The organism is Roseibium sediminis (assembly GCF_008711325.1).
In the GTDB taxonomy this organism is placed as follows: domain Bacteria; phylum Pseudomonadota; class Alphaproteobacteria; order Rhizobiales; family Stappiaceae; genus Roseibium; species Roseibium sediminis.
This window is the reverse complement of sequence record NZ_VXDB01000012.1, coordinates 57,672-114,799: the sequence shown is the minus strand read 5'-3', so window position 1 is coordinate 114,799 and position 57,128 is coordinate 57,672. Positions and strand designations below refer to the sequence as shown.

51 protein-coding genes (2 of these 51 cut by a window edge) are annotated in these 57,128 nt (G+C 58.0%); 20 read left to right on the top strand and 31 right to left on the bottom strand.

Translation table 11 applies throughout. From position 1 onward, the window contains the following. A protein-coding gene (locus F0155_RS13615) for a trypsin-like peptidase domain-containing protein (RefSeq protein ID WP_161599813.1) crosses the window boundary here: on the bottom strand, nucleotides 1–1,907 show its 5' portion. 166 nt of this gene lie to the left of the window's left edge; the window shows 1,907 of its 2,073 coding nt (coding positions 1–1,907); it begins with the start codon at nucleotides 1,905–1,907; its stop codon lies off the left edge, out of view. Between the two features lie 315 nt (nucleotides 1,908–2,222). On the opposite strand from F0155_RS13615, the gene F0155_RS13610 reads away from it, so the two are divergent. Next, on the top strand, nucleotides 2,223–2,765 hold the full coding sequence (locus F0155_RS13610) for a peroxiredoxin (protein ID WP_150525075.1): 543 nt from the start codon (nucleotides 2,223–2,225) through the stop codon (nucleotides 2,763–2,765). A 343-nt stretch (nucleotides 2,766–3,108) separates the two neighbouring features. Here F0155_RS13610 and cydX read toward each other — a convergent pair whose 3' ends face one another. From cydX to F0155_RS13580, 6 genes are all read right to left on the bottom strand, one after another. Continuing rightward, nucleotides 3,109–3,228 carry a cytochrome bd-I oxidase subunit CydX gene (gene cydX / locus F0155_RS13605; protein ID WP_150525074.1) on the bottom strand — a complete coding sequence of 40 codons (120 nt, stop codon included), beginning with the start codon at nucleotides 3,226–3,228 and terminating at the stop codon, nucleotides 3,109–3,111. Nucleotides 3,229–3,240: 12 nt separating this feature from the next. Continuing rightward, a complete protein-coding gene (gene cydB, locus F0155_RS13600; protein WP_150525073.1) occupies nucleotides 3,241–4,398 on the bottom strand; it encodes a cytochrome d ubiquinol oxidase subunit II in 1,158 nt (385 codons plus the stop codon). 5 nt (nucleotides 4,399–4,403) lie between these two features. Next, nucleotides 4,404–5,999, bottom strand: a complete 1,596-nt coding sequence (locus F0155_RS13595) for a cytochrome ubiquinol oxidase subunit I (RefSeq protein ID WP_150525072.1) — start codon at nucleotides 5,997–5,999, stop codon at nucleotides 4,404–4,406. Between the two features lie 184 nt (nucleotides 6,000–6,183). Then, nucleotides 6,184–7,881: a thiol reductant ABC exporter subunit CydC gene (cydC, locus tag F0155_RS13590; protein ID WP_150525071.1), complete on the bottom strand. Its 1,698-nt coding sequence runs from the start codon at nucleotides 7,879–7,881 to the stop codon at nucleotides 6,184–6,186. Further along, nucleotides 7,878–9,689, bottom strand: a complete 1,812-nt coding sequence (gene cydD, locus F0155_RS13585; RefSeq protein WP_150525070.1) for a thiol reductant ABC exporter subunit CydD — start codon at nucleotides 9,687–9,689, stop codon at nucleotides 7,878–7,880. Before cydD ends, cydC begins: the two co-directional genes overlap by 4 nt. 502 nt (nucleotides 9,690–10,191) lie before the next feature. Then, on the bottom strand, nucleotides 10,192–11,691 hold the full coding sequence (locus F0155_RS13580) for a CoA-acylating methylmalonate-semialdehyde dehydrogenase (protein ID WP_150525069.1): 1,500 nt from the start codon (nucleotides 11,689–11,691) through the stop codon (nucleotides 10,192–10,194). A 171-nt stretch (nucleotides 11,692–11,862) separates the two neighbouring features. Between F0155_RS13580 and F0155_RS13575 the strand changes: the two genes are divergently transcribed. After that, nucleotides 11,863–12,744, top strand: coding sequence for a LysR family transcriptional regulator (locus F0155_RS13575; RefSeq protein ID WP_150525068.1), 882 nt, complete (start codon nucleotides 11,863–11,865; stop codon nucleotides 12,742–12,744). 127 nt (nucleotides 12,745–12,871) lie between these two features. Beyond that, entirely contained in the window at nucleotides 12,872–13,480 is a 609-nt protein-coding gene (locus tag F0155_RS13570; protein ID WP_150525067.1) for a thioredoxin family protein, read from the top strand. 92 nt (nucleotides 13,481–13,572) lie between these two features. Here F0155_RS13570 and F0155_RS13565 read toward each other — a convergent pair whose 3' ends face one another. Further along, a complete protein-coding gene (locus F0155_RS13565; protein ID WP_161599812.1) occupies nucleotides 13,573–15,351 on the bottom strand; it encodes a peroxidase family protein in 1,779 nt (592 codons plus the stop codon). Nucleotides 15,352–15,478: 127 nt separating this feature from the next. Continuing rightward, nucleotides 15,479–16,027 carry a P-loop NTPase family protein gene (locus F0155_RS13560; RefSeq protein ID WP_150525065.1) on the bottom strand — a complete coding sequence of 183 codons (549 nt, stop codon included), beginning with the start codon at nucleotides 16,025–16,027 and terminating at the stop codon, nucleotides 15,479–15,481. 212 nt (nucleotides 16,028–16,239) lie between these two features. Here F0155_RS13560 and F0155_RS13555 point away from each other — a divergent pair, with 212 nt between their 5' ends. Continuing rightward, nucleotides 16,240–17,136 (top strand): ROK family protein, encoded by an 897-nt coding sequence (locus F0155_RS13555; RefSeq protein ID WP_150525064.1) that lies wholly within the window; start codon nucleotides 16,240–16,242, stop codon nucleotides 17,134–17,136. Between the two features lie 20 nt (nucleotides 17,137–17,156). Here the strand turns inward: F0155_RS13555 and F0155_RS13550 are convergent, their stop codons facing one another. Then, on the bottom strand, nucleotides 17,157–18,203 hold the full coding sequence (locus F0155_RS13550; RefSeq protein WP_150525063.1) for a M23 family metallopeptidase: 1,047 nt from the start codon (nucleotides 18,201–18,203) through the stop codon (nucleotides 17,157–17,159). A gap of 109 nt (nucleotides 18,204–18,312) precedes the next feature. Between F0155_RS13550 and F0155_RS13545 the strand changes: the two genes are divergently transcribed. Further along, nucleotides 18,313–19,077, top strand: a complete 765-nt coding sequence (locus F0155_RS13545; RefSeq protein ID WP_150525062.1) for an FKBP-type peptidyl-prolyl cis-trans isomerase — start codon at nucleotides 18,313–18,315, stop codon at nucleotides 19,075–19,077. A 42-nt stretch (nucleotides 19,078–19,119) separates the two neighbouring features. On the opposite strand, the gene F0155_RS13540 is transcribed toward F0155_RS13545, so the two are convergent. Further along, complete coding sequence (locus F0155_RS13540; RefSeq protein WP_150525061.1) at nucleotides 19,120–20,055, bottom strand: DMT family transporter; 936 nt, start codon at nucleotides 20,053–20,055, stop codon at nucleotides 19,120–19,122. 193 nt (nucleotides 20,056–20,248) lie between these two features. Here F0155_RS13540 and F0155_RS13535 point away from each other — a divergent pair, with 193 nt between their 5' ends. The 3 genes from F0155_RS13535 to F0155_RS13525 all read left to right on the top strand — a co-directional run bounded on the left by F0155_RS13535 (nucleotide 20,249) and on the right by F0155_RS13525 (nucleotide 22,975). Continuing rightward, entirely contained in the window at nucleotides 20,249–20,803 is a 555-nt protein-coding gene (locus tag F0155_RS13535) for a MarR family winged helix-turn-helix transcriptional regulator (protein WP_150525060.1), read from the top strand. 72 nt (nucleotides 20,804–20,875) lie between these two features. Next, a complete protein-coding gene (locus F0155_RS13530; RefSeq protein WP_150525059.1) occupies nucleotides 20,876–21,577 on the top strand; it encodes an alpha/beta fold hydrolase in 702 nt (233 codons plus the stop codon). Between the two features lie 132 nt (nucleotides 21,578–21,709). Beyond that, a complete protein-coding gene (locus tag F0155_RS13525) occupies nucleotides 21,710–22,975 on the top strand; it encodes a SulP family inorganic anion transporter (RefSeq protein ID WP_150525058.1) in 1,266 nt (421 codons plus the stop codon). 136 nt (nucleotides 22,976–23,111) lie between these two features. Here F0155_RS13525 and F0155_RS13520 read toward each other — a convergent pair whose 3' ends face one another. Beyond that, nucleotides 23,112–23,780, bottom strand: a complete 669-nt coding sequence (locus F0155_RS13520; protein ID WP_161599811.1) for a substrate-binding periplasmic protein — start codon at nucleotides 23,778–23,780, stop codon at nucleotides 23,112–23,114. A 619-nt stretch (nucleotides 23,781–24,399) separates the two neighbouring features. On the opposite strand from F0155_RS13520, the gene F0155_RS13515 reads away from it, so the two are divergent. From F0155_RS13515 to F0155_RS13505, 3 genes are all read left to right on the top strand, one after another. After that, nucleotides 24,400–26,577 carry an anthranilate synthase gene (locus F0155_RS13515; protein ID WP_150525056.1) on the top strand — a complete coding sequence of 726 codons (2,178 nt, stop codon included), beginning with the start codon at nucleotides 24,400–24,402 and terminating at the stop codon, nucleotides 26,575–26,577. A gap of 135 nt (nucleotides 26,578–26,712) precedes the next feature. Further along, a complete protein-coding gene (locus F0155_RS13510; RefSeq protein WP_150525055.1) occupies nucleotides 26,713–27,237 on the top strand; it encodes a TerB family tellurite resistance protein in 525 nt (174 codons plus the stop codon). An 88-nt stretch (nucleotides 27,238–27,325) separates the two neighbouring features. Further along, a complete protein-coding gene (locus F0155_RS13505) occupies nucleotides 27,326–27,799 on the top strand; it encodes a GNAT family N-acetyltransferase (protein WP_244303515.1) in 474 nt (157 codons plus the stop codon). On the opposite strand, the gene F0155_RS13500 is transcribed toward F0155_RS13505, so the two are convergent. Next, nucleotides 27,769–28,854, bottom strand: coding sequence for a metal-dependent hydrolase (locus F0155_RS13500; protein ID WP_150525053.1), 1,086 nt, complete (start codon nucleotides 28,852–28,854; stop codon nucleotides 27,769–27,771). The genes F0155_RS13505 and F0155_RS13500 overlap by 31 nt on opposite strands. Before the next feature lie 105 nt (nucleotides 28,855–28,959). Then, the gene (locus F0155_RS13495; protein WP_150525052.1) at nucleotides 28,960–30,009 is read right to left on the bottom strand and encodes an alpha/beta hydrolase family protein; all 1,050 of its coding nucleotides are present in this window, start codon (nucleotides 30,007–30,009) and stop codon (nucleotides 28,960–28,962) included. A 152-nt stretch (nucleotides 30,010–30,161) separates the two neighbouring features. On the opposite strand from F0155_RS13495, the gene F0155_RS13490 reads away from it, so the two are divergent. Then, on the top strand, nucleotides 30,162–31,181 hold the full coding sequence (locus tag F0155_RS13490; protein ID WP_150525051.1) for a helix-turn-helix domain-containing protein: 1,020 nt from the start codon (nucleotides 30,162–30,164) through the stop codon (nucleotides 31,179–31,181). 58 nt (nucleotides 31,182–31,239) lie between these two features. On the opposite strand, the gene ilvD is transcribed toward F0155_RS13490, so the two are convergent. Further along, on the bottom strand, nucleotides 31,240–33,084 hold the full coding sequence (gene ilvD / locus F0155_RS13485; RefSeq protein ID WP_150525050.1) for a dihydroxy-acid dehydratase: 1,845 nt from the start codon (nucleotides 33,082–33,084) through the stop codon (nucleotides 31,240–31,242). A 293-nt stretch (nucleotides 33,085–33,377) separates the two neighbouring features. Between ilvD and F0155_RS13480 the strand changes: the two genes are divergently transcribed. Continuing rightward, nucleotides 33,378–34,613 (top strand): GGDEF domain-containing protein, encoded by a 1,236-nt coding sequence (locus F0155_RS13480; protein ID WP_150525049.1) that lies wholly within the window; start codon nucleotides 33,378–33,380, stop codon nucleotides 34,611–34,613. Nucleotides 34,614–34,644: 31 nt separating this feature from the next. On the opposite strand, the gene F0155_RS13475 is transcribed toward F0155_RS13480, so the two are convergent. The 7 genes from F0155_RS13475 to F0155_RS13445 form a co-directional block, all read right to left on the bottom strand. Then, on the bottom strand, nucleotides 34,645–35,304 hold the full coding sequence (locus F0155_RS13475) for a hypothetical protein (RefSeq protein ID WP_150525048.1): 660 nt from the start codon (nucleotides 35,302–35,304) through the stop codon (nucleotides 34,645–34,647). 187 nt (nucleotides 35,305–35,491) lie between these two features. After that, a complete protein-coding gene (locus F0155_RS13470) occupies nucleotides 35,492–36,361 on the bottom strand; it encodes a tetratricopeptide repeat protein (protein ID WP_150525047.1) in 870 nt (289 codons plus the stop codon). A 100-nt stretch (nucleotides 36,362–36,461) separates the two neighbouring features. Further along, nucleotides 36,462–37,172 carry an ABC transporter ATP-binding protein gene (locus F0155_RS13465; protein WP_192913813.1) on the bottom strand — a complete coding sequence of 237 codons (711 nt, stop codon included), beginning with the start codon at nucleotides 37,170–37,172 and terminating at the stop codon, nucleotides 36,462–36,464. After that, complete coding sequence (locus tag F0155_RS13460) at nucleotides 37,169–37,924, bottom strand: ABC transporter ATP-binding protein (protein ID WP_150525046.1); 756 nt, start codon at nucleotides 37,922–37,924, stop codon at nucleotides 37,169–37,171. The genes F0155_RS13465 and F0155_RS13460 overlap by 4 nt, the downstream gene beginning before the upstream one ends. Further along, nucleotides 37,921–38,862 (bottom strand): branched-chain amino acid ABC transporter permease, encoded by a 942-nt coding sequence (locus F0155_RS13455; RefSeq protein WP_150525045.1) that lies wholly within the window; start codon nucleotides 38,860–38,862, stop codon nucleotides 37,921–37,923. Before F0155_RS13455 ends, F0155_RS13460 begins: the two co-directional genes overlap by 4 nt. After that, a complete protein-coding gene (locus F0155_RS13450; RefSeq protein ID WP_150525044.1) occupies nucleotides 38,859–39,782 on the bottom strand; it encodes a branched-chain amino acid ABC transporter permease in 924 nt (307 codons plus the stop codon). Before F0155_RS13450 ends, F0155_RS13455 begins: the two co-directional genes overlap by 4 nt. A gap of 80 nt (nucleotides 39,783–39,862) precedes the next feature. Beyond that, nucleotides 39,863–41,020: an ABC transporter substrate-binding protein gene (locus F0155_RS13445; protein ID WP_150525043.1), complete on the bottom strand. Its 1,158-nt coding sequence runs from the start codon at nucleotides 41,018–41,020 to the stop codon at nucleotides 39,863–39,865. Between the two features lie 389 nt (nucleotides 41,021–41,409). Between F0155_RS13445 and F0155_RS13440 the strand changes: the two genes are divergently transcribed. The 5 genes from F0155_RS13440 (at nucleotide 41,410) to F0155_RS13420 (ending at nucleotide 44,949) form a co-directional block, all read left to right on the top strand. Then, nucleotides 41,410–42,492, top strand: coding sequence for an SH3 domain-containing protein (locus tag F0155_RS13440; RefSeq protein ID WP_150525042.1), 1,083 nt, complete (start codon nucleotides 41,410–41,412; stop codon nucleotides 42,490–42,492). Between the two features lie 14 nt (nucleotides 42,493–42,506). Continuing rightward, entirely contained in the window at nucleotides 42,507–42,956 is a 450-nt protein-coding gene (locus F0155_RS13435; protein ID WP_208999270.1) for a hypothetical protein, read from the top strand. A gap of 113 nt (nucleotides 42,957–43,069) precedes the next feature. After that, nucleotides 43,070–44,254, top strand: coding sequence for a lytic murein transglycosylase (locus tag F0155_RS13430; RefSeq protein ID WP_150525041.1), 1,185 nt, complete (start codon nucleotides 43,070–43,072; stop codon nucleotides 44,252–44,254). Nucleotides 44,255–44,333: 79 nt separating this feature from the next. After that, complete coding sequence (locus F0155_RS13425) at nucleotides 44,334–44,585, top strand: type II toxin-antitoxin system RelE family toxin (RefSeq protein ID WP_150525040.1); 252 nt, start codon at nucleotides 44,334–44,336, stop codon at nucleotides 44,583–44,585. A gap of 10 nt (nucleotides 44,586–44,595) precedes the next feature. Beyond that, a complete protein-coding gene (locus F0155_RS13420) occupies nucleotides 44,596–44,949 on the top strand; it encodes a helix-turn-helix domain-containing protein (protein WP_150525134.1) in 354 nt (117 codons plus the stop codon). 46 nt (nucleotides 44,950–44,995) lie between these two features. Here the strand turns inward: F0155_RS13420 and F0155_RS13415 are convergent, their stop codons facing one another. The 9 genes from F0155_RS13415 to F0155_RS13375 form a co-directional block, all read right to left on the bottom strand. Then, nucleotides 44,996–45,484, bottom strand: coding sequence for a hypothetical protein (locus F0155_RS13415; protein WP_150525039.1), 489 nt, complete (start codon nucleotides 45,482–45,484; stop codon nucleotides 44,996–44,998). 60 nt (nucleotides 45,485–45,544) lie between these two features. Next, nucleotides 45,545–46,627, bottom strand: coding sequence for a molybdenum ABC transporter ATP-binding protein (modC, locus tag F0155_RS13410; RefSeq protein WP_150525038.1), 1,083 nt, complete (start codon nucleotides 46,625–46,627; stop codon nucleotides 45,545–45,547). Then, the gene (gene modB, locus F0155_RS13405) at nucleotides 46,624–47,313 is read right to left on the bottom strand and encodes a molybdate ABC transporter permease subunit (protein ID WP_150525037.1); all 690 of its coding nucleotides are present in this window, start codon (nucleotides 47,311–47,313) and stop codon (nucleotides 46,624–46,626) included. Before modB ends, modC begins: the two co-directional genes overlap by 4 nt. Continuing rightward, nucleotides 47,310–48,131: a molybdate ABC transporter substrate-binding protein gene (modA, locus tag F0155_RS13400; RefSeq protein WP_150525036.1), complete on the bottom strand. Its 822-nt coding sequence runs from the start codon at nucleotides 48,129–48,131 to the stop codon at nucleotides 47,310–47,312. The genes modB and modA overlap by 4 nt, the downstream gene beginning before the upstream one ends. Nucleotides 48,132–48,209: 78 nt before the next feature. Beyond that, nucleotides 48,210–48,977, bottom strand: a complete 768-nt coding sequence (locus F0155_RS13395; protein ID WP_150525035.1) for an SDR family NAD(P)-dependent oxidoreductase — start codon at nucleotides 48,975–48,977, stop codon at nucleotides 48,210–48,212. A 148-nt stretch (nucleotides 48,978–49,125) separates the two neighbouring features. Beyond that, on the bottom strand, nucleotides 49,126–50,478 hold the full coding sequence (locus F0155_RS13390; protein ID WP_150525034.1) for an adenylate/guanylate cyclase domain-containing protein: 1,353 nt from the start codon (nucleotides 50,476–50,478) through the stop codon (nucleotides 49,126–49,128). Between the two features lie 122 nt (nucleotides 50,479–50,600). Continuing rightward, nucleotides 50,601–51,431, bottom strand: coding sequence for an MBL fold metallo-hydrolase (locus F0155_RS13385; RefSeq protein WP_150525033.1), 831 nt, complete (start codon nucleotides 51,429–51,431; stop codon nucleotides 50,601–50,603). A 75-nt stretch (nucleotides 51,432–51,506) separates the two neighbouring features. Next, nucleotides 51,507–51,950 carry a cyclic nucleotide-binding domain-containing protein gene (locus F0155_RS13380; RefSeq protein WP_150525032.1) on the bottom strand — a complete coding sequence of 148 codons (444 nt, stop codon included), beginning with the start codon at nucleotides 51,948–51,950 and terminating at the stop codon, nucleotides 51,507–51,509. Between the two features lie 88 nt (nucleotides 51,951–52,038). Continuing rightward, nucleotides 52,039–54,633 (bottom strand): ATP-binding cassette domain-containing protein, encoded by a 2,595-nt coding sequence (locus tag F0155_RS13375; protein WP_150525031.1) that lies wholly within the window; start codon nucleotides 54,631–54,633, stop codon nucleotides 52,039–52,041. 227 nt (nucleotides 54,634–54,860) lie between these two features. Here F0155_RS13375 and F0155_RS13370 point away from each other — a divergent pair, with 227 nt between their 5' ends. Next, nucleotides 54,861–56,081 carry a glycosyltransferase family protein gene (locus F0155_RS13370; protein WP_150525030.1) on the top strand — a complete coding sequence of 407 codons (1,221 nt, stop codon included), beginning with the start codon at nucleotides 54,861–54,863 and terminating at the stop codon, nucleotides 56,079–56,081. A 50-nt stretch (nucleotides 56,082–56,131) separates the two neighbouring features. Continuing rightward, a protein-coding gene (locus F0155_RS13365) for a glycosyltransferase family 4 protein (RefSeq protein WP_150525029.1) crosses the window boundary here: on the top strand, nucleotides 56,132–57,128 show its 5' portion. It continues 224 nt past the right edge of the window; only the first 997 of its 1,221 coding nucleotides appear in the window; it begins with the start codon at nucleotides 56,132–56,134; its stop codon lies off the right edge, out of view.

Here is a 57,128-nt window from a genome sequence, read left to right as displayed (position 1 = left end):
TTTGGCTGCAACTCCAGAAGACGGCGAGCAGGCTGCAACATCTCCTCATAGCGCCCTGTCACCTGATAAGCGGTCAGCAGCGACAGGCGGGAGTTTGAAGAATTGGGAACCTGGGTCAGCGCCGCAAGATGAAGCCTGATGGCCTCTTCTACATGGTTCTGTTGGCCAAGCGCGTCCCCCGCCTCTTGCAGGAGACCGTAATTTGCAGCGTCCATACAAGTTTCTGCAAGGTGCCCGGCCCCCTTGTCGGACAGTCTGGATCGCTTGGCCTTGACCGCTTCCAGTTCAAGCTTGCATTCGCTGAGCCCCTGTCCCAGCCGATCGAAGGTCGAGCGCGCATCGGGAGCTCCCTGCAGGCGGATGAGGTCGGCTACATCATCGAGTGGAATGGCTTCATGCCGTCCCTGCCCGCCGCCGGTCGCAATGCCGACAAGTGCGCCCGTCTCGTCCACCAACGCGCCGCCGCTGACACCGGGCTGCATATGGGCAGAAACATGCAGTCGGCCCAGATCAGCGCCGCGTGCTGGCGGGGCAATCAGCTTTCCGGGAGGAAAGACCCGCACCTTTTTTTGCGCGATATCGCCGCCAACCGTATAGAAAGTCCGATTGAGGCTGGCCGGTTCCCGCACCTTCAGGATCAACCCGTCCTTGGGCAGACCTTCGACACGGATCAACGCGAGATCGCCGGGATAGGCCGACGGCAGCACTTCTCCGGTTAATGTGCCGTTCGGGATATAGACGGTCGCGGTTTTCTCGCCTGCTGTGATATGCCGGTTGGTCACCAGCAAAGTCTCGCCAATCCGCACGCTGCTACCCAACGGATCAAACGAGGAGATGGGAAACACCGCCTGACGGGTTTGGCAGACAGCGGCACTGTAGGGGCAATCGGCCGTATCGAGAGAAGACCGCTGGCGAGGCTGAACTGCGGCGTTCTCACCGGCAAAGCTCAGCTGAACAATGCTCTCGCGATTGTTGCGCCATAAGACGACCTCCGCGGTCTCGCCCGGTTGCACAACGGCGAGCGCGGAGAGAACATCCCTCGGGCTTTGAACAGATCGTCCCCGCACCTTCAGCACTAGATCGCCGATCTGCACTCCCGCGGCCTGAGCAGGCCCGCCGTCCTCCAGCCCGATGACAAGAACACCGGCGCGGTCCACCAGCGTGGACCTTGGCGGCGTATCCAGCCCCCACCCGGCAGACACGAAGGTCACGTCGCCAGACCGCGCAAGGCTGTCCGCAACGCGGATCAAAAGCTCGGATGAAACCGCAAAGTTCACGCCGATATTCATGCCCTCGCGCGAGGAAAAGATCGCCGACACCATGCCAACGAGGCGCCCTTCGTCATCCACCAGCGCTCCACCGGAACTTCCCGGATTGGCAGCCGCATCTGTCTGAACGAAATCCTCAACCGCGTTGAACCCGGCATCGCTGACTTGGGTCCGCGAAATGACGCCGCATGTCACCGACAGGTCGAGCCCATAAGCGTTGGCGATGAAGCAGGCGCGGCTGGCGATCTTCGGCGCAGGTCCCGGCCGTAGCAGCGGCAGCTCCGGCTCGATATCCAGAAGCGCCACATCACTCGCCTCGTCAAAACCGAGAACCTGTGCCGGAACAATCCGGCCGTCATGAAGGCGCACATCCACCCGTTCGGCAGGTTTGATCACGTGATAGGCTGTTGCGATACGTCCGCCTTTGGCAATGGCAATGCCCGACCCTTCCGGCGCACTGCCACGTATTGCCCCCGATCCGCCTTGTGGCTTGTCTGGCCAGACCGGCAGAACGGAGACCACGGAGTGTAACGTGCTGTCCGGAATGGCCCATGCTGATTGTGGAATGACGGCAAGACCCGTGCCGGTTCCCAGCAGGCCCAGAAAGGCAGACATCACGCGTATCGGTATCCGGGACATGAGACCCCTTCTTGAGGTGTGAGCCAGGTTTGATCGGCAAATCATACAACATTCGGAACCGAAGCGCATGCAGGCTGGCTGCAGCCACAGCCCATTGACTTAGCGGCACTTTTCCACATCGGGCCTGCTCCATTAATAATCTCTATCGACAGGCCCCGCTGCCCCTTGTCGCTGCTCTTCATATGCGCTACCCCCGCCCCTGTCAGAGCCTTGGGCCTGGGAACACGAGCATTTGCACCCACCTCCTCCCGCGGATGCAAAAGAGCCGTTCCTGTTCGCTCAGGTTCCCGTTTTTACCAGTTTTAGGAGAGTTTCATGCTCGGCAAGAATGTACCGCTCGTCACCTTCCGCACCCGCGTTCGCGACGAATCCATCGAAGGCCCGAACCCGTTCCGTTGGGAAGACAAGACCAGCGACGACTACTTCAAGGGCAAGCGCGTTGTGCTGTTCTCCCTGCCGGGTGCATTCACCCCGACCTGCTCCACATTCCAGCTGCCGGACTTCGAAAAGCTCTACGAAGAGTTCAAGGCTGAAGGCGTTGACGAGATCTACTGCATCTCCGTCAACGATGCCTTCGTCATGAACGCATGGGCAAAGGCCCAGAACGTCAACAACGTAAAGGTCATTCCGGACGGCTCCGGCGAATTCACCCGCAAGATGGGCATGCTCGTTGCAAAAGACAATCTCGGCTTTGGCATGCGCTCCTGGCGATATGGCGCCGTGATCAACGACAGTGTTGTCGAGCTGTGGTTCGAAGAAGAAGGTTTCTCCGACAACTGCGAGACCGATCCTTATGGCAAGTCCTCGCCGCAGAACATCCTCGACACCCTGCGCGCGGAAAAGGCAAAGGCTGCCTGATCTGTTTTCAAGATCTGCAAGAATGGAAAAGCCCCGGAGTGTTGCTCCGGGGCTTTTCTGTAGCCACTCACCAGTATTTCCGGATCAGGAAATGAGATAGGCGCAGATGGCAAGGAAGATCGCCAGACCGAAGCAGACATTCGGCACATCGATGAGATTGAGAGGCAATTTGGGAGTACGGCGGGTTTTCATGAAGCTGGTCTAGCGAACTTCCCGCGCCCTCAAAACCCGCCTGAAAATGTTACCCTCAGAACTCCCGAATTGCGGATGACGCTTCTCTAAATCCGATCCAAGCCTTTGATTAAACTTTTAAGTGCACACGCCGAACGCTGCCCGCAAGCATTCATGACGGACGCTCTTCTTCCAGTTTGACGTCGTCCGAACGAAGCTCCAGCCACATGGCATTCAGGATCGCCAGACAGCAGGCCAGCGGCATTCCGAGCATCCAGGCAAAGTACCACATTGTTCTGTCTCCTCAGTAGGCCGTGTGATTGTTGTCTTCGATCGTCCGCTCATCCACCTTGCCCCACAGCACACGGTAGACCCATGCGGTGTAAATCAGAACAATCGGCAGGAAGATGATGGTTGCAACCAGCATGTTGAACAGGGTCGCATGGCTGGAAGACGCATCCCACACCGTCAATGAGGCGGAAGGCTGGATGGAACTCGGCAGCAGGAACGGAAACATGGCAACGCCGACCGTCGAGATGATGCCGAAGACCGACAGTTTCGAGCAGAGGAAGGTGAGCCCCTCAAACCGCGTTTGCAGGCCAACCAGCGCGCCGAACGCGCCCAGAAACCCGAGCGCAGGAGCAAGCCAGAAAATAGCATGCGCCTCGAAATTTCGCATCCAGGCGTCCGGAGCAACGATAACTTCTTTCCAGAGCGGATTGGCGGGCATGCCCGGATCAATATCGGATGTGATCTGATAGCCGGAGACATAACCGCTCGAGACCAGTCCCCCGCCAACGGCAAACAGCACAAGCACGAAAACGGCTGCAAAGCTGCCCGCACGTTGCCCACGCTCGGCGACCACACCATCGGCGCGAAGCCCGAGCCATGCCCCGCCATGCATCACCAGCATCGACAGCGACAACAGCCCGCACAGCAAGGAAAACGGGGAGAACAGGCCAAGGAAAGACCCCTCGTATGTCATACGAAGGTCCGCATCCAGCCGAAAGGGTACTCCCATGAGCACGTTGCCAACAGCAACCCCGAAGACCAGCGCCGGAACACTGGACCCGACGAAAAGAGCCCAGTCCCAGCCGTTACGCCAGCTCGGATCGGGCCTCTTGGAACGATATTTGAAGGCAACCGGGCGCAGGATCATTGCAGCCAACACGATGAACATCGCCAGATAAAAGCCGGAGAAGCTGATCGCATAAAGCGGCGGCCAAGCTGCAAAGATCGCCCCGCCACCCAGAATGAACCAGACCTGATTTCCTTCCCAGGTCGCCCCGATGGTGTTGATCGCAACCCGACGCTCTGTGTCGGTCTCCCCGACGAAGGGCAACAGTGTTCCCACCCCCATGTCGAAACCGTCGGTAACGGCAAACCCGATCAGAAGAACGCCAAGCAGCAGCCACCAGATCATTTTCAACGTCGAATAATCAATCAGTTCGTGAAGGATCATGGCACTTACTCCGCAGCAATCGGATACGCCCGCGAAACGGGCATGGCATGTGGGCTGTCCGGTTGTTGGCCGTCCTCAGGCCCCTTGCGGATGGCACGGAGCATCAAGGTCACCTCGATCACCAGCAGGACAGTGTAGAGCGCCACGAATGCGGCCAGCGTGATCAGGACTTCAATCACGCTGAGACTGGAAACTGCTGCAGACGTTGGCAGCATCCCTTCGATGATCCAGGGCTGGCGTCCGTATTCGGCAACGAACCACCCCATCTCGCAGGCAATCCATGGCAAGGGGATGGCCCAGACGGCCACATGAAGAACCCAACGGCGCTTTTCGCGCAGATAATCCAGCTTGCCCGCCGAAGAATAGTAGAAGAATACGGCGGTCAGCAGGATGAAGAAGAAGCCGCAAGCCACCATGATGCGGAAAGCATAGAACATCGGCCAGACATTGGGTACAGCCGACCACGCAGCCGCGTCGATCTGCTCGTTGGTCGCCGTCAGCGGATTATCGGTGAAGGGCAGCAGCAGATAGGCATAGCCAAGCGTATGCTGGTTCTGAGCGAAAGTCTCGCGGACATTCGGGTCGACATCCTTCGGATTGGCGCGAATTTTCTGAAGCGCGTCCCAGGCAATGGCGCCCTGCCGGATACGATCCTTGGACGCTTCCACCAGCTCCTTGATACCCGGAATTTCCGTTGTCAGAGAGCGCGTTGCGATCAGCCCCATGACATAGGGAACCTCGATGGCAAAGAGGTTTTCCCGACGCTCCATGTCGGGCACGGCGATGACATTGAAGGCAGCAGGCGCCGGTTCCGTTTCCCACATCGCCTCAATGGTCGCCAACTTCATCTGTTGGTTTAAGTTTGCCTCGTAACCGCTCTCGTCACCAAGAACAACAACCGACAATGCAGATGCAAATCCGAAGGCGGACGCAACGGCAATCGAGCGTTTGGCGATGGCAATATGCCGGTTCTTGAGGAGATACCAGCAGGAGATGCCAAGGACGAACAGGGCAGCCGTCACATAACCCGCAGAGACCGTGTGAACGAATTTTGCCTGCGCTACCGGATTGAACAGAACATCATAGAAGCTGGTCACTTCCATACGCATGGTATCGGGATTGAACATTGCCCCGATCGGATGCTGCATCCAGCCGTTCGCAATCAGGATCCACAGTGCCGAGAAGTTCGTGCCGATTGCCACAGCCCAGGTCGCAGCAAGGTGCTGGCGCTTGGTCAGCTTGTCCCAACCGAAGAAGAAGAGCCCGACAAAGGTGGCTTCCATGAAGAAGGCCGTGAGACCCTCGATGGCCAGCGGCGCGCCGAACACATCTCCCACATACTGGCTGAAATAGGCCCAGTTCATGCCGAACTGGAACTCCATGGTGAGCCCGGTGGCAACGCCCAGCACAAAGTTGATGCCGAACAGCGTGCCCCAGAACTTAACCATCCGCTTCCACACTTCCCGGCCGGTCATCACATAGACCGTTTCCATGGTTGCAAGCAGGATCGACAGACCGATTGTCAGTGGCACAAAAAGAAAGTGGTAAAGCGCGGTCATGGCAAATTGCAGCCGCGACAGGTCAACGACGGAGAGCTCCATCACTCGTCCTCTTGTTGGACAGGCGCGCCTTGCCCCTCACGAAGCGCTAACCTGCTTTGCACCGAGGAGTGCACGGTGATAATGCACTATTCAAAATTGCAGTTTCAACCATATCAGCAGCCAAAGGCAAAAGCCCATAGCTTTAATGCCGCAGCGACAAATCATACATCTGGAAGCGGAAGTCTCAGTCAACCAGACCGTTGTCGGTCAATCTCAGGACCCGGTCCGCCTTGTCAATTTCCTGCTGTTTGTGCGCAATCATCAGGACCGCAGCTTCGCCGCGGAAGGACAGGAAACGCGCCAGCACATCTTCCGCCGTTGCCTCGTCGAGGCCTTCCGTCATCTCGTCCAGAATCCAGAAAGCAGGAGATGTCAGATAGGCGCGGGCAAGCCCGAGGCGGCGCTGCTCGCCCCCGGAAAGACCAAAACCGCCCTCCCCGAGGATGGCTGCAAGACCCGCCGCATCGGCGCGGATGCGGTCTCCAAGCGCTGCGGCATCAAGGGCTGCCCAAAGGTCCGCATCGCTCGCCTGAGGATTTGCGATCCTCAGATTATCCGCTATCGAACCATGGAAGAGATAGGGGCGCTGGCTGAGGACCGTGACCGAGCGCCGAAGGTCCGCCTCATGCCAATCGGAAAGCGGTTGTCCCAACAACCGGACCGTTCCGCTCTCCGGCTGTATCAACGCGCTGGCAAGCGCCGATACCGTGCTCTTGCCGCAGCCGCTGCGACCGGTCAAAGCGACGATTTCCCCCTTGCCGACGGCAAAGCTCAACTCGCGAACCACCGGTTCTCTTGCGCCCCGATAGCGAAATGAGACAGCTTCAAACTCCAGCGTTAACGCTGCATCCCTGCCCTCACCGCTCGAGGCGCTGCCACTATCAACGGCCACCTGAGGAAAGGACCTGTCGAACAGATCTGCTTCTTCCACATTCGGCAAAATACGGCGGGCGGCCAGTTTTGTGCGCGCCAGCGCCAATGCGCCCGGCACACCGCTGACAAAAACCTCCGGCAAGGCCAAGCTGAAGAGCAGCAGGGCGACTGCAACAGCCACGTCCAGTTTGGCACCCAGAACCGCCTCACCCAAAATGACCAGCAGGGCGGCAAACAGGATCTGTCCCGCCAAAAACGAATAGGATGCAAGCTGGGCCGAGCGCTGACCATCTTGAACATCCGCTTCGTTCAAGCGCTCGGCAGCGCCCTCAACCTTCGCTGCTGCGTCGTCCAGCCCGCCATAGATCGCCAGATCACGGCGGCCGGCGACAAGATCCACTGACCGCACCCGCACCGCATCCAGCGCAGCTTCCTGTCTGCGCGCTGCCTGACGGTCGGCATGCCCTCCCGCCAGACGGAAGAGCGAAGCCATGACACCGGCAAAGATCGCAAGCGGAAGCACGGCCCAGAGAGCAGTGCCCCCGAAGACCAGAGCAGCAAGACAAAACGTCAATAAAGAGAGGCAAATGGGGACTACCAAACGCAGATAGATCGCGTCGAGAGCCGCGATATCCGTCGTCATCCGGTTGAGCAGCAGGGCACTTCGGGTCGCTCTGCCTTCGGACAAGGTCTCTACCGCCGCTCCCTTGAACACCCGCATGCGCAAATTGGCCAGAAAGCGGAACGTCACGTCGTGAGTGAGCAGGCGCTCGCCATACCGCCCCGCAGTGCGGGCAATCGCAAACCCGCGAATGAGGGCACTCGGGACGAAGATATTCAGGAACACGCCAGTCAGGCCTGCAATGGCAGCAGCCGTGATGAACCAGCCTGCCACGCCAAGCAGCGCCAGCCCGGCCAGCAAAGGCACAAGGGCCAGCAGAATTCCGCCGACAAAGCGCCACGGGGCGTGGCGCACCTGCAGGACGAGAATGCGGAGGATCGCTTTCATGCCTGCCCCGCTTTCTTCAGAACCAGATGCTGGTCGGCAAGTTCAATCAGCGCGGGATCGTGGGTCACGATCAGCATCGTCCGACCCGCCTTGAGATGGCGCAATCCGGCGCGCACATCGTTGGCCGTTTCCTCATCCAGCCCCGCCGTCGGCTCGTCGGCGATGAACAGTCCCGCATGGGTCCGCAAGGCAGCCCGGGCAAGCGCAACACGCCGCGCCTCGCCAACAGACAAACCAAAGCCATCATCTCCAAGCTGCGTTTTCAGCCCGTGTGGCAACCGGGCCAGCAAGTTGCCAGCGCCCGCCAGCTCCAGCGCTTTCATCATGGCGCCTTCATCCGCAGACTGATCCGCCATGCGCAGGTTGGCCTGAAGCGACCCGTGAAACAGGCGGGGCGACTGGCCCAACCAAGCCAGCGATTGCCGCCATTTGGCAGCGTCGAGATCACCAAGGTCCATGCCATCAATGTGGATCACACCCTGATCAACCTTGAGAAACCCGAGAAGACAATCCAGCAACGTCGTCTTTCCGGCGCCGCTTTCGCCCGTGATCACGAGGGCTTTCCCGGAAGCGAGCGAAAAGGAAAAATCCTGCAGCACCAGTTTATCATCATGAGAGACATGAAGGTTGCGGACCTCGATTTCCGGAGCCCTGCCGATGGGGAGAGAAAGGCGCGGGTGATCAGAGCCCTTGTCCAGACCCTGATCACCTGCCCCCCCTGCGAGCCCCTCCATCAGGCCGCGCAACTTTTCTGCAGCTGATAGCCCAGCTGCACGATCATGATACGCCGCAGCGTAGGATCGTAAGGGAGCAAAAAACTCCGGCACAAGCAACAGGATAAACAGCCCCGAGAAATAGGAAAGCGGAGCTCCCCAGGTGCCGCTGGACACATCCCCGAGCAGCGAAAAGCCGACATAGACCGCAACAAAGGCAATTCCCAAGGCGCTGAAAAGCTCAAGCACCGTGGACGACAGGAAAGCGATTTTCAGCACCTGCATGGTGCCCACGCGAAAACGGTCCCCCGCTTCCGCCACTTCGCCAACCGTTCTCGGCAAGGCTCCAAAGAGGCGCAGCGTTTCAAGCCCCCTGATCCGGTCGAGAAGCACACTGCCCATCCGCGCAAGTTCCTCCTGCTGGCGAGAGCTGGCGGCCTTAGCCCGAATGCCGATCAATGCCATGAAAACCGGGATGATCGGCCCGCAGACCAAAAGAATGATCGCCGCCAGCCAGCTGAACGGCAGGATCGCCGCCAGGATAACCAGCGGCACGACCTTCACCCGCATCATTTGCGGCTGAAAACGGCTGAGATAAGGACCAAGCGCATCCACATGTTCGGCAAGGTGCACGGAAATCGTGCCGCTATCCGCCATTTTGGCTGCAGGAGAGGCCTTTGCGATCGAGGATAGGAAGCTGCTGCGCAGTCTCAGCTTCGCTTCACGGGCGACGTCATTGGCATATCGTGAAGAAACCCATTGAAGCCAGGCGCGTATATAGGCAAGCAGGCAGAACCCGAGCGCTGCATAAATCAGATAAAATATGGAATTTTTATCGCCCGGGAGATCCGTCAGTTTCGCAGCCAGAAAGACTTCCAACAGCCAGGCCGACACCAGAGCGATGATGGCAGCTTGCGCGATCCAGAGGACATCTGCCGCGCAAAGGATCAAACCGGCACGTTTCAGATTTGCAGCATCATCGCCAGTGAGCGGCCACGCCTTCGACGCGAGATCCGCCTCTGCTCGACCTATCTCTCGGGATATGTCGGGACCACTATCGTCTTGCTGCACGGAACCCACGACCGGTGCGCTCATTCAGGAAACCCTGCCCGATGACGGTTTCAACTGAACCTGTTCGATCATCAGCCCGCTCACCCTCGCCTTACGCAACACCAAAATGGCCGGATCGCGACCGGCCAGATGCGGAACCTACTCAATTCAGGTCGCAATTTCCAGCCTTCTGGATGTCGCATGAACCGGACTTTCTTCACGAATAGCGGATGTATTTCCACCCTCCCCCTCAGTTTTCGGAGGTGTCAAAGCAATTGTGCTGTGATTTATGTGCGCGCATCGAAAGGGCAAGACTTCCTCGTCGGTCATTTCCATATGACACATGCTTTCGAATCATCTGTCCGATGACGGTCCCCGCGGGCCGCTTACACCCCGCACCTGACTGAAACTGGGCCGGATCATCCGGCCCCTTTTTTCTCCCGCGCAAAGACTTGCAGCAACGCCTGCATACAAAAAAGGCGATGCTATCCGCACCGCCTTTCCAGTTTGGTCCATGCCGATCTTTTGCCGGCTTGGTGGGGTCTTTTTACTTCATCGTCGGGATGGAGAATTCCGCACCTTGCCGGATGCCGGACGGCCAGCGGGAGGTGACAGTCTTGGTCCGGGTGTAGAACTTGAACGCATCCGGGCCATGCTGGTTGAGATCACCGAAACCGGACTTCTTCCAGCCGCCGAACGTGTGGTAGGCGAGCGGCACCGGGATCGGGACGTTGATGCCGACCATGCCGATGTTGATCCGGTTGGCAAAATCGCGAGCCGTGTCACCATCACGGGTGAAGATCGCAGTGCCATTGCCGTATTCGTGGTCCATCGCAAGAGCGATAGCTTCCTCGTACGTTTTGGCGCGCACAGTCGACAGAACCGGGCCAAAGATTTCGGTCTTGTAGATGTCCATGTCCTTGGTGACGTGGTCGAACAGGTGCGGACCGACAAAGAAACCGTTCTCATAGCCCTGCATGGAGAAGTTACGGTTGTCGACGACCAGCTTCGCCCCCTGATCAACGCCGGAGTTGATCAGGCGCAGGATGTTTTGCTGCGCGGCCTTGGTCACGACCGGGCCGAAATCGACGTCGTCCCCGGCTGTCCAGGGACCAACCTTGAGAGCTTCAACACGCGGAACCAGCTTTTCGATCAGGCGGTCAGCGGTTTCATCACCAACCGGCACAGCAACGGAAATCGCCATGCAGCGTTCACCTGCTGCGCCATAACCGGCACCAACGAGCGCGTCTGCGGCCTGATCCAGATCCGCATCCGGCATGATGATCATGTGGTTTTTGGCACCACCGAAGCACTGGGCCCGCTTACCGGTTTCGGCAGCACGGTGGTAAATGTAATGGGCGATCGGCGTAGAGCCGACGAAGCCAACAGCCTGAATGATGTCGTCATCAAGGATCGCATCGACGCTTTCCTTGTCGCCATTGACGACGTTCAAAACACCATCCGGCAGACCGGCTTCTTTCAAAAGTTCTGCCAGCATCATCGGAACGGACGGATCGCGTTCGGACGGCTTCAAGATCATTGCGTTACCGGCAACGAGTGCCGGCCCCATCTTCCACAGCGGGATCATGGCCGGGAAGTTGAACGGGGTAATACCGGCAACAACGCCCAGCGGCTGACGCATGGAATACATGTCGATGCCCGGGCCAGCACTGTCGGTGAATTCACCCTTGAGCAGATGCGGCGCGCCGATGCAGAATTCGATCACTTCCAGACCGCGCTGCACGTCTCCCTTGGCGTCGACAAACGTCTTGCCGTGTTCGGAAGACAGCTTTTCGGCCAGCTTGTCCATGTCGCGGTTCAGAAGATCGACAAACTTCATCATCACGCGGGCGCGCTTCTGCGGGTTCTGGGCTGCCCATGCAGGCTGAGCGGCTGCAGCATTTTCAACGGCTGCACGAAGCTCGGCCTTGGTTGCCAGAGCGACCTGAGCCTGAACTTCACCCGTCGCCGGATTGTAGACGTCGGCAAAACGGCCAGACGTGCCTTGGACGTGCTTGCCGCCAATGAAATGACCGATCTTCTGCATGTGCTGATCTCCCTGATCCGAAGGCGAACGGGGAAACTCCTCCTCCCGCAGCCAAATATCGGAGTTTGTTTTGCCTTGCATTTTTATCAGTTACAAGACCGTATATTCCGCATCCGTTGTGCGTTTTTTATAGTAAGGATTGCAAGCAGATGAAAACGCGGAGCAAATGTGATGAACTGGGATGATGTCAGGGTTTTCCTGAGTGTTGCGCGGACCGGGCAGATTCTCGCCGCGGCCCGGCGGCTTGGCCTTAATCACGCAACAGTCGCCCGTCGCCTGACCTCTCTGGAGGAAGACCTTTCCGTCAAACTGTTCGAGCGCTCCACCTCCGGCTGCGTTTTGACCGACAAGGGCAGTCGGTTTCTGCCGCGTGCGGAAGCCATTGAGGCGGAAATGCTGGCGGCGGAAGCCGAGATTGCCGATGACGAGGTGAGCATTTCGGGAACAATCCGTATCGGCGCTCCGGACGGCTTCGGCGTTGCCTTTCTTGCCCCGCGCCTTGGTCAGCTGACCAAGAAACATCCGGACCTGACGGTTCAGCTGGTTCCCGTTCCCCGTTCCTTCTCCCTTTCCCGCCGCGAGGCCGATATCGCTATCACCGTGGAGCGTCCCGATCATGGCCGCCTGATTGCCCGCAAGCTGACGGATTACACGCTTGGCCTATACGCGTCGGCGGATTACCTCCACCGCAATGGCGGGCCAAGCAGTCTGAAGGACCTGAAGGACCACACGCTCATCGGTGCCGTAGAAGACCTGATCTACTCGCAAGCCCTCAATTATTCGGCGGACTTTACCAGGGACTGGCCCGCCCGCTTCGAGATTGCTTCGGCGCTCGGTCAGACGGAAGCTGTTCGTGCCGGGGCTGGCATCGGCATTCTCCATGCCTTTATCGCCCGGCCCGATCCGAATTTGATCCGCATCCTGCCTGAAATCGAGGTCAAGCGCGCCTACTGGACCGTATCCCACGAAAGCACCCGTCCCTTGCGCCATGTGACGGCAGCCCTCGATTTCCTCAATGAGCTCATCGCGCGGGAACGGTCGATTTTTAGCTGAGTTCCGAAAGGAGCTCAGTTGAGGTTCGTGGAGGAGATGCGCGAAATCGTGATTACCTCGCTGCCGGGAAGCGCGTAAACTGGGCAAAATTCTGCTTGATACCGCCTGCAGTCATGGAGCTTCGCCAATGTTCTCCCGCCTGATGTTATCCTGTCTCGCCTTTCTTACCTTCGCGATGCCCGCAAGTGCAGAAGATCTTTTGCCGGAAGCGCAGCTCTCCGATAGTGGCCTGCACATTCAGCCCTGGTTCCACGAGGGGTTTCTGGAGCTGGCCGATGATCTTCAGGAAGCACAGGATCAGGGCAAGGACCTGCTCATTCTCATCGAGCAACCCGGTTGCCCCTATTGCCGGGAACTCCACAAGGTGAACCTGCGCCGACCGGACACGGTTGCCTATCTGACCGAGAAGTTTCTGGTGGTTCAGCTGGACATGCGCGGCTCACGGGAAGTGACCGATCTTGACGGCACGGCGATGGAAGAACGCGATCTGGTGCGCAAATGGGGTGTGAACTTCACCCCAACCGCGCTTTTTGTGCCAAAGGAAGCCGCGGGCGAAGACGGCCCCTTGCGCGATCATGTGGCAATGACCATGCCCGGCTATTTCAAGCCTTTCCACTTTGACACGATGCTGGAATTCGTTGCCGAGGACGTCTATGTCGATGGCGATTTCCAGCGCTATATCGATGAACGCGCAGACCGCCTGCGCGCCGAGGGCAAGGATGTCGATGTCTGGTAGGCAGATGCTATAAAAATGGAAAAGCCGGATGCCTTGCGACACCCGACTTCCCTAGTTTACCCATATTCCTGTGTCTACCCAATGGAACTGGGTCACCAGTAGTTGTTGTCGGTGGCAATCATTGCTGTTCGGTCAATGTCCCGGATATCCGTGTTCCAGCGGATGATATCCGCAAGTCGCACATTGTGGACCCAGTTGGCCGTCTGCGGGTCTAGGGACCATTCATAGAAATTCGGATCGCCTGCCCGTGTGCGGCTGAATTGATCGGCAATGAGATATCCGAAGGTTTCACCTACCAGCGCATTGCCCCTGGGTTGTTCGGCGAGACCACCAATCCACATGTCGACCTGATCGGGATGGTCATAGACCGAGGCCAGCTTCTGGGCGATATGCGGCGGGAAGATCGGGTCATTGAAGCTTGTGATCCGGCGAAGACCCATGGATTCCCGCGCATCGTTCCAGCTCGGCAGACCATGATCGCGGCCACGCTGGATATTGAGAGCAGCCAGATCCAGACCACCTGCCCCCGGGGCGCCAAACAGTGCCGACCGCAGATCCTCAACGATAAAGGGATCCAGAGCCTGCGCAACCTGTCCCGACTGACCACGAAGTACGCCGTCCACACCGCCTTGCTTGATCAGGTCCGGGTTCTCGAACGCATCGCGAAGAGCAACATTACGGACATTCCCGTTGGCGTCGGTAATCGGAATGTTGCTGTTGACCATCGAATGGCCAAAGCGATAGGCCGCCGTTGCAAATGCGTTGGAAATCTGCGGATTGATCTTGCCGCTCGGTGGCAACATCCGTCCTGCCTTGTCGCTTCCCAGCAAGAGTGGCAAATACTCGTTGTAGGTGATCGACTGGATTTCAGACGTCACGATCTTGCGAGCATTCTGAAACACCTGCTCGTCGCTCATCTTCGGATTTGCGGCAGAAATCTTGTCGGCAATCCGATTGTGTTCCCGCATGAAAATCGTGTGCAGCGAGGTCAGCCCGGGTTGTTCGTTGACCCGCTCATCACCGGCAACAAACCGTCCGTCTGCATCCGTCGGCAACAGATTGCCCGCACTCGTCCGCAGCCTGCCCCCTTCAAAGGACCGCAATCCGTTGGTTTCCTCGGCGGACGAGCCATAGACCATCGAACCGTCCATCAAGCCGGTTATGACATTTACCGGATCTCCCACACCGGCAATTCCGCTGGTCGTGCGCGAGCGTTCGAAGGGAATGGTCACATCGCCCCGCCCTTGCGGATCAAATGCCGGATCGCCTCTCGGCACCGGAATATCCGCCCGCTGGCCGGGATCTGTTTTCACCAGCGTAAGGTCATGGTCGATAAACTGCCCCCACCCCCAGAACAGGTCGGAAAGGCCCTTGGAATCTCGAATATCGCGGTCCTGTTTTACCACCGCATTGGAGATTTCGCGCGCGCCCGGCAGACTTGGATCATGCAGGCGATCGCGGCCAAGTGACGGATCAAACAGACGTTGCAGCGGCTGGCCGGGTGCCGTTGAGGTCAGAGGATTGAAGCAGCCGCCGGTCGGAATGAAGGCTTTCAGATAATCGGTCCGGTTCTTCCGTCCCTCAAACCAGTCATTCAATGTTTCGGAGGTTTCCGACGGGCCGCCAAAGGGCCAGAAAGATGCATGACCAACACGGATCGGATCTATGAAATGAGCGCGCGGAGCATAAAGCTCCTGCGAAGGCGCGGGGCAACCACAGTTGCCGTCATACCCTTCTCCCGCTCCAGAAGCCTTTTTCAGACTCTGCATCAGACCAGACAGCTCGGAGACAAGCGCGTTGAACTCTCTCTCCAAACTACTGATGTTGGCATTGCCAGTCGGGGCAATTCCGGCTTCCCACGGCCGTATCATGGCGCACCTCTCCATACTCCTCCAGTGCAGAGTATGCGCCAGAAAACTCGAGAAATTTATGGTCAATAAATACTGAACGGCCTACGTAGTGCGCACTGATGCAGGCACGCATTTTGCGACAATGTATTTATTGTTCGGATTTTGACAGCGCAGCCGGACCCGATTCCAAATTATTGAGATACCGATCGATTTCCCTGACCGATGTCAGATGAACAACGCAAAGGTGCGGTGGTGGGGAGCGATATATCTGTTCAAGACGCGCTCGTGACGCATGTCGTGTCCGCCAGATGAAGCGGATAAATTCCACCGTCTGCCAACCAAAACGCTCCGGGCAGCCATCCGGCAGGTCCGGTCTCGTCTGACCGTAGTGGCGGACCAGCCGCGCCAGCACCCGCCAGATCCGTGTCCAGACGGGAAAATCCAGCCAAATAAACGTGTCGGCGCGCTCCAGCCGTTCGGGATAAGTGCGCGAATGCCCACCTTCGAAGATCCACGCGTCCTTCATATGAACATCGTGGGTGAGCCGGTCCTTTTCCGACCGGTCCCGCTCAACCCAGCCGTCCATCCAGTGGATCCTGTCCATATGAAAGACCGGGAGTCCCGTTTTCTCGCCGAGCATTCGCGCAAGCGTACTCTTCCCAGAACCGGGACCGCCAACAATCATGACCCTTTTCATGAGAAGTCATCCTTCAAAAGGCGAACTTTTAACGTGAATGACGCGGGAGAGGAAGCTGGAACGGGGTATTGCGCGGCATCCACAACCTTTCCTGCCTCCGGTTTGGCGATATCTCCCTCAAGGACTTGCAGAAACCAGTTTCATGGTCATAAATCCGGGGCTCAAAACTATACGCGGGTAAAAATGCCTGCTTTAAGCATCGGGGATCGAACATGCGGCTTGGCATCGATTGGGGCGGAACGAAGATCGAGATCATTGCGCTCGATGACGCTGGCAGCGAGATTTTCCGCAAACGCGTCCCCACTCCCCGTGATGACTATGCAGGCTGCATCGAGGCCGTTGCAGGCCTGGTCGCTGCCGCCGAAAGCGAAACCGGCCAGACCGGAACCGTCGGCTTTGGCATCCCCGGCTCGATTTCTCCTGCGACCGGCTTGGTGAAGAACGCCAACTCCACCTGGATGAACGGCAAGCCGCTCGACAAGGATCTTCAGGAACGCCTCGGCCGTCCTGTGCGCATCCAAAATGATGCCAACTGCCTTGCGGTGTCCGAAGCAACCGATGGTGCGGCCGCCGGAGCCCATTTCGTTCATGCGCTGATTGTCGGCACCGGTTGCGGCTCTGGCATCGCAATCGATGGCAAGGCACATCGTGGTGCCAACGGCATTGGCGGCGAATGGGGGGCCATTCCGGTGCCGTGGCTGAAGGATGAGGAGTTCCCGGGGCCGACCAACTGGATCGGCCATCGTGGCTGCATCGATTTCTGGTGTTCTGGAACCGGCTTCCAGACGGGTTATCAGCAGGAAACAGAAACAGGCCTCAAGGGACCGGACATCATTGCCCTGAAACGCTCAGGCGATCCGGTGGCCACACGCCACTACCAGACATATGTCAGCCGGCTTGGCCGCGCGATGGCCATGTCCGCCAACCTGATGGACCCGGACGTGTTTGTTCTCGGCGGCGGCATGTCGAATATCGACGATCTCTACGAAGACCTCCCCGCCGCAATGGCCCCTTTCATCTTCTCCGACACCTATGAAGTGCCGATCCGCAAGGCCAAGCATGGAGACAGCTCCGGAGTTCGCGGCGCAGCCTGGCTCTGGAACGACTAATCCACCCTACCTCGCTCCGCTCAGTAAAGCGTAAGACTTGCGGTTGACGTGCCTATTGCCTTGCCGTGGCGCACAAATGTCGCGACGCCTTTGTACGTTCCAGCAGGCCAGCGGTCTTGCCGAAGCTTCTTCCCGCCGAAGGACACCCACTGCGCCTTGCTGGACTGAAGCGCCTCACCTTGCGCTTCAACTGCAAATCCCTCAGGGCCTGACACAGAGACGTCTACGTGATCGCCTTCCTTGAGATTGATCGCACGGGCGAAGAAAACGAGCGCAGGTGACCTGGCATCGGGCGCAGTCACCTCTCCCATCTCCACAGCCTGGGTCGAAACCACACCATTTGCAAAGCCGGTCTGGATGATGGTCCCCTGACCGTCTGCGAGAAGTTCGGCAGCGGGAACATCCCAAAGTCCTGCCGATTGCCAATCTCCCGTATTGGACTTCGCGCAATCCGCCATGCGGGAACCTGCATCGATCTGTGCCCCCAGGAACGGATCAATGACCGCCCCGTCCTTGCGAACCGAAAGGTGAACATGGGCAAAGGCCGCTTGCCCGGAATAGCCGACGAGACCCAGGCCATCGCCCCGGTCCACTTTCTGTCCTTCGCGGACAAAAACCGACCCCTTGCGCATGTGGCAATACTGGGTCTCCCACCCGTTTCCATGATCGATCAGCACACCGTTGCCGCATTCCTTGCCCGAGACGCGCGCCTTGTCCTTGTCGCTGAGCACCAACCGGTCTGCCATGTCATTTCGAATGGCCTTCACCACACCCGGTGCGGAGGCCAGAACCTGTGCCGTAACGTTGGTATCAAGGACCCGAATATCGGTTCCCTTGTGGCCGTCATAGGTTGCCCGACCGCATTGAACATCCTGCAGGTCCGGGGATGGATCGAGATCAACATAGTTCTGGACAAAACAGTCCTGCCCAAGCAAGCACTCTATCGGAAGGGACAATCGCAAGGGCGCTTCCGCCCTTCCCGGCAGCATGGTGGCGAGGAGAACCAGTCCGGCAAGGCCAAGGTTCAACAGGAACATTTTCCTGCCATTGAGAGAGTGCCGCGTCATGCCGATCCCTTGCGCTCTTGCAACGAAACGAAATGGTGAGTTGAGTTTTCGCTTCGTTTCGATAACGGTTCTTCAAAACTGCATGCTCTTCAAGACTGGAACAAGCCGAATGTTGAAATGGATACCCGCCGCAGTGATTGCTCTCTTCTTCGCATTGCCCGCAAATGCGCAGGACGGTTTGCAGATCACGGACATCACCAAGGGCTCAGGAGAGACCGCCGATGTGGGTGAAACCGTTGTGGTTCACTACACCGGCTGGCTGATGGACGGCACCAAATTCGATTCCTCCGTTGACCGGGGAACACCCTTCTCCTTCACGTTGGGCGAGCGCCGCGTCATTCCCGGCTGGGAACAGGGCGTGGAAGGCATGCAGGTTGGTGGCAAGCGAGAGCTGATCATCCCGCCGGAACTTGCCTATGGCCCGCAGGGAGCCGGTGGTGTCATCCCACCGAACGCGACGTTGAAGTTCGAAATCGAACTGCTTGAAGTCAAGGGCAAGAAATACAGCGATCTCGACAATGACGGTCTGAAGGCAAAGATCGCTGCCGGGGTGCCCGTGATTGACATTCGCAGACCCGACGAGTGGAAGGAGACCGGGGTTATCCCCGGTAGCCACCTGCTCACCTTTTTTGATGAAAAAGGCAACCCGAACCCGGATTTCGGCAAGGGTCTCCTGAAGTTCATCTCCGGGCCTCAGGACGAAATCGTCCTCATTTGCCGAACCGGCAGCCGCAGCAAGGTGCTGGCAGACTATCTGACGACACGCGCCGGCTTCAGCAAGGTCGGCAACGTGCAGAAAGGCATTACGGACTGGATTTCAGCCGGTGAAGAAGTCGCCAAGCCGGAATTACCAGAAGGGTGCTGGCTCTGCTGAACACTCCACCAGCCCCTTTCATATCTTCCTTGCCAGATCCGCCTACCGGCGATAGCTGACAAGAAAAATACCCAGACCGATCGCCCCGACGGCCGAAAACTGCAGCCAGCCGGGCGTTTCGCCGAAGGCCAGAAAAGCAAGCCCCAACCCGGTCACGGCGGCAACCGACCCGATCTGGCTCAGATAGACAGGCCCGGCCACCTTCTGCAGTTGAAAGTAGAAGACATATTGCACGGCAAAGACCAATGCCTGTGCAGCCACAAGGCCCAGCGCCGCGCCGCTGACCGACGTCGGCACTTGGGGAAGTCCCAGCCCTAGCGTGACAAGTGCAAGACTGCCCCCACCAAAAGCCATCATGCCGGTTGAAAGCAGTAACGGACTTGCGCCCTGCGGCCATTTGAGCGTGCGGTAGATGTTCCCGACGGCAATGATCACCGGCATCAGCAAGGCTCCGATGGCCCAAAGCCTGGCCTGCGGATCAAGCGATTGCCCGTCACTGACCAGCAGAATGCCTCCAACCAATCCTGCGACAACACCCACGGCGCGCGCGGTCTGAAAACGCTCGAGTTTCAGAATAACGGATAGGCCGTAGGTCAGAACCAGCGGAAATGCGAGGCAAAGGGAAATGAACCCTGCACCAACCTCCGGGGCAGCGGTGAAACCAATGGCATTCGGCAGGGCAAACAATCCGCCCGCAACGGCCATATAGGTCACGAGCTGGCGCTGCGTCGCAGTAGATCGCCTCGCCGCATCCTCTCCCCTTGCACGCCAGAGCAACAAACCACCCTGAACCAGCGCGCTTCCCAACATTGACCATTGCAACAGCACGATCGGCGTCCATCCGAGGCCGGGAGCAGCCTTGGCAAAGACGGCAGATGCGCCGAGCAAACCACCGACAGCCAGCAGCAGAAGGATCGGATTGGTTCCAAGCGGTACCCTGTCCGGAGTCCGCGCGCCGGAAGTTGTGACATAAGCCATCGAAGGTTTCCTTCTGTCTGATCTCGCGGACACACCTGTTCGCGTCAATCTCACATAGGAGACTTTTATCTTTATATCAAGATACTTGATTTAAAGTTTCTCGCACCAATCAAACTTTGGCCGTAATCAACCCTCAAATTCGGTGCTGATTTGGATAATTTCTTTGCAGGCTGCGTCTGCGAAAAGGGGCTGCATGACAGACGGGAAAAGAGCTGCGGACACCAGCTTCACCGATAATGATGGCTATTTGGACAGGGCGTCCGTTGCCAAGGCTCAGTGGCAAAGGGAAATGCCGGAGTTGAAGGATAAGCTGGACCCGATGGTTCTGCTGGGTCGCCTGTCCGAAGCCTATCAGGTGATGAGCAACGGCTACCTGATCCCATCTTATGCAAAGGCTGGCCTCAAGCATGGCGACTTCGACGTTCTGGCCACCCTTGTACGCTCCGGACCGCCCTACGAGCTGACCCCGACCGCCCTTTATCGCTCCACGATGATGAGCTCGGGCGGCATGACCGCGCGGCTCGACAAGCTGGAGAAGGCTGGATATATCGCCCGCAGATCCCATCCCGACGATCGCAGAGCGTTGATTGTCTGCCTGACCCCTTCCGGTCTCGACATGATCAAGGCCATGATGCCGGACTATGTCGACGACCAGCACAGGGCCGTGCAGGGTTTGAGCGAAGCAGAAAGGCAGGATCTCTCACGCCTGCTCGCACGCTGGATTGAAACTGCAGAACATCAGGATTAGCGCTGAACTGAACAGGCGCGCAATCTGGCTTCAGGGCCGTTTGTTCAGCGAAATGGGGAAGCGGGAGCTGGAATGAAAATCATCATCCTGCCCGGACTGGACGGCACAGGCCGCCTTCTTTCCGATTTCGCGAAAGCCCTGTCGCCCGGTCATGACGTCGAGGTCGTAACCTATCCGGACAGCCTCTTCTCTTATGACGACCTGGAAGTCTGGCTGAAGGCCCGATTGCCGAGCGAGCCCTTCGTCATTATCGCTGAATCGTTTTCCGGTCCCCTTGCCCTGTCCATTTCGGCAAACCGGCCGCGCAATCTGGCAGCCGTTGTCTTTGTCGCCACCTTTGCGAGATCACCGCGCCGGCTACCATCCATTCTCCTCTCTCCTTTTGGTGCTTTTCCGATCCCTGCCGCGTTTCTCGCGCACGCAAGCCTGCCCTTCGTGGTCGGTCGCTTCCACATGCCCGGTTTCAAGGAGCTGCTATACCGCTCCGTCCTGCAGGATGTGCCTTTGCGCACCCTGATTTTGCGGCTCAAATCCGTCCTGTCGATGGATCGCCGTAATATCATTCCGCAGATCAAAGTTCCCTGTTGCTACCTTCAGGCAACGGCTGACCGGCTTGTTCCCGCCTCTGCATTTCGCGATTTCGAAGACATTTGCGGCTCCCCAATCAGGATCGAGGCCCCCCACTTCCTGCTTCAGATGAAGCCCGAAGAAGCAGCCCGCCCGGTGCGCGATTTCATTGCCGGACTTGGCGTCACAGCGCAACCGACACTCTAAAATTGCTTGCACGCAACCTGGCAACCATGAACACTGCAGATAGAGACTCACTTGACGCAGGTCTTCCGGAAGCGTTCTGATTTCATCTGCGCGTTGATGTCTTCCAAGTCGTGACCGCTGACATGGACCTCAATGCAGCAACCCATCGTCTTTTCCTGCCTGAAGGCTTATGACCTTGCGACATTCCGCGCAGACCTGATCGCAGGGATCACGGTGGCCATGGTTGCGCTGCCGCTTTCCCTCGCAATTGCAATTGCCTCTGGCGCTGATCCTTCGACGGGTCTCGTGACCGCCATCATAGCCGGCTTCCTGATTTCAGCCCTTGGCGGCAGCCGCGTCCAGATTGGCGGACCGACAGGTGCCTTCATCGTTGTCGTTTTCAGCGTGATTGCAGAGCACGGATATGACGGGCTTGTGCTGTCTAGCCTGATGGCCGGCATCCTTCTTCTGATCGCCGGATATCTGCGCGCGGGCCGTCTCATCGCTTTCGTGCCGGAGGCTGTCGTCAACGGCTTCACCATAGGCATTGCGGTCATCATTGCCTCCAGCCAGCTGAAGGATTTCTTTGGCCTGAACGTGCAGGCGCTTCCTGCCGAGTTCGTCGCCAAGATCACCGCTCTCTGGCAGGCATCTGATGGCTTGAGCCCGTCGGCCCTTGGTGTTGCGCTGGCAACCATGGTGATGATCGTGGTCTTCCGGCGTCTTGCCCCGCGCCTGCCCGGTCTCATTGTTGCCGTTGCTATCGGATCAGCAGCCGTCGCGCTTTTCGATCTCGACGTCGACACAATCCACTCACGATTTGGCGCTTTGCCTGCCCAACTGCCGTCCCCCTCGCTTCCGGATATCTCCTGGTCTCGTCTTATGGAGCTGGTTCCCTCCGCGCTGGTGATCGCCTTTCTGGCTGGCGTGGAATCGCTGCTGTCAGCGATGGTAGCTGACCGAATGATCAGCGATCACCACCGTCCCGATGCGGAACTGACGGCGCAAGGGGCTGCGAACATTGCCTCTGCGCTGTTTGGAGGCCTCCCGGCAACAGGAGCCATCGCCCGCACCGCAACCAACATTCGCGCCGGTGGCCGCACGCCTGTCTCAGGCATGGTTCACGCCCTTGTCCTTCTTGCGGCCATGATGATCGCGGCTCCGCTGTTCGGTTACCTGGCGATGCCTGCGCTCGCAGCGCTGTTGATCCTGACCGCGTGGAACATGAGTGAACCGCACAAATGGGCGGAGTATTCCCGAACACCGAAAAGCGATCGGATGCTACTGGTCCTGACCCTGCTTCTGACAGTCTTCGTTGACTTGACGGTGGCCGTGGGTGCAGGCGTCAGCATCGGCCTCGCGCTTCGCCTCAGCCGTAAGGCACAGACCGATAGCGACTGGACACCCCCGGAACGCTAGAGCACGTCTCGCATTCACTGAATCACTCGACGTGCTCTAAATATCTGATTTGGCGCATTTCCTGACGGCGAACCGGTATCCACTTCGCCTGGAAATGCTCGAGTGGCGGATCGCACAGCCTGCTCAGATCTTACAATTAGTAGACCTCGTCCCGCTCCCCGGCATCCAGCACGATCTGCAGGGCCACATTCATATCCCGCATCCAGTGTTCGGGAACGGACATCTTCGAGAAGAGGAAGTGCAGCGGTTCGGAGAATTCCTCCCCTTCCGCGAATGTATCGGAATCGAGCCCGAGCTTCGGACACCGCGTTTCAATCACTTCTCGTGAAGCAATAATCCCGTCGATCCGTCTCTTTTCGAGCAGCATCAGCAGCTGTTCATACTCGCTGACTTCAATGAATTGGCCAGCATATGCGGGATCCGTTCTGATCAGCTCCACGCCATCGGGATACTTGTAGCCCTTCATCACTGCAACACGGCCGCCGCTCTCCAGCAACTCGCGCAACGAATCGCCCTTGAACGGACTGTTGATCGCGACGAAGAGACGGTGGGCGAACTGGCGATAGGGAACAGAAACATAGCTGAACACCGCGCGCTCTTCCGTCAGCTTGGCAAAGGGAACCACATCCAGCTCACCGGACTTCAGATGCAAGAGCGCCCTTTTCCAAGGCAACTGGATAAACCGGATTTCACACCCAACCACGGCAGCAGCAGAGCGCAGGATTTCCGCATCCGGTCCGCTGACCTCTCCGGTGACGCTATCAGTGTATAAATACGGCGGCTCTTCACCCGCCCAGGAAGTCAAAATGCAGTCCTTGCCTGCAGCGTTTGCATCCGAGACGAATATACAAAAGCAAAAAAGACTGAAAATTCCAAACCGACCAACGATCTGACAGGCACTCATCTTGCGCATTCCATGACCCGTATTCACTTCGCGCGCAACATGACGTCCAACACCTTACAAAACGTGACACGGAATGCAAAAAAGGTATTAAATTCAATAAACTATAGAAACACCACTGACGATAGCCCCCTTGGTAGTAGTGGCTGGTTTGTGGTCATCGAGCGGGTGTCTTCGCATCACCAAAACTCCAAGCAGTTGGTCTCGCGACGTTAGTTCCTTTTGATAGCACCACCTTCGCCAGGACGATTGCCCGGATCACTTTAACGACATTTTCAATCACCCGGCCAAATCCCATTGCCTCACAGTGCATGATCCGCTATGCATTTTTCCCATGAACAGGATCATGAACACGACTTGGTGGTGGCGGGACGCATAACAGGCGGCCAGCGATTACCCATGCCCGTTCGGGATCCAAAATCAAAGGCCGCCGTGGAACCTCCCGGCGGCCTTTGATTTTGGACCTTCCAACCTGCCACCGGACCCACATCGGTCAAATACGACAAGAGACAGGAACATCGAAATGCCCGCTTTGGCTTCCCAGGAGTTTGTGACAGATGGCGGTATCAGGATTACCCGCCGCTCCAGACCTGCCGACTATGAAAAGGGCACTTCGGAATGGATTGACCGGCTGGATTCCGAACGCGGCGCGGTTCTATCGTCGTCCTACGAATATCCCGGTCGCTATACCCGCTGGGACATGGCGCTGGCCAACCCGCCCCTTGCCATTGAGACAGCCGACCGCAAGGTCCTGATCAAGACGCTCAATGCGCGCGGCAAGATTATCCTGCCGGCGATCATCAAGGCTTTGAAGAACCATGAGGACGTAGCTTCCTTTTCCGCGACAGACGAACGGATTGATCTCACCGTCAAGAAGCCGGATCGGGTCTTCCGCGAGGAAGAGCGCTCTCGCCAGCCCTCGAGCTTTTCGATCGTTCGCGCCCTGCGCGACCTGTTCGCCTGCCCGGACGATCAGCTCGGTCTCTACGGCGCATTCGGCTATGACATCGCCTTCCAGTTCGAGCCGATCGACCTGAAACTGACCCGCCCTGACGATCAGCGCGATATCGTGCTCTTCCTGCCCGACGAAATCCTGATCGTCGACCACCACGGCAAGAGCGCCTATGTGCTGGAATATGATTTCGAGGTGGATGGAAAGTCGACAGACGGCCTGCCGCGCGACGCGGAAAAGCGCCCCTATCACCCGGCAAACGAAGACCCCGGTCGCGGCGACCATGAGCCGGGCGAATATGCCAAACTGGTGCACAAGGCAAAGGACTATTTCCGCCGAGGCGACCTGTTTGAAACCGTGCCGGGCCAGACCTTCTATGAACCCTGTGCCAACCCGCCCTCTGCGGTTTCGCGTCGTCTGCAACAGATCAACCCGGCGCCATATTCCTTCTTTTTCAACCTCGGAGACGCCGAATATCTGGTTGGCGCCTCTCCGGAAATGTATGTCCGCGTGACGGGTGGTCGCCGGGTGGAGACCTGCCCGATTTCCGGCACGATCCGCCGTGGCAAGAACGCCATTGAAGATGAGGCGCAGATCCGAAAGCTGCTGAACTCCGCCAAGGACGAAGCCGAGCTGACCATGTGCTCGGATGTGGACCGCAACGACAAGAGCCGTGTCTGTGTGCCCGGCTCGGTGAAGGTCATCGGCCGTCGTCAGATCGAGATGTATTCCCGGTTGATCCACACGGTCGACCATATCGAAGGTATCCTGCGCGACGACATGGACGCCCTCGACGCCTTCCTGTCCCACACCTGGGCCGTGACTGTGACCGGCGCTCCCAAGCGCTGGGCGATGGAATTCATCGAGAACCACGAGAAAAGCCCGCGTGCCTGGTATGGCGGCGCAATCGGCGCGGTTCTCTTCAACGGCGACATGAACACCGGCCTGACCCTTCGCACCGTTCGCATCAAGGATGGTGTTGCCCAGATCCGTGCTGGCGCCACCCTGCTCTACGACAGTGTGCCGGAAGACGAGGAAGCCGAAACCGAACTGAAGGCGGAAGCCATGCGCGCGGCCGTGCGCGAGGCCGGTCTTGCCGTTGCCTCCGCAGATGCCGGGAAGGCGGAAAAGCCGGGCAAGGGCCTGAAGATCCTGCTGGTCGATCACGAGGACAGCTTCGTTCATACGCTGGCCAACTATTTCCGCCAGACCGGCGCTGATGTGGTGACGTACCGCACACCGGTGGCAGACAGCGTGTTCGAGGACGTCAAACCCGACCTCGTCGTCCTCTCTCCCGGCCCCGGTAACCCGAAGGACTTTGATTGCGCGGCAACGATCAGGCGCACCCGCGAACGGGACCTGCCGATGTTTGGCGTGTGTCTCGGGCTGCAGGCCTTGGCCGAAAGCTTCGGCGCTGAGCTTGGGCAGCTTGATGTTCCGGTCCACGGCAAGCCCTCTCCGGTATCCATCAGCGGCAATTCCATGCTGTTTGAAGGTCTTGAGGCTCCGGTCATCGTTGGCCGCTACCACTCGCTCTATGCCAAGCGGGAAACCCTTCCGGCAGACTTCCGCGTGACCGCAGAAACGGAAGACAATGTGGTCATGGCAATCGAACATACCAGCGAGCCGATTGCCGCTGTACAGTTCCACCCTGAATCCATCATGTCACTGGATCAGGATGCCGGTCACAAGATCATCGAGAATGTGGTGACCCGGCTGGTGGCTGCAAAGGCACCGCAAACAGCTTGAGGGAACAGGGCCGCAGCGCGCCTGCGGCCCACCCAACCTCAAATTACCTAGAGGAAAAAACGGCTTACGCCTTGTCATCACCGCTGTTTCCAAGAAGTCTAGTCACCTTGATTGGAATCAAAGTGGATTTGACTCATGCATATTCTTTTCGCCGTCCTCGGGGTGCTGGCTGCGGTCGGGTTTTGGTACTACCGCCTGCAAAATGCCGCTAGCGGCGTGAAGGCCATCAGCGAGGCTGCACTGGACATTCAGGCAGCGGCTCGTCGTTTCGGGTTTCGCCAGCGGGCCAACCTTCACCCTGTCGACAGCATCGAGGATGCCCGCACTGCGGCAACAACACTCCTCGTTCTGGTCGCAACTGACGACGGCAGTCTGTCGGTCCGCGAAGAAGACGCAATCCTGCAACAGGTTTCGGAAGTCTTCGGCGCTTCCAAAGCGGAGGCTACAGAACTTTTTCAGTTCTCCCGCTGGCTGAGCGAGCAAAGCAAGAACCCGGATGACATGGCCCGCCGCCTGATCAAGCGCACCTTGCATCTTGGCGGCCCGGACACCCTGCCCGACCTGAAGCGCATGGTGGCGGCTGTCGGCGAGGCAGATACCGGTGAACTGTCGGAAAACAGCAAGCAGATCATCGAAAAAATCAAACAGCTGGCCCATTGACCGGTTAATCTTCGGAAAGACCCATAGGCACTCCGGAGACCAAATCGCCGACATGATTTCCATTACACCAGCAACCACCGGGGAAGACTTGACACATATTCGCCAGCTCTTTCGGGCCTATACCGACTGGCTGAATATTGACCTCTCCTATCAGGGATTTGAGGCAGAGCTTGCCGGTCTGCCCGGCAAATATGCACCGCCCGTCGGTGCATTACTGCTTGGCCGCGATGCTTCCGGAACGCCCCTTGGCTGCGTTGCGATGAGACCGTTGGCAGAACCAGATGTGTGCGAAATGAAGCGGCTTTACGTGTTGCCGGAAGGCCGTGGCCTCGGCCTTGGACGCGCGTTGGTCTCAGACGTCATTTCAGCGGCAACAAAGGCCGGATACCGAAAAATGCGGCTCGATACCCTGCCAACAATGCATGGTGCGCTTTCGCTCTATCGGGCCGCCGGGTTTCGCGAGATCGGGGCCTATTACGACACCCCGATCACAGAAACGGTCTTTCTGGAGCTGGGTCTTGAGCAATTTGCTCACGAACAGCTCGGCGCAGCCTCTGACTGAGACGTGCCTGCCACGAGGGTTTCAGCTGGCAGTTCCGCTGTGCGGACAGACGGCAAACCCTGCAACCGGTTCTGAAGCCAGCAGAAATCCTCGCTGTCCACCCGGCGCGTACTCAGATCGCGTTCAGGTGCCATAGCAACGGTCTGTCCATCTTCGAGTTTGCCGACGGCAAAGCGGAAGACATAGCCCGGCGTCAGCCCCATGCGCAGGTCCGACACGACCACCTTGTCATCCACCTGCTCTGCCCTCAGATACCCTCGGCTGAACCAGTCGAGCTTGCGATAGGCTTCGCTGTCTTGAAGGCAACCGACCAATTCGGGATGACGGGGATGAGTGTAGATTTCGGGCGGCTGGTCCTCGGTATCGAGCAGCGACAGGTAGAGATTGTGATATCGATCCTCTTCCAGCGCGATCACCTTCCACACGACCGAATTGAAGGGAGCGGCGATGGCAAGAACCTGATCCGGCTGCGTGCCACGCGCCTCAAGAATGGCTCTGGCCCGATCTTCCATGTGGCTCTGCACCAAAACCGTCAGCCCCATATAGGCACTGGTCAGCACAAGAACTGCGCTCATGGATCGGCCAAGTGATCTCGACCAGTCCTTCGCAAACAGGGCCCAGATGACCACGCCCAGCAAGGGCAGACTGTAGATCGGATCAACGATGAAGATCGACCCCACCCCCACGGGATCGGCATAGAACGGCCAGAACAGCCGCGTTCCATAGATCGTCATCGCATCAATGATCGCGTGGGTCGAAAGACACAGGAAAACAGCAAGATAGGTTTGCATGCGGGCGTCGCGCAAACCCTTGAACAGACGCACCAGTCCTTCACCGATTACGGGCGCAGCTAGCGCATGCACAAACAGGGAATGGGACCAGCCCCGGTGATAGACAAAGCTGTCAATCGGATCATCAAAGGGGATCAGCACATCAAGGTCAGGGAGCGTACCGAGCGCGCCGCCAACAAGCGCAGCCTTGCGCGGGCCAATCTTCTTTCCAAGACACACGGTCGAAACCGCCGCGCCAAGCACAAACTGCGTAATGGAATCCATGTGCGGCCAGTCTTCCCGGTCTTCTTCAAAAGGTAGGGCTGAATGTGGGGAGAATGCCGCAAAAGGCAAGCCGTAAAGCCTGCCTTTTGCCACAAGAGTTTGCTTTCAGAGCTTTGCCAGAAAGTCCGCAACCGCCTTCACGACTTTACTGTGTGCCTGCCCACGGTCTCCGCCTTCCGGCTCGTCGCAGATCGGATCTTCCCCTTCCTCTGCCAGAATGTCCGCACCTGCAGGCTTGCAATGTGCGAGGAAGGAGAAGTGGTTGGCGGGTTCAATCAGCACCGGCTGCCCGTTTTCGAGCCGCGTATCAAGGCCAGAGCCACTGGGCCCGGTGTCCGTTGCCTTCCAGTTGGCTTTTTTTGTTCCAAGCGTGATCAGCAGCACCGGGACCTCGACAGCAGCGACGCTTTCTGCTGTGGCACCAACCGTGAAACCCGGATCGACCGCAATCGCAGCGGATATTCTGGAGTCCGAGAAGTTCCCTTCAAACAACGCCGCATCGACCTTCGAAAAGTCGACCCCGCCCTTGCGATAGAAATCGCATCCCGCCACTTCGATTGCGGCATCGCAGAATTCTTCGGTAAGCGCCTTGTCAAACTGCAGTCCGACGCTCTGCAGCACCGTTGTTCCACCGAGAGAAAAGCCGAGGGACACAATCTTCTCCCGGTCCACATGGTCCGCGAAATAGGGATCGGCAAGGAAAGTGTCGAGCGCGGCGGAAAGGTCCCTTGCCCGCTCGCCAAGACGCGCAGAGCGGCGCGGAGAACTGTCTCCGGACGTGCTTCCCGGATGATTGACGGCAAGCACCATATAGCCGGCCTTCACCAGCTCGGAAGACAGCCAGCCGAGGCCATCCATGTTTCCGCCCGACCCGTGGGACAGCACCACAAGCGGGTGTTTTCCCGCCTTCACTTCCGGCCCCATCAGAACCCGTGTGCCTTCAAAAACCGGATTGTCGCCCACAACTCCGACATAGCTGCGGTTGGCTGCCGGATACCAGATTGCCCCTTGCACCGGCCATGCACGATGGGCGGCCGCTATATCAAACCGATCATAACCGGGAAATTTTTCGGCCGCCTGAGCAGCTGAGGTCAACGCTGTCAGAGCCAATGCGCAAGCTGACAGATGGCGGGAGAATTTGAAATTCGACAACATGGAGGATGTTCCCTGCTAGGACTAAAAGCAAGGCGAAGGTCAACCTTCAGGTGGGATTTGGCGTCCTGTTTCCGGTTTAAGGTCGACCTTGAACCTGTTTTCGGACAGTCTCCGGCTAATCGAACGCCCTCCTGAACGCAAACACCCAGTCCATGCCCGCATTTCCCATTCCCGTCTTCACCGCCTGCGTCCTGTTGTTTCTTGCTGCCAAGGCCTGGAAGGACGGCAACACGCCCGGATCGGTCCTGCTTCTGGTCCTCGTCTGCGCCCTTCAATCTCTGATCATCTCGCTCCACTACCATTACGGTCAGACATGGCTGTTGGCTGTTCAACCCATCACCGCTGTCACGATTCCCGTCCTGACCTATCTCGCCTTCCTGTCGACATCGGTAAGGCCCCTGCACATCAAGCCGGACGGACTGCATGTTCTCGTACCCATTGCAGCTGCGATCAGCCGTTTCGTCTGGCCAGATCTGCTGGACGCCCTGATCATCGGTGTCTTTTGCGGATACGGATTGATGATGCTGATGCAGTTGCGCACCGGCACGGACCAGCTGCCACTCATGCGCCTTGCCGATGACACGCGGCCTCTGGTGTTGTGGCGGGTGGTTGCCTTCTCCCTCATCGCATCGGCCTTTTCCGATGTCCTGATTGTGGCAGCCGTAACCTCCGGTGCCGGTTGGCTGCATCCCTGGATCATCTCGCTTTATTCAAGCGGCATTCTTCTGGTGATCGGTCTGCTCAACCTGTCCGACATGCTGAAAAGCGCCGAGCCCCGTCAGCAAAAGGTTCAGGAAACTGGCCCGTCCGTTTCATCTGCAAGGGAACCGCTCTTCGATCCAGCGGAGGATGCAAACATCCTTGACCGACTTGAGCAACTGATGAAGGAACGCCAAGTTTATCTCGACCCGGATCTCACCTTGCGGAAAATATCCCGGCAACTCTCCCTGCCCGAAAAGCAGATTTCTGCAGCGATCAATCGACAAACCGGAGAAAACGTACCGCGTTACATCAACACCCACCGCATCAACGCAGCCTGCGAGCTGCTGCGCGGCGGCCAACCCGTGACCGCCGTCATCTATGCCAGCGGCTTCAACACCAAGTCGAACTTCAACCGCGAGTTCCTGAGAGTCAAAGGCTGCTCACCGAGCGACTGGTTGGCGCGGCAATAAAAAGGCGGGCGTGAGCCCGCCTCTTCGAAAAAGCCAAATGGGCTTCTGAGGGGCTAGATCAGTCGACTTCGCGCACCGCGCCCTTGGACGCTGATGTGGTCATGGCCGCATAGGCGCGCAGTGCCTTGGAGACTTTGCGCTTGCGGTGCTCCAGCGGTTTCCAGGCTGCGTCCCCCTTGGCATCCATGGCAGCGCGGCGCTTGGCCAGTTCCTCGTCGGACAGATCAACCTTCAGGACGCGGTTCGGAATGTCGATGACGATCATGTCGCCTTCCTCAACCAGACCGATCGCCCCACCTTCCGCCGCTTCCGGCGAGATGTGGCCGATGGAAAGCCCGGAAGAGCCACCGGAGAAGCGTCCGTCCGTGATCAGGGCGCAGGCCTTGCCCAGCCCCTTGGATTTCAGATAGCTGGTCGGGTAGAGCATTTCCTGCATGCCCGGTCCGCCGCGCGGACCCTCATAGCGGATCAATACGACATCACCTTCCTTGACCTTGTTGGTCAGGATTGCGGACACCGCGCTGTCCTGGCTCTCGAAAATCCGGGCCGGGCCGGAGAAGGTTAGAATGCTTTCGTCAACGCCTGCGGTCTTCACCACACAGCCGTCTTCGGCAATGTTGCCATAAAGAACAGCGAGGCCACCATCCTTGGAATAAGCATGCGCCGCGTCGCGAATGACACCCTTCTGGCGGTCCGTGTCGAGATCATCCCAGCGACGGGATTGCGAGAAGGCGACCTGTGTCGGTACACCACCCGGAGCGGCCTTGAAGAAGGTATGGACACTCTCGGAATTGGTCAGAGTGATATCCCAACGCGACAGGGCTTCCTTCATGCTTTTGGCATGAATGGTCGGAATATCGGAATGCAGCAATCCGGCCCGATCCAGTTCGCCGAGGATACCCATGATGCCGCCAGCGCGGTGAACATCTTCCATGTGGATGTTCTCGACCGCAGGCGCGACCTTGCAGAGCACGGGAACCGTCTTGGACAGGCGGTCAATGTCGTCAATGGTGAACCCGATCTCCCCTTCATGGGACGCCGCCAGCAGGTGCAGGATGGTGTTGGTCGACCCCCCCATGGAGATGTCGAGGCTCATGGCGTTCTCAAATGCCTTGAAATTGGCAATCGAGCGCGGCAGAACGCTTTCGTCGTCCTGCTCGTAGTAACGCTTGGCCAGATCAACGATCAGGTGGCCTGCTTCAACGAACAGACGCTCACGGTCCGCATGGGTTGCCAAAGTGGAGCCGTTGCCCGGCAGCGCAAGACCAAGCGCCTCGGTGAGACAGTTCATCGAGTTGGCGGTGAACATTCCGGAGCACGATCCGCAAGTCGGGCAAGCGTTTTGCTCCATAGCCATCACGTCGGCATCGGACATGCGATCGTCGGCGGCCGCAATCATCGCATCAACGAGGTCGATGGATTTTTCGACACCGTTTTCCAGAACCACCTTGCCCGCCTCCATCGGCCCGCCAGAGACGAAGACAACCGGAATGTTCAGCCGCATGGCCGCATTCAGCATGCCGGGCGTGATCTTGTCGCAGTTGGAAATGCAGACCAGGGCGTCGGCGCAGTGGCCGTTGACCATGTACTCGACCGCATCGGAAATGACTTCGCGCGACGGTAGGGAATAGAGCATCCCGTCGTGACCCATGGCAATGCCGTCATCAACCGCGATCGTGTTGAATTCCTTGGCAACACCACCCGCCTTTTCCACTTCGCGGGCAACGAGCTGGCCGAGGTCCTTCAGGTGGACGTGACCCGGCACGAACTGGGTGAAGGAGTTGGCAATTGCAATGATCGGCTTGCCGAAGTCGCCGTCCTTCATGCCCGTGGCGCGCCAAAGGCCGCGCGCACCGGCCATGTTGCGGCCGTGAGTGGACGTTCTGGAACGATACGGAGGCATTGAGAAACTCCCTCAAGAGGTTTGCAGCACCGCGATGCGCGATACGCAAATTTACGTAATCATGTTGCGTCAAACACCGATTTCGCACCTTTTTCGGCGTTTGAAAAGACCACCGAAGCCAAAAACCGTACGCTCCGGTACGATTTCGCATTTTCCAGCCCGCACCAGACACCTTTCAAGACACCGGCGCTCATCTTCGCACTGGTAAAACAACCGTCGTTTATAGCTAAGGGTACATTAACGTCACCTAGGTAAAATGACCCTTTGACCTTGGGCCGTATGGACAATTTGGCGTGACTTTGGATGCCCCGCCCCTCTTCAGTATTCTGCTGCTCGCAAATCTTGCGGGCGCGATTCTGCTTGGGGTCATCGCCGTTCTGGAGCGCAAGACCGGTCCTGACCTGACGCGTTCAACGGGCCTTTGGTCCCTGTCGATGCCACTTGTGGCAAGCGGGCTTTTCCTGGCCGCTCTGCATGGCCCCTTCGGCAACTTCGAAACATCATTCTTCGCGTGGTCGCTTATCTTCGCGGCCCTTGCGCTGCGTCTGGAGGCCATTGCCGGTTTTCTCGGTTTCAGAACCATTCGCTGGGCTGCCCTAGTCTTGCCCGCTTGCTGGCTGTTGACCGGTCTTGTTCCGCAAGACATGCTGGAACCCGCCTCATCTGGGCTGGTAGCGACCCTCGCCGCACTGGGCTTGCTGCTTCTGCTGGCCGGGATGTGCCTGAAAGCCAGCGAACCAAGCCTGATATCGGCCAAGGTCATGGCCTCAGCCCTGCTTCTGGAATGCGCGGCCATCGTGCTCACCGTTCTTGCTCCCGGCGCCCGCGTCCTGCCCATTACAGAGCAACTGGCGTTCGACAATGCACCGCTTCTGGCTGTACTCGCCGCAGGCCTTGCCTTTGTCGGCGGAACCATCTGCATCGTGACATTGGCCCTCGAGCGCCGCTACAGATCCCGGGAAGCTGCCGCGCAAATCGACACCGTGACCGGTCTGCCCGACAGGGATTGCTTTCTCGATCTGTGCAAGAAGCAGATCAAGGCTTCGGCGGTTGCCAAACCTCAATTCAGCCTGATCGCGCTGGAAATGGATATCCTTGACAAGGTCGAAAAGCGATACGGGAAGCCGCTCGGCAATCAGCTGATGAAATTGCTCGGCCAGCTATGCATTCGCTCTGCCGGCGGACAGGCCGTCACCGGACGCCTTGAAGGGCCGGTCTTTGCCATCTTCATGACAGACCTGACCCAGGAGGCAGCGGCCCTGCTTGCAACCCGCATCGGCAGGCAGATGCAACGCGAAATCCTGAAAGTCACGAGCGGAAAGCTGAAGATCGGCATTCGCGCCGGTGTGTTCAGCGGTACGCCATCCACGTCATTATCCCGTGCCGCAGATCTGGCACAAGGATGCCTGATCGATGCAAGACTGAACCGGTCACGCGAAATCATATTGTGGGACGACACCCGTTCGGGTCAGGCCAAACGATCAACCTACCGCCCGGGCCTGCCGACAGACCATCAGGAAGCAGCCTGACCGGCGCCCATCCTAGGTCCCATCCGTTGCGTCACTGCGGAATGACCTGCAGTGCCACCTTGCCGATTTCGAAGGACTGCTGCCCGACTTCAAAGCCCCGCCCCCTCTCGTCTTCAGCATAAAGCGATACATCGGCTTTCCCGAAATTCTCGAAGAGTGACTGCCCATACTCGATCTTCGGCAGAATCCAGCCATTTGCGGCCGGATCGTATTTGGACATCCACACCGGCACCCAGACGTCCCTCGCGAAGGTCGAATTTGCTTCTACCTGACTATATTCAGGAAAGTTCTTTAGCGGTTTCTCCGCTCGCCCGTCCTTCACCGAAACCACTATTTGCGACAGGGACAGCACCGAATCGGACCGGTTCCGCACGACGACCGGCAGCTTCACGTGATACGCAACGACGGACGCTGCGCCTTGCCCGTCGTTGTAATCCGAAACATGGGCAAAGAACTCCGGCGGGCTCGTCATCGTAAAACTTACGAGGTTGTCTTTTAGAGACGCATTCGAGAACAGTTCAGAAACATTTGCAAAATTAAATGACACTAACAAAGCAATAACAAAAATAAACAGGGCGCCGACCGAGAGGCCAAAATTACGCTTCCCTCCTTTTAAATAAGCTTCACATTTCGGGCAGACTTCAGAAGTTACAGCAGTAACCCCCCCACATTGACTACAGATCTTCGTCATAAGTCCCTCAAGCTACTCACTGTCTGTTCGTACAGATTCTCTCCTGATGCAGTTTATTGTATACATACATCTACGAGAACAAAAATATGAACATAAATCAGGGCGTGGATTGCAGATTCGCCATACCAGACAAACCAATCAGTTGGAAGGCAGTCGTCCCTGACACGATGTCACAGACCCATGCGTCTCAGAACTCACCGCGTTCCTTGCCCTGCCGGAGTTCTGTCTGAAATGCAAAAATCTGCTGGGTTGCTGGATGCTCAGGTCCATAAGCCTGAAGAGCAATCATGCCAGCCTCGCTTGACGTGGCGAGTGCATCCTGTTTCCGGTCCGCATCAAGGTACAGCGTCGCCAGATTGTAAAGGTTAGATGCAAAATCCTGACTTTGGTCTTGCCCGCTCTTGCGCCCAAGGGCAACAAGCTGCTCCATGACCGGAATGGCCTCTTCCGCCCCACCGGATTCGCGGGCAACGAACGCCTTCGTGTTCAAATATTTCGCGTAAAGCGGCGGGATGGCCATGGCGTGTGGCATATTCGCATCCAGAACCGTAATCGCGTCTTCGAGCCGGCCGAGTTCGGCATAGTCGATTGCAAGCGAGCGAGCCCGCTGCAGAGCCATTTCGTGCCTTGCGCCGAAATGACCGACAAGACGCTCATACCCCACTTCACGGAGCTTCAGGGCCTCTTCCACCTTGCCCTGACCGCGAAGGGATGTGGCAAGCAAGTCGAGCGGAAAGCCGGTATTCGGATGATCAGCACCATACTGGCGCTCAAACAGGGCGAGCAGCTCCCGGCTGCGGGCTTCTGCGTCTTCAAACCGCTGGAACCCGATCAATGTCTGGGCAAGTGCAAACAGAGCCTGCGCGGTCTGGGGATCAGCGTCTCCCAGTTCACTGCGGGCGTTCTTGTACTCTTCCTCCGCAACCTTCAGCTCGTCGGGCATATCGGATTGCGCGACCAGAATAGGGTTGGTGTCCATCTCAAGCGAAAGAGCCCCTGCAGGGACCAATCCAGATACGACAAGAGACAAGACGAGCGAGTAGCTGACCTTCTTCATGAAACAACCTCAAAAAACAACGCGCCGAAAAAAGCGCATCTACGTCAATTCAAAGCAATTTCGTGTCTATACAGGTCATGCGGAAGCTTGTCACTTCCGTTCAGGCTCCCAGGTAACGCTCCTTGAGGGATGGGTCGGCGACCAGCTCGGAACTGTTCCCTGACCAGACAGTTACGCCCTTTTCCAAAACCACATGACGATCCGCCAGTTTTTCAAGGGCAGATACGGTTTTGTCGACGATCAGGATGGACTGGCCACTTTGCTTAAGGTTTTTCAGGCAAGCCCAGATTTCCGCCCGGATGATGGGGGCCAGTCCCTCGGTCGCCTCGTCAAGAATGAGCAGGTTTGGATTGGTCATGAGGGCGCGGCCGATTGCCAGCATCTGCTGTTCACCGCCGGAAAGCTGATTGCCCAGATTGCCTCGCCGCTCGTTGAGCCGGGGGAAAAAGTCATAGACGGACGACAGGGTCCAGCGCGGAATACCACCTGCCCTGTTGGCGGCGGTCGCCACGAGGTTCTCCTCAACCGACAGGGTGGGGAATATCTGGCGCCCTTCGGGAACCAGACCAAGACCTGCCTGAGCCACCGTATAGGCAGGTTTGCCTGTAAGGTCTGCTCCATTGATACGCACCGTTCCGGCAGTTGGTCGCAACAATCCCATCAAGCTGCGGATCGTGGTTGTCTTGCCCATGCCGTTTCGGCCCATCAGAGTGACAACTTCACCGGGCATGATCATCAGGTTCACATCGAAGAGAACCCGCGTTTCCCCATAGCCGGCCTGAAGGCCGGCGATTTCCAGCAAAGCGGTCATACGCCCTCCTCCGAGCCGAGATAGGCCTCCTTCACTGCCGGATTGTTGCGAATTTCCTCCACTGATCCAGAGGCAATGATCTCGCCATACACCAACACCGAAATCCGGTCGGCCAGCTTGAACACCGCATCCATGTCATGTTCCACGAGCAGCATCGGTATGGAGACCTTCAAAGCACCAAGCACATCGACAAGGCGAGCGGATTCGTCCGGCCCTGCCCCCGCCATCGGCTCATCAAGCAGGAGAACCTTTGGCTGGCCTGCCAATGCTATGGCCAGCTCAAGAACCCGCTTTTCGCCGTGGCTGAGATCGCCAGCGCGAATGTCCACGCGCCCCAGAAGGCCGACCGTATCAAGGCACTGGCGGGCCTTTTCATTCAGGCCTTCATCCCTTGCAGCGGAGCGGAAGAAACGGAACGAATGTCCGGCCTTTGCCTGAACACCGAGAGCAACATTTTCCAGCGCGGAAAACTCGGGAAGGATCGCAGTAATCTGGAAAGACCGGCCCAGCCCCCTCATGGCCCGTTTCGCAACCGGGAGGGCAGTCACGTCCTCGCCAGCAAAGAACACCCGCCCGCTGTCAGACGGCAGCGCCCCGCAAATCTGGCCGATCAGCGTTGTCTTGCCCGCGCCATTGGGACCGATGATGGCATGGATCTCTCCCGGTCCGACCGTGATCGAGACATTTCTCGTGACATGGAGGGCACCATAGGACTTGTTGAGTTCCTTGAGCTCAAGGACAGGTGTCGTCATTTGCCCCTCCCCTTGAAGGCACCCAGAATCCCGCCGCGCGCGTAAAGCACTACGAGGATCAGGAGCGGTCCGAAGATCAGCCGCCAATGTTCCGTATAGCCCGACAGGATCTCCTCCAGCGCCAGAAAGGCAATCGCCCCGAGGATTGCGCCATGGAGGTAGCCGAGACCGCCCAGAACCACCATCACGATCAGCTCGCCCGACCGATGCCAGGACATGTACGCCGGGGAAACGAACTCTGCATGGTTGGCCAAAAGGGCTCCGGCGAGACCGGCCATGACCCCGGCAATCACAAAGGCTGCCAGCCGGTATTTGAACGGGTCGATACCCAGCGCATTAAGCCGTGCCTCGTTCTGGCGCGCGCCCTTCAGCACCCGGCCGAAGCGCGATGCAGCAACTTGTTTCAAAAAGAGATAGGAGCCGAGCAGAATGCCAAAGACCACGAGATAAAAGGACGTGTCATTGGCAAAAAGGTCCGTCCCGAAGAACTCCGTGCGTCCCCACATGGTCAGGCCATCATCCCCGCCATAGGCCGACAGGGATGTGGCCGTGTAATAGGCCATCTGTCCGAAGGCCAGCGTGATCATGATGAAATAGACGCCCCGCGTTTTCAGGCTGATCGCGCCGGTAACAGCCGCAAAGAGTGCCGAGACAAGGATGACAACAGGGAAGGAAATCCATGCTTCCCAGACATCATGCGCCGCCAGTATGCCGATGGCGTAGGCCCCAAGGCCGAGATAGGCCGCGTGGCCAAAGCTGACCATTGCCCCCAGACCCAGAATGAAATCGAGGCTGAGCGCGGCCAGAGCCAGAATGAGGATCCGCGTTGCAAAAAGCAGGACGAAACGGTCGTCGAACAGGCTCGCATAGACCGGCACCAGCGCAAGCAAGACGAAGAGCAGAACCGGAACGGTGCGATTTTTCAAAAGCTCTGTCATGACCGTGCCACCGGAAACAGACCGCTCGGGCGGAAGAACAGGACTCCGGCCATCAGGATGTAGATCAGCATGGACGCAATGGCGGGGCCAACGTCATTTGCAGCGGCAGGCGGCAAGAGCAGCCGTGCGATATCCGTGGTCAGCGAGCGGCCGAGCGTATCCACCAAACCAATGAGCAGGGCTGAAATGAACGCCCCGCGAATGGAACCGATACCGCCAATCACGATCACCACAAAGGCGAGGATCAGGAGGTTATCCCCCATGCCCGGTTCAACGGAAAGGATCGGCGCGGCCATGATCCCGGCAAAGCCCGCCAGCATCGTTCCAAATCCGAAGACGATCATGAAAAGACGGCGAATATTGACCCCGAGAGCAGCAACCATGTCCGGATTGGTCGCCCCTGCCCGCACCAGCATGCCGATCCGGGTGCGGGTGACAAGAACATAAAGCAGCAGGGCGACACCGAGGCCGGAGCCAATCAGGGCAAGCCGGTAAACCGGGTAGCGCAGATTGTCCATCAACTGCAGGGAGCCGTCGAAGAGATCCGGTATGGGAACCGAAAGCGGCGCAGCGCCCCAGATCACCTTCACGGCCTCATTCAGAAACAGGATGACCCCGAAAGTTGCGAGCACCTGATCGAGATGGTCCCTGTCATAAAGATGCCGAAAGACGAGGAACTCCAGCGCCAGCCCCGCCAGCAATGAAACGACAAGGGCGAACAGGAGAGCTGCCCAGAACGACCCGGTGAGCTGATATCCAGCAACAGCCAGATAGGCACCGAGCATATACTGGACGCCATGGGCGAGATTGATGAAATCCATCACCCCGAAAACCAGGGTCAGGCCTGCAGCGATCAGGAATAAAAGCACGCCAAGCTGTAGGCCGTTCAGGGTCTGGACGGCAAGAAGGGTTGCGCTCACGGCACGTCATCCGTTTTTGGCGGAAATGATCAGGGCGAAGCGGCGGGCAGGATGTCCCCGCCCGCCATGGCGGATGTCAGTTACATCCGGCAGCTTTCGGCGTAGGCGTCGCCCTTGTCGTCAAAGACCTTCTCGACAGCCTCGGTCACATAGGCCCCGTCCTTGTTGACGGCCTTCACGAGATAGAAGTCCTGAACAGGGAACTGATTGGTGTTGAACGAGAAGTCGCCGCGAACGCTTTCAAACGGGGCCGTCTTGAGAGCCGCCATCAGGGCATCCTTGCTTTTGTCACCACCGGTTCTTTCCAGCGCGCCATCAATCAGGCGAGCCGCGTCATAGCCTTGTGCTGCATAGAGCGACGGCGCGTAGCCGTATTCCGCCTTGAAATCAGCGACAAACTTGGCATTTGCCGCATTATCGAGGTTGGAAGCCCACTGGGCACCGGCAAAGAGGCCGACTGCGGTGTCCTGTGTCGCCGGAAGCGTGGTTTCATCCACGGTGAAGGCGGACAGGAACGGAATGCCCTCCTTCAGACCGGCCTGATCATATTGCTTGACCAGATTGACGCCCATGCCGCCCGGCATGAAGGTGAAGATTGCATCCGGCTTTGTGTCGGCGATCCGGGCAAGTTCCGCGGAAAAATCGAGCTGACCGAGCTTTGTGTAAACTTCGTCGGCAATCTCGCCTTCATAGTGGCGCTTGAACCCGGCAATGGCATCCTTGCCTGCCTGATAGTTCGGAGCCATCACGACCACGCGCTTGTAGCCCTTTTGGGTCGCGTACTTGCCCATGACTTCGTGGTTCTGGTCGTTCTGCCAAGACGTAGAGAAGAAATACGGGCTGCAGCCTTTGCCTGCGATCGGCGAAGGACCGGCATTTGCGCCAATGAAGATCGTCTCGGCTTCGATGACCGGCTTGTAAACGGCCATCATGACATTGGAGAACACCACGCCGGCCATCATGTCGACCTTGTCGCGTTCCAAAAGCCCCTGCACCTTCGTCAGGGCCGCATCCGGCTTCAACTCGTCATCGACAACAAGAACTTCCGTATCCAGACCACCCAGCTTTCCGTCGTTTTCCTTCACTCCCAAAAGGAAACCGTCGCGCATGTGCTGGCCCAGAACTGCCGGTGGGCCCGAAAGCGTTGCGAGAAAACCGATTTTTAGGCTCTCCGCAGAGGCAGCAGATGCGCTGCAAAGGATCGTGGTAGCTGCGAGAGCCGACAGGACTTTCTTCATGGATGTTCTCCCCTCTCATAGACCGGTTGTTGCCGGACTGAATCATTCTGCGACTTAACTTATAGTTGGGTCAGGGTCGTAAAATCCCGCCAAATTTATTTTAAGCATAAAATATTGAAGCTGTTAAGTCCCAAATGTTTTGCACTTTCGGCTTTTGTTTTAGCCAACTTCGCATTAAGACACGCACTGGGAATGTGTGGGAAATTTTGCACGCGGAACGAGAAGTTTTGACAAACATGTTGAGAAGAAACAAAATCAGAAAACTCAACGTGCTCATGCCCCATTCTTGACCATATTTGATCACACGAATGTGTGCTCGTCGTATTTGAGCCTGTCCCCTTTGGAGGAGAGATCGGGTTCTGTTTGTGGGAGGCGTTTGGAAGGCCGGTATGTTGAATGTTCGTGAGCCATCCAGAAATACATCTGCGCAAACCGGTACCGCGACACCGGCTGACACCATGACTGCGCCGCGCCCCGACTCATCCGATCGTTCTCCGACCTCCCGTCCAAGAAACTCCCGCTTTCAAAGCCGCACCCCCGTTGGCAGAGCCCAGATCCGCTGGGCCGACGACGCGGATGTTGTGGTCGAACTGGACGAGCTGTCCGACCAGTTTCGCAGCGGTGAAAAACCTCGCCCTGTATGGACCGCAGATTCTGCAGACCACCGCACACAGGGCCTCGCCAGCCTGACACGCCCGCTTCTTCTGACGGCACTTGCCCTTGTCATGTTCGGAACGGGTTTTTCGTTCTACCTGTCTCGCTCGACCACCGAGCAGAGTGAAGTGGCCGAAGTCTCGCCCAATCGCCCGCTAACCGAAATCACCCGTTCGGTTCAGGATCTCGCGCAGATTTCACCAGCCAATGTGGTGCCGGAGACGACCGGTTCCCCGTCAGACCGTTTCGGCGACATATTCAGCACCGTTGCAACGAGTTCGTCTTCTCTTGCGGAGCAGTTGCAGCAAGAGGCCCTCGCGCAAGCAACCAAAGCTGCGCAGCGCACGGCAACACCACCGCAAGAGACGAACCTGGCATCATCCCAAGCGGCTCCCCTGATCACCAGCTCGATCAGAAGGAATTCCGACACGGCCAGCGCGGACGCCAAATCATCTGCGCTGGGATATGCGAAACAGACCGCAAGCCAGCCTGATGTTGTCGAAGTTCTCTCCGCAAAACCGGAAACCCCGGTCAAGGTGGAAACCACCTCAGCAATCCCGGTTGTCAAAACAGTGCCTGCACCGGCGCCAGAGCCAGTACGCGCCACCGCATCCCTGCCCTCCTCGTCCGGCGCAAATGGCACCATCGTGTCATCAGTCAATATTCGCCGATCGGCAGAAAACGGTTCCGAAATACTGGGAGTGGTTCCCGCCGGAAGCTCTGTTCAGGTCAATTCCTGTGACAATTGGTGGTGCTCAATTCGTTACGACGGCCAGGAAGGCTATGTCGGCAAGCGTTTTGTCGACCAGAACGGCTAGGCTGTGAGGGCCTGATGCGTTCCGTCACCCTCCTCGCTGTACTTCTCTTTCTCATACCTGTCTCAGCCAAAGCAGATGGCACCGACTGCGTCGTCTATGCGACCGACTATGCCAACAGCTATGTGAACGGCGATCTCGTAGGTGACACGGTTCGCGGCGGAATAGCGGGAGCGGTTGCCGGCGGCGAATGGGAAGGTCCAAGCGGCGCTGAACGCGGTGCCCGCGTTGGCGGAGCGCTAGGCGTTTTGAACAATCTCGGCTCCCTACCCGGCGGGTGGCAGGCCATGTACGACATGGCTTACCAGATCTGCATTCAGGGCGACGCATCGGCAACCTTTCCGGCGCCTCTGCCCGGCCAACCTCGTAGCGACTGCGGATCGTCGGCCGGGTATAATACGCCAGGACTGCGGGAGCCTGGGACGGGCAACATTCGCGCTGGATCGTCACAAGCCGGATGCCCATGAGCCCTCGACCTTTCCAAATGGCACCAAGTCTTTCTGCCAGTCGCCGGTTGACCTTGCGTCTTCAAACCAGTCAACTGAACCCGATTTCGACGACCTGACACACAGGGATTCTCATGCTTCTTTCTGCCCGCCTTCTGACTGCCATTTCCCTCACCGCCTTCATCACCGCCGCGCCCGCTGCTGCCCAGCAATGCGGAGGCGATTTCCGGCAGTTTCTTGCCGGAGTGAAACAGGAAGCCCTCTCCAGGGGGCTGTCGGAAAAGGCAGCGGATGCAACCCTGTCCGGCGCACAGATTGACAAGAACGTTCTGGCGCGCGATCGCTCGCAGGGTGTCTTCAAGATGCCGTTCATCGACTTTTCCCAGCGCGTGATCTCCGGCCACCGGATGCAGCACGGCGCAAAGAACATGAAGAAATACAACGCCATCTTCGCACGGACCGAAAAGGAATATGGCGTCCCCGCTCCGGTGATCACCGCCTTCTGGGCGCTGGAGACCGACTATGGCGCGGTGCAAGGCGACTTCAACACCGTCAATGCGCTGGCAACCCTTGCCCATGACTGCCGCCGCCCGGAACTCTTCCGTCCTCAGCTGATTGCCGCCATCGAGATGGTCCAGCATGGCGACCTTGACCCGCGCCGCACCACGGGCGCCTGGGCCGGGGAAATCGGCATGGTGCAAATGCTCCCAGAGGACATCATCAAGTTCGGCAAGGACGGCAATGGCGATGGCCATGTCACCCTGAAGGACAGCGCCGAGGACGCGATCCTGACCGCTGGCGCCTTCATCCAGAACCTTGGCTGGCGGCGCGGCGATCCGTGGCTGCAGGAAGTCACGGTTCCCGGCAATCTGGACTGGAGCAAGACCGGCCTCGACACATCCATGCCGGTTGCCGACTGGGCACGCCTTGGCGTTTCAGCCCGCTCAGGCAAGCTGCGCACGGACCTGCCCGCCTCGCTGATCCTGCCGCAGGGTCGCAAGGGACCAGCCTTCCTCGCCTATCCGAACTACGAAATCTATCTGAAATGGAACCAGTCCTTCGTCTACACGACGACGGCAGCCTATTTCGCCACGCGCCTTGGCGGCGCGCCGGTCTACAACACCGGCAATCCGGAAGCAGGGCTGGATGACGCCCAGATGAAGCAGCTTCAGACCAAACTGCGCGCCATGGGCTATGACGTTGGCAAGATCGACGGCATTCTCGGCTCCGGCACACGCGCCGCCGTTCAGGACGTCCAGAAAAAACTCGGCCTCCCCGCAGACGCCTGGCCGACCCCGGCCCTGCTCAGGAAGCTGTGAGCCAACCTTCCCACGCGCGTTGACAGCATCTTGCTGGCGAGCCCATTGAACCGAACTTAGCAAAATGCTATTCTAGCAGATGAAAAAGATTGCTTATAGCAAATCAGCATTCAAGACCCTTCGCAAAATACCTGTCCCGGAGGCCAAACGCATTATGTCCAAGGTGGAACAATATGCGAAGGACCCGGAGAGCCTTGCAGGCAATGTTAAACATCTGAAGGGATCGCCATTTCTGCGGCTGCGCGTTGCAGACTGGCGGATCATTTTCGATGAAGACGGCAACGTCCTCAGAATCCTGAAGATTGGCGCGCGTGGAAATGTCTATGAATAAGATCCCTTCATTGCAGACAATCACAAGCCCCAGCGGCGAAACACTGGTGGTGCTGCCACTTGCCGAGTATGAGGCCTTGATTGATGCCTCTGATATCGCCGAAGCGCAAAAAACGAGGGCCGGGCTGGCGAGTGGTCAGGAAGAACTCGTACCCGCAGAGGTCGTAGCCCGACTGATCGATGCCGAGAACCCGATCCGGGTCTGGCGAGAGCATCGCGGCTTGAGCGCAAAAGCGCTGGCAAAAGCTGCTGGGATCAGCCCCCCCTATCTCTCCGAACTTGAAACAGGCAAGAAGGAAGGAAAGGTTTCTGTTCTTAAAAGGCTTGCTGAAGCCTTATCCGTCGATCTCGACGATCTGGTGTAATTCGGTGAAATCGTGGTGAAGCAGCCTATAGGCACCACCTCGTAGTTTAGTCTTTATCCGGAATTTCGTTCGCCTCGCCATCTTCCAGTCGGCGCATAGAAAGAAATTGGGCGGCAGTCTCCTTTGAGACCAAATTCAGACCCTGTCCGGCATGGCGGCCCGAGGCACGCCAGTAAGTGAAGCTTCCGACAACACCACAGCTAACGAGGAACAGAATAGGGATCTTCTGCTCAAATATCTGATACGTGCAAAGTGTTACAAAGCCTCCCCCCAAAAGATGAAATAGCAGCCCTCTCTGGCCGAAAAATTCACTTACTGCGCTAAACAAGGCAAACGGGATTAAATTCACAACAAATACAACTGCAGAAATCAATAACCAAGGCAATAAAACAGCGAGGAACCCAACAAATTTCCGATCCCAGTTTATTTCTTCCGGATTTGAAAAAAATAATGCGAACATACCAAAAAGCACGATGCATCCACTGACAGCTGCACAGGCCAGTACATATCCTTTAGCAATCCTCAGGAGCCCCATTTGATCACCTCGCATCCCTACGGAAAGATCAAATACTCCCGAAAGTAAAAGATTCTCCCCTCACCGGCCCACATCTTCCGGAGCAATGGCGAGGGTCTTGACGATGGCATGGACGGTGCCGCCGACCTGAAGGTTGAGGGCGGCGGTGGAGCGGCGGGTGACGCGGGCAAGGATTGAGCCTGCGGGCGTTTTGACGGAGACAAGTGCACCCGGTCCGTCGCCGCCGCGGATGGTTTCCACGGTTCCCGGCAGGATATTCAGTGCGGACAGGCCCGTTGGCGCTTGACGGGAAAGAATGACCTCTTGCGCGGGAATACGCACCCGGAGCCGCGATCCCGGCTCAGCCGAGACCCGTGGCAGCAAGAGACGCACGCCGCCCACCTCAAGCTCCGTCAGGCCGTCAGCGTGGTGCATGACGACAACGGCCTCGATCAGCGCGCCTGCTGCCCGCGCGCCGGTTGGCGTTACCATCGGGTCACCCAGAACCTCGACTGCAGGGCCCTGCCGCGCCACCTTTCCATTGTCCAATGCCACGACCGTTGTCGCGAGACGGGCAACCTCCGCGGCCGAGTGGCTCACGTAAAGGATCGGGATGGAGACCTCATCCCGCAGACGTTCGAAAAATGGCAGGATTTCCTGTTTGCGCTCTTCGTCGAGAGACGCCAGTGGCTCATCTGCAAGGATCAGACTGGGGTTCGCCAAAAGCGCACGGCCAATGCCCACGCGCTGCTTTTCCCCGCCCGAAAGTGTTGCGGGTCGCCTTTCCAGAAGCTCCCCGATACCGAGCATCTCGACAATCCGGTCAAACTCTGACCTGTCTGCAGGTGCCTTGGCCATCCAGCGCCCATAGGTGAGGTTCTGGCGCACGTTCAGGTGCGGAAACAGGCGTCCTTCCTGAAAGATATAGCCAAGGCGGCGCTTGTGCGGCGGCAGGTTCTCGCCCGACTTCGTATCCAGAAGCACCCTGTCCTGAACGCAAATCCGACCGGTCTCCGGCGTCAGGAGTCCGGCAACCGTGTTGACGATGGTTGTCTTGCCGGAACCGGAGCGGCCAAAAAGCACCGTGATGCCGACCGGCGCTTCAAAGGCAAGATCAAGGGCCAAGTGGCCGAGCTGTTGTTTCATGGAAACGCTGAGGGTCATGCGCCCTCCATGCGACGGGTTATCCGCCGCGACAGGATTTCGGAGGCAACCAGCGCGCCCATGGAGACAATAACCGACAGGATGACCAGCCGAAGCGCGGAACTTTCACCACCCGGCACCTGCAAAAAGGCATAAATCGCCGTCGGCAATGTCTGTGTTTCACCAGGAATGTTCGACACAAAGGTGATCGTCGCCCCGAACTCGCCCATGGCTTTGGCAAAGGCCAGAATGCCGCCAGCCAGAATGCCCGGTAGTGTCAGCGGGAGCGTGACCGTGGCAAACACCCAGAACGGGGATGCACCCAGCGTTGCGCTGGCCTGTTCCAGCCGCATATCAACGCTTTCCAGCGACAGGCGAATGGCCCGAACCATCAAGGGAAAGGCCATGATCGCCGCAGCAAGAGCCGCTCCGGTCCAGCGGAAGGCAAACACAATGCCCAACTCGCCCAGAAACGCCCCGACCGGCGCCCGAGGGGAGAAAGTGAGCAGCAGCAGATAACCGGTGACGACAGGCGGCAAGATTAACGGCAGATGCACCAGACCATTGAGAAGCTGGCGACCGGGAAAGGTCCAGCGGGCGAGCGCATAAGCAACGAAGACAGCAAACGGCAGGCTGAAGAGCGTCGCCCAGAAAGCGACTTTCAGGGACAAGGCTACCGCCTGCCATTCTTCAGGGCTCAGCGTCATCTTGCGGCGGCCTCTATTGCAGGCAAAAACCCGTGCTTTTGCAAAAGTCCCTGCGCTTCTGCGCCCTTCAAATACGCAAGAAACGCAGCGCCCGACGCGATCTGCGGGCCCTTGATCTGTGCTGCGGGATATAGGATCGGCGGATGACTGTCCTGCGGGAACACGCCGACTACCTGAACCCGAGGTTCAACGATGGCGTCGGTCTCGTAAACGATCCCGAAGGGAGCCGCCCCAAGCGCCACCAAAGCAAGGGCAGAGCGCACATTATCGGACTGCGCCACCCGCGCCGCAACGCCCTCCCATAATCCAAGATGTTCCAGTGCGGCCTTGCCGTAGATCCCGGCCGGAACCGCATCAATCAGCCCCATTGCCAGCCGTCCACTGCCGAGCCTGCCTGCAAGATCGAAGTCGGTCGTGATCTCGACCGGATCACCCGCTGCTTCCCCGCTCACAAGTACCAGCCTGTTCCCGGCAAGATCAAACCTGCTTTCAGGAACGAGGAAGCCGTCACGCTCCAGCCGGTCCATCCAGTCAGAATTGGCAGAAATGAAAATCTGGGACGGAGCCCCCTGCTCGATCTGGCGGGCCAGTGCGGATGAACCTGCAAATGAGAAGCGAACATCAACGCCAGTATCAGCTGTGAACCCGGCGGCAATCTCTTCAAGAGCGTTTTTCAGGCTGGCGGCAGCAAAGACGGTCACGGTCTCCGCCCGTGCAGTTGCGCCCACATTGCTCAACAGACCGAACGCCAACAGGATGAAAGCCGCAAGGCTGGCAAGTCTGCCCCGCCCGATTTGGCCTATCTTGTTGGTTTTCATGTGCTTCCTGAATTCTATCCGGCGATTGCCGCCAGAATTGCAGGAAGGGCCAGCAATGGCAATGGTCTATTCGGCCTGTTACCGCGGTGCCATGCGGATGGCCCCATCGAGACGGATGGTTTCGCCGTTCAACATGTCATTGTCGATGATTGCCCGCACCATCTTGGCATATTCCGTTGCTCTGCCAAGACGTGAGGGGAACGGAACCTGCTGGCCGAGAGAGTCACGGACTTCCTGCGGCAGCCCCATCAGCATCGGGGTCTCGAATGTGCCCGGCGCAATGGTCATGACCCGAATGCCGCTTCTGGAAAGATCCCGAGCCACCGGAAGGGTCATTCCGGCAACACCCGCCTTCGAGGCGGCATAGGCAACCTGCCCGATCTGGCCGTCAAACGCGGCAACCGAGGCTGTGGAGACAATGACACCCCGTCCACCATCTTCTGTGACAGGATCAAGCGCTGCCATGCCGGTTGACGCAATCGCAATGCAGCGGAAGGTGCCGATAAGATTGACCTCGATGACCTTGGTGAACATGTCCATCGGGTGCGGTTCGCCGCGAGAGGTTGTCTTGGCAACCGGGGCAATGCCCGCACAGTTGACCAGAATCCGCTCCTGGCCGTGTGCGGCGCGAGCCGACGCAAACCCAGCCTCTACGCTTGCCTGATCGGTCACATCAACGGAGACAAAGAGGCCACCGATTTCGGAGGCAACCGCAGCGCCACCATCGGCATCGCGATCGAACAACGTCACCTTGACGCCTTCTGCAGCCAGCATGCGAGCGGTTGCCGCGCCAAGACCGGATGCACCACCGGTCACAACGGCAGAGATGTCATTTCCAAGTTGCATTTCCGAGCCCCATACAAATACAAGTCATTTTAAAATAATGACTTTTTAAATCCAATTGACGAAAACGTCATTCGCTTCTGCGAAAGTGACGAAAAACAGCTGTCCGGTCAAGTCTTTTGAGGGGAACGGTCTGCAAAAGAGTGCTGGCTTATGCCAGCACCTGCAGGTCCAGGGGCTGGCGCAGACCGGAGACGGGTCGCATTGCACGGCGTTCTCCCGTCACCCCGTCATAGCCCTGACTAAGCGCCAGTTCGAAGGTCGTCGCATCCGTCAGAACCCGGGATTTCTCTGCCTTGTTGGCATCCTCGAGCTTTGCCGCCCGGTTGACGGCGTCGCCGATGACCGTGAATTCCAGCCGGTCAGCAGAACCAACCACGCCAACGGTCACCGGTCCGGCGGCGCAAGCCGTCCCGACCTCAAAATCTCTCGGCCAACCAAGATCCGTGAACTTGTTACAGCACAGCTGCAACTCGCTCACCAATGCCTGCGCTGCCTTGAGTGCATCAGCAGCATAGGTCTCGGACGGATGAACGGCCCCAAAGGTGGCAAGAATGCCGTCGCCAAGAAACTTGTCGACCCGCCCGCCATGCGACCTGATAATCGCAAGGGCCGTGTCCTGATAGGTCGCCAGAATTTGCATCACGCGATCTGGCGGCAACTGGTCCGCCGTGTTGGTGAAGCCGCGAATATCGACATAGAGGATCGCCGCATCACGAACCATGCCTTGCCCGGCCTTGAGAGCGACATCCGCATCGGTGATCGAGGCAGCCACTTCCGGTGCAAAAAAGCGCTTCAGATCCATCACCGCCGCATGTTCGCGAATGGACGAAAAAAGCAGTTCCCGTGCCCGAAACAGCGCCGCAGACAGCACAATGGTCACGGTCAGGATGACAACCGTCTTGTCGAGTTCTGCACCGATCAGAACGCTGTTTTTCGTAAGATATTCAACGTAGTTGCGAGTGATGTGCATCCCACCCGTATCACCCATTACGGCATAGGATACCAAGCCGAGCCAACCGGCCACCGCCACTAACCCCGTCGTAAGAACAAACCGCGGATCAAAGCGCAACGCGCGCAAACCGATGAAGATGAACACATACATCAGGGTCGGCGTCTTGAGATAAAAGGTCGGCGGCTGATTGTACTGAATGTGAAACGAGAATATCAGTCCGACCAACAGCGCCATGTCAACGCCGATTGACAAAAGCAGGAACCATTCGGGCAACTCGAACCGGTAGGACAAAGCAAGCCGCAGGACGGTGAAGGCGAAATACGCGGCAAGCGCAATGGGCACGAAGTTGAAACCGTCCCCACCCTCGGCTCTTGGTGCCAAAAGATAGAGCGAAGAAAACAGACTGACTATTGCCAGCTGTACCCAGGAGATAAGCCGCTCGGAGGCATTTTCGCGGGCCCGGATTTCTGCGCGCACGCGAGCTGGAATACCGGTTTCGGGCGGACCGCCACGAAGTATGTATTTCAGCCATTCGGTGATGCGCTTCATTCTACCCTGCCTGCTGGCACTTCGGCTGGACCCTATGGCCAGATATCCTGTACGGTAGATGTGCAGCTAACTGCCGGCGAGAACAAGGCCGCTAGCCGACATGTGATCGGTCGTGAGCAGTTTCAGGGAATGAGAACCAATCCTTCGCGGGCAACGAGGGTGCCGGGATAGGCCTTGTCTGCTTCCCGCCCGATCTCATCCAGCTCATCATCGGTTCTGCGTGGGTCATGATGGAAAAGCACCGGAACCTTTACATTTGCGGCTTTCGCAAGCTCCACCGCCTTCTGCCAGGTGGAGTGCCCCCAGCCGATATAGGTCTCGTATTCCGCATCCGTATACATGGCGTCATAGACCATGACATCCGCCCCTTGCACAAAGGCGGGAAGCTTGGCATCGATGTCCGCATTACCATGCTCGTGATCCGTGATGACGCAAATCACCTTGCCACCGTATTCGATCCGGTAACCGCAGGCTCCGCCCGGATGATTGAGGCGCATGGTTCGCACAGAGAGGCCTTTGCCGAAGGAAAGGTCTTCACCAGCCTTGAAATCGTTGAAGGAGAGAGCCTTCAGGGTCTTTGCCGAAAGCGGAAAGACTGGTGGCGACATGATCCGGCTGACAATGTCTGGCAGGGTGAAGGCATCATCTTCAAAATGACCAGCCCAGGCGCGGATCGCCGAATTTGGATCAAAGGCCGGCCAGAAGAATGGCAGCCCGCATATATGATCGAGATGAGTGTGGGTCAGAAGCAAGTCGAAATCGCCGGCGGTTTTCTGCTGGCACATTCCAAGACCAAGGTTTCGGGCACCGGAGCCGCAATCGACGAGGAGCCTTGAAGCGCCTGCACGGATTTCGAGGCAGCTCGTCTCCCCGCCATACCGAAGTGTGCTCTCACCCGGCGTAGGAGTCGACCCGCGTACACCCCAGAACTTCACCCAAAACTCGTCAACCACTCACCATTCCTCACGTCCCCGGCAAGACACTTCTGCTTTCTCCCACGCTACCCTCCCTTTGCGCAGGCCGACAAATCACTTCTGGGCCGCAGCAAGATCCCGCGTTGTACGCTCCAGACGGAGGGCAAGCGTACGCATGACCTCCAATGATATATCGGGAAACTCTTTAAGCAGTTTCAAGAAGTCATCTTTGGAAACGGTTAAAACATCCATTTCCGTCGATGCGATCAGGCTTGCGGTTCGTGGAACGTCGCACAGGATCGCAATCTCGCCGACGATGTTGTTTTCACCAACCTGGGCAACGGTTTTTTCGCCTTCCGGCGTGTTCACCAGAACGTCTGCCTTGCCTTTGAGAATGATGAAGGCGCTGTCACCGGGTTCTCCTTGAGAACAAAGCCGTTCGCCCTGCTGATACTCCGTCCGGTCACTGATAAACGCCAGCAACCGCAGCTTGGTTTCATCGATGCCGCGAAACAGCGGTACGCGCCGCAGGGCCTCGACTTCAGCTTCCAATGTCATTTACTTACCTCCCGGCGGGTGCTGCATTCGCCAAGCTTCAAAATGCGTCCGCCTTTTTTATTCACCAAAGCACTTAAGCTTCGTCTTCTCAAGCCTGATTACGATGAGTTGATGACACCCGCCCCTGATCGAACAGGGCATAAGCATCGAATTCGGCCCCAAGCTCTTCGTTTGGCGCCCCGAAGAGGAATGTCCGTCCGGCCAGCAGCTTGCGAAGCGCTTCCCGAAGCGCCTTGTCCTCATCGTTGAGCCCGGTCGCCACATCATCAAGGATGGTGATACGCGCGTTCTTCAGCAGCGCCCGCACGAGTGCCAGACGGCGACGCTGACCGGCAGACAGGCGCGAACCGGCAACGCCAACATGATAATCAAAGCCCGCATACATGATCGGCTCGCGCAGGTTCATCTCCTCGACCATCGAGCGGATCACCTGATCAATGCGTTGACGCGCATCGCGGCGGTCAACACGAGCCCGGCCAAAGAGGAGATTGTCCTCAATCGTCAACGGCGGCAGATAGGTGTTCGGATCGATCGCCACAAAGTTCTTGCTGCTGCCAACGACTGAATCCAGGAACTGACGGCGAGCTGTGATGATTTCAGACTTCAGCTCGTCCGTCGCGATGCCAAGACGATGCCTTGCAGGAACCAGCTTGAAGGCCAGCGCAACGAGGCGAGACTTGTCACTGGCGGAAAGTCCGGGCCGCTGATTTCCTGAACGTGCCACTCGAACAATCCTGTCGAACTCCGGCAGATCCTCCTGATTGATGAAGGAATACGTCCCGAGAAGTCCGCTGTCGCCGGAAACGTTTGCGAACAGCTCGACCATGGTCTCGGCGATCTTCAAGCCGATTTCCTGCAGTTTCGCGTCCAGTCCCGTGTCGGACAGGAACGTCTTCACCTCCGGCATGTCCGGGATGTTGTCCATGCCAACTTCCGGGTCCGTCGGCACCGCAAAGAAGAGGTTCTCCGCAAGGGTCGCACTGGCATTGAAATTGTTCTGGTTCCACAGCTCAACGAGATTGGCCAGATTCGGATCACCGGCAATCCTCTCTGCCAATGTCCCTCGAACCGACAGGATGCGGTCTGCCAGCTCGTCATCCATGGTCGGGTCAAAGCGCGACTGCAGACCAAGGCGATAAATATCGGCATCCAGTCCTACAGCCGTCAGCAGCGAGAGAGCTTTTTCGTCGAGCTCATCCGGACCACTGACCCCGGCAGCCGCATAATCCTCCCAATGCGCAGCAAGGTCGTAGGTCGGGTTTTTCGTCTCGTGGGCTTCGCTGATCCGGCGCTGATAATCTGCCAGTTCTTCTCCGTGACGCTCGACCTTGGCAAGCGGGCGATGACGCAGGCCGTAGTAGAGATTGTCCCGAATGGTGCCTGTCCAGATATGCACCGCCCCACCCACATAGGCGATCTCGCGCCCGAGGGTGGATTCAGAAAGTTTGTCGAGATTGACGCCGCCGATTTCCACGCGACCGGAAGACGGGCTGACAAGCCCCGCTGCAAGTTGCAGGACCTCCGCCCTTCCCGATCCGTCCGGACCGGCAATCGCATAACTTCGCCCTTCTGGTATCGTCAGCGATGCATCGAACACCTCCTGCCCCGCAGCGCCGCCCGAGAAGGTCACATTGCCGAGAACGATATCGCCCTTCAGCTCCTGTGACGCATCCTCAACAAGACGCTCGACCGGATAGATGTCCGCCGGATCGAAGTTCTCCACCACCGTCTGGTACTTGACCGAAACGTCTGCCGTCATCTGGTAATAGGCAAGCAGCTCCTTCCACGGACCGGCAAGGTCCTTGTAGGCTGCGATGACCGCAAGCAGCGCGCCGATACTCAGGTCGCCCTCGATGACCAGATAACCGCCGATCAGGTAGAAGAAGAACGGTGTCAGCTGGTTCATGAAGTTATTCAGGAACTTGATGAAGAACTTCCGATTGAAGATCTCGTAGCGGATCTTGAAATTCTCGTACAAGCGATCAGACAGGTCGGCAGAGTGCCACGCGGAGGCATCGTTTGCGTGAATTTCCGGAACACCGGTAATGCTCTCGCCCACCTTGTCGGCGATCAGGCGGACATTCTTGACCCTCATCCGGGACAGCAGCACCACCTTCTTCTGCAGCTTCGGGATAATGTAGCCCTGGATCGGGTAAGAGCTGACAGCCGCAAGACCCAAGAGCGGATCCTGCATGAAGATGAAGCCAAGCTGCACAACCAGCATCCCGCCCTGATAGGCAGGAAGGGCAAAGGCCTCGCCGATGAAACCGCCCACATCCTCCACCTCGGACGTGATCATCGGAATGATTTCACCGGAGCTGATTTTCCTGAAATGCGGAAGGCGGAACCGGAGAACCCGCTGAAAGAGTTCAAAACGCAGGCGTCGGAGCATCCGCTCACCCAGCCGTCCCTTGTAGATATTGATGTAAAGTTTCAGGCCGTTAGACAAAATGACTAGGCCCAAAAACGAGAAGCAAAGGAACACGAGATAGGAGATTTGATCCAATTCTACCGAAAGGACAGCTCTTGGAAATCCGTCACCCTGCACTGCATCGTTTACGATAAGCTTCGGAAGCTCTAGTAGTATGTATGTGACAGGATATGATAATACTGTGATAAGTAGTATGAATATTTGCTGCCGCGCACTGAACTTCCAAATAAAGCTGAAAAGATTTTTTTCCATTATGCCGTCCGGACTGTAACTGTGCGGGCATTGCCACGATTCAGAACGGCAATATTAACTAATCAATTCAATTTCACCAGCCACGTTTGTGAAACTGTTACCGATCCGCCATTGACGCCTTCGACGACATTTGAAAGGGTACGCCGTGCAAATGCTGAAAAAGGCATGGCAAAAAGTCATGTATCGGGGCATAAGGCGGCACACTCTTAAAAGTTCCAGATCGACGTATGCGTTCAAAGTCACCAAAGATTCTGATTTACAGCCACGATTCCTTCGGCCTGGGGCATCTTCGCCGCTGCCGGGCAATCGCGCATTCTCTGGTGAAAACATACGATGACCTGTCCGTCCTGATCCTGTCCGGCTCGCCGATCATCGGCAGCTTCGAGTTTCGCTCGCGCGTTGATTTTGTCCGCATTCCCGGTGTCATCAAGCTGCGCGACGGGGAATACACACCCCTTTCGCTGCATTTGAACATCGAGCACACGCTGGAAATCCGATCGTCGATCATCGAGCACACCGCCAAGGTGTTCGAGCCGGATATCTTCATCGTCGACAAGGAACCACTTGGCCTGCGTGGCGAGGTTCTGGGCACGCTGGAAGCCCTCAAGAACACCAAGACAAAACTGGTGCTCGGCCTGCGCGATGTCATGGATGATCCGGAAATTCTCCGTCAGGAGTGGGAACGCAAGAACGTCATGCCGGCCCTTCGGGACCTGTATGACGAGATCTGGGTCTATGGCCCACAAGACATGTGCAATCCGGTGGAAGGCATCAAGCTGCCGGAAAATGTTCCCGACAAGATCCGTTACACCGGGTATCTGCGTCGCCACATGCCCGAGAACGCGGAAAACGCTCCGCTGCCCGAACCCTTTGGCGAGCAACCCTACATTCTCGTGACGCCCGGCGGCGGCGGTGACGGTGTTGAGCTGGTCGACTGGGTGATGCGTGCCTACGAAGCCCGCAAGCGCCCCTTGTTTCCCGCGCTCATCATTCTTGGTCCGTTCATGCCGGCAGCAGCCGTGTCGCAGTTCACCGAACGCGCCGAACACCTTCGCGATGTTGAAATCCTGCGTTTCACGCCGCAGATCGAGCCCTATCTTGCCAGCGCCAGAGCAATTGTCGGCATGGGAGGCTACAATACGTTTTGCGAGATCCTGTCCTTCGACAAGCCGACATTGATGGTCCCGCGCATCATTCCGCGCCGCGAACAGGCCATCCGCGCGGCATGCGCCGAAGAACGCGGCCTCCTGAAGGTTCTACCGATCGACAAGTACCCCGATCCAGTTCTGATGGCAGAAGCCTTGGCCGAGCTGCCCTATTCTCCGAGCCCGTCAGCTGCCGGGATCGAGAACCTCATGCTCGGACTGGATCTCGTCGGCGACCGCGTAGGAGAAATCCTTGAAGAAAACCGCGCAGAACAAGATCGCCGCCAGATCGTGAATTTCTAAAAACGCAGCACGCTTCACCTGCTGCGACAATCAGACAATCGAGACCTGTCATGTCCCGCATCGCCGTTGTGGTCAAAGGCTATCCGCGCCTTTCCGAAACCTTCATCGCCCAGGAAATCCTCGGGCTCGAACGGCGCGGCGTTCCGATCCTGATCGTTGCGCTGCGCAAGCCCTATGACCCCTATATTCACGAGCTGCACCGACAAATTTCCGCCGATGTTCTGTATTTGCCTGAATATGTGAAGGATGATCCGGCAAGAGTGGCCAAGGCAAAACGCTGGGCGGAGAAGCAGCCGACCTATGCAGCCGCCAAAGCCCTGTTCGATGCGGACTACGCGCAGGAAAGCAACGCCAACCGCCAGCGCCGCTGGGCGCAAGGCTGTGTCTTTGCCCATGAACTGCCGGAAGATGTGACCTGGATCCACACGCACTATCTGCACACGCCCTGCTCGGCCGCCCGCTATGCAGCTCATCTTGCCGGAAAGGGCTGGTCCTTCTCCGCGCACGCGAAGGACATCTGGACAAGTGAGGAATGGGACCTGCGCACCAAGCTTGATGATGCAGCCTGGGGGGTGACCTGCACCAAGGTGAACGTGGATCATCTGAAGTCGCTGACAAAAACCCCGGACAAGGTGGAACTGGTCTATCACGGGCTGGATTTTTCCGGCTTTCCCGAGCCTGCGGAAAAAGGATCAGGCCGCGATGGATCAGGCGACGCAGTTCAGCTGGTGTCGGTTGGCCGTGCGGTGGAAAAGAAGGGTTACGATGACCTTCTGGCCGCCCTCGCCTCCCTTCCCGAAACACTCAACTGGCATTTCACCCATATTGGCGGCGGAGAACTTTCCGACGCCCTGAAGGCGCAGGCCGCAACGCTTGGCCTCAGCGAGCGGATTACATGGCGCGGCGCGCAGCCCCGCGAGGAAGTCATCAAGGCCTGTCAGGCATCCGATCTCTTCGTATTACCCTCGAAACTCGCCAAGTCCGGCGACCGGGACGGACTTCCCAATGTTCTGATGGAAGCCCAGTCCATGGGCCTGTGCTGCCTTT

What these genes read in the sequence shown, in the direction of transcription:
- F0155_RS13580 (WP_150525069.1), bottom strand. Translation starts at nt 11,691, where the DNA reads ATGCAGAAGATCGGTCATTTCATTGGCGGCAAGCACGTCCAAGGCACG.
- F0155_RS13435 (WP_208999270.1), top strand. Translation starts at nt 42,507, where the DNA reads ATGCGTTCCGTCACCCTCCTCGCTGTACTTCTCTTTCTCATACCTGTC.
- F0155_RS13440 (WP_150525042.1), top strand. Translation starts at nt 41,410, where the DNA reads ATGTTGAATGTTCGTGAGCCATCCAGAAATACATCTGCGCAAACCGGT.
- modB (WP_150525037.1), bottom strand. Translation starts at nt 47,313, where the DNA reads ATGACGCTGAGCCCTGAAGAATGGCAGGCGGTAGCCTTGTCCCTGAAA.
- cydD (WP_150525070.1), bottom strand. Translation starts at nt 9,689, where the DNA reads ATGAGCGCACCGGTCGTGGGTTCCGTGCAGCAAGACGATAGTGGTCCC.
- F0155_RS13465 (WP_192913813.1), bottom strand. Translation starts at nt 37,172, where the DNA reads ATGACCGCTTTGCTGGAAATCGCCGGCCTTCAGGCCGGCTATGGGGAA.
- F0155_RS13430 (WP_150525041.1), top strand. Translation starts at nt 43,070, where the DNA reads ATGCTTCTTTCTGCCCGCCTTCTGACTGCCATTTCCCTCACCGCCTTC.
- F0155_RS13490 (WP_150525051.1), top strand. Translation starts at nt 30,162, where the DNA reads ATGCCCGCATTTCCCATTCCCGTCTTCACCGCCTGCGTCCTGTTGTTT.
- F0155_RS13610 (WP_150525075.1), top strand. Translation starts at nt 2,223, where the DNA reads ATGCTCGGCAAGAATGTACCGCTCGTCACCTTCCGCACCCGCGTTCGC.
- F0155_RS13460 (WP_150525046.1), bottom strand. Translation starts at nt 37,924, where the DNA reads ATGACGACACCTGTCCTTGAGCTCAAGGAACTCAACAAGTCCTATGGT.
- F0155_RS13530 (WP_150525059.1), top strand. Translation starts at nt 20,876, where the DNA reads ATGAAAATCATCATCCTGCCCGGACTGGACGGCACAGGCCGCCTTCTT.
- modC (WP_150525038.1), bottom strand. Translation starts at nt 46,627, where the DNA reads ATGACCCTCAGCGTTTCCATGAAACAACAGCTCGGCCACTTGGCCCTT.
- F0155_RS13370 (WP_150525030.1), top strand. Translation starts at nt 54,861, where the DNA reads ATGCGTTCAAAGTCACCAAAGATTCTGATTTACAGCCACGATTCCTTC.
- F0155_RS13470 (WP_150525047.1), bottom strand. Translation starts at nt 36,361, where the DNA reads ATGAAGAAGGTCAGCTACTCGCTCGTCTTGTCTCTTGTCGTATCTGGA.
- F0155_RS13510 (WP_150525055.1), top strand. Translation starts at nt 26,713, where the DNA reads ATGCATATTCTTTTCGCCGTCCTCGGGGTGCTGGCTGCGGTCGGGTTT.
- F0155_RS13515 (WP_150525056.1), top strand. Translation starts at nt 24,400, where the DNA reads ATGCCCGCTTTGGCTTCCCAGGAGTTTGTGACAGATGGCGGTATCAGG.
- F0155_RS13455 (WP_150525045.1), bottom strand. Translation starts at nt 38,862, where the DNA reads ATGACAGAGCTTTTGAAAAATCGCACCGTTCCGGTTCTGCTCTTCGTC.
- modA (WP_150525036.1), bottom strand. Translation starts at nt 48,131, where the DNA reads ATGAAAACCAACAAGATAGGCCAAATCGGGCGGGGCAGACTTGCCAGC.
- F0155_RS13540 (WP_150525061.1), bottom strand. Translation starts at nt 20,055, where the DNA reads ATGGCTTATGTCACAACTTCCGGCGCGCGGACTCCGGACAGGGTACCG.
- F0155_RS13525 (WP_150525058.1), top strand. Translation starts at nt 21,710, where the DNA reads ATGCAGCAACCCATCGTCTTTTCCTGCCTGAAGGCTTATGACCTTGCG.
- F0155_RS13395 (WP_150525035.1), bottom strand. Translation starts at nt 48,977, where the DNA reads ATGCAACTTGGAAATGACATCTCTGCCGTTGTGACCGGTGGTGCATCC.
- F0155_RS13565 (WP_161599812.1), bottom strand. Translation starts at nt 15,351, where the DNA reads ATGATACGGCCGTGGGAAGCCGGAATTGCCCCGACTGGCAATGCCAAC.
- F0155_RS13545 (WP_150525062.1), top strand. Translation starts at nt 18,313, where the DNA reads ATGTTGAAATGGATACCCGCCGCAGTGATTGCTCTCTTCTTCGCATTG.
- F0155_RS13445 (WP_150525043.1), bottom strand. Translation starts at nt 41,020, where the DNA reads ATGAAGAAAGTCCTGTCGGCTCTCGCAGCTACCACGATCCTTTGCAGC.
- F0155_RS13500 (WP_150525053.1), bottom strand. Translation starts at nt 28,854, where the DNA reads ATGGATTCCATTACGCAGTTTGTGCTTGGCGCGGCGGTTTCGACCGTG.
- F0155_RS13375 (WP_150525031.1), bottom strand. Translation starts at nt 54,633, where the DNA reads ATGGAAAAAAATCTTTTCAGCTTTATTTGGAAGTTCAGTGCGCGGCAG.
- F0155_RS13595 (WP_150525072.1), bottom strand. Translation starts at nt 5,999, where the DNA reads ATGGAGCTCTCCGTCGTTGACCTGTCGCGGCTGCAATTTGCCATGACC.
- F0155_RS13475 (WP_150525048.1), bottom strand. Translation starts at nt 35,304, where the DNA reads ATGACGAAGATCTGTAGTCAATGTGGGGGGGTTACTGCTGTAACTTCT.
- F0155_RS13390 (WP_150525034.1), bottom strand. Translation starts at nt 50,478, where the DNA reads ATGAAGCGCATCACCGAATGGCTGAAATACATACTTCGTGGCGGTCCG.
- F0155_RS13535 (WP_150525060.1), top strand. Translation starts at nt 20,249, where the DNA reads ATGACAGACGGGAAAAGAGCTGCGGACACCAGCTTCACCGATAATGAT.
- F0155_RS13550 (WP_150525063.1), bottom strand. Translation starts at nt 18,203, where the DNA reads ATGACGCGGCACTCTCTCAATGGCAGGAAAATGTTCCTGTTGAACCTT.
- F0155_RS13425 (WP_150525040.1), top strand. Translation starts at nt 44,334, where the DNA reads ATGAAAAAGATTGCTTATAGCAAATCAGCATTCAAGACCCTTCGCAAA.
- F0155_RS13495 (WP_150525052.1), bottom strand. Translation starts at nt 30,009, where the DNA reads ATGTTGTCGAATTTCAAATTCTCCCGCCATCTGTCAGCTTGCGCATTG.
- F0155_RS13570 (WP_150525067.1), top strand. Translation starts at nt 12,872, where the DNA reads ATGTTCTCCCGCCTGATGTTATCCTGTCTCGCCTTTCTTACCTTCGCG.
- ilvD (WP_150525050.1), bottom strand. Translation starts at nt 33,084, where the DNA reads ATGCCTCCGTATCGTTCCAGAACGTCCACTCACGGCCGCAACATGGCC.
- cydB (WP_150525073.1), bottom strand. Translation starts at nt 4,398, where the DNA reads ATGATCCTTCACGAACTGATTGATTATTCGACGTTGAAAATGATCTGG.
- cydX (WP_150525074.1), bottom strand. Translation starts at nt 3,228, where the DNA reads ATGTGGTACTTTGCCTGGATGCTCGGAATGCCGCTGGCCTGCTGTCTG.
- cydC (WP_150525071.1), bottom strand. Translation starts at nt 7,881, where the DNA reads ATGAAAGCGATCCTCCGCATTCTCGTCCTGCAGGTGCGCCACGCCCCG.
- F0155_RS13575 (WP_150525068.1), top strand. Translation starts at nt 11,863, where the DNA reads ATGAACTGGGATGATGTCAGGGTTTTCCTGAGTGTTGCGCGGACCGGG.
- F0155_RS13560 (WP_150525065.1), bottom strand. Translation starts at nt 16,027, where the DNA reads ATGAAAAGGGTCATGATTGTTGGCGGTCCCGGTTCTGGGAAGAGTACG.
- F0155_RS13380 (WP_150525032.1), bottom strand. Translation starts at nt 51,950, where the DNA reads ATGACATTGGAAGCTGAAGTCGAGGCCCTGCGGCGCGTACCGCTGTTT.
- F0155_RS13415 (WP_150525039.1), bottom strand. Translation starts at nt 45,484, where the DNA reads ATGGGGCTCCTGAGGATTGCTAAAGGATATGTACTGGCCTGTGCAGCT.
- F0155_RS13555 (WP_150525064.1), top strand. Translation starts at nt 16,240, where the DNA reads ATGCGGCTTGGCATCGATTGGGGCGGAACGAAGATCGAGATCATTGCG.